This is a genomic window from Xanthomonas sp. F4, from assembly GCF_011761895.1.
The window spans coordinates 1-57,671 of sequence record NZ_JAASQX010000006.1 but is presented as its reverse complement, the minus strand read 5'-3'; the positions used below and the strand labels follow the sequence as shown (position 1 = coordinate 57,671).

The window sequence follows — 57,671 nt, the reverse complement described above, 5'->3', positions numbered from 1 at the left end:
GACCAGCACCGGCGGCGGCGACATCTCGCCGGCGACCACGATCAGGTCGTCGGTGAACTGCTCGCCGCGATAGGGCAGATCCGCCGGGTTGCGTGCGGAATCGCCATGGCCGCGCGCATCGTAGGCGACACTGCGGTAGCCATGCGTCTGCAGCGCCGCGGCGGTCGCCGACCAGGCGTGCCGGGTCTGGCCGAAGCCATGTGCGAACAGCACCGATCCGGCCTCACCGGGACCGGTGATGGTCGCGGCCAGCGCCAGCTCGCCGGCGCCGGACAGGGCGGCCGAGACGGCATGCGGGACAGTGGCGGAAGAGGAAACCATACGAGATAGTATGGTCGCTCTGCCGGGCATGTCAATACGATGCAGTATGGGTGCGAAAAACCAACGCTGCCGGGCATTTGCGCCGGCCGTGCGGAGGCCACATACTGCAACCGACGTCCCCGTATGGTTAAATCCACGGATGAATACCGCGCCCGCTCCTTCCTCCGATGACGGCGCCGCTTCCGGCGGCGGCCGCACCAACCGGCTCAGTGCCGAAGACTGGGCGCAGGCCGCCCTGGACCTGATCGCCGAACAGGGCGTGAGCGCGGTGGCGGTGGAACCGCTGGCGCGGCGCCTGGGCGTCACCAAGGGCAGCTTCTACTGGCACTTCCCCTCGCGCGATGCATTGCTGCAGGCCGCGCTGGAGCGCTGGGAACTGGTCGAACAGCAACAGGTGTTCGGCAGCCTGGAAGAAGTGCCGGATCCGCGCACGCGGCTGCGCGCGCTGTTCCAACTGGTCGCGCACGAGGTCAAGCCGCACATCATCTACAGCGAATTGCTGAAGGCGCTCGACCATCCGGCAGTGCGGCCGGTGATCGACCGCGTCTCGCAGCGGCGCATGGAGTATCTGATCGCCTCGTTCCGCCAGGCCGGGCTCAGCCGGACCGACGCGCAGCATCGCGCACGCCTGGCCTATGCCGCCTACGTCGGCTTCCTGCAGCTGTCGCTGCAGTTGCACCAGCCCAAGCAGGCGCGCGAGGACTTCGAGGCCTACGTCGAACACGTCATCGTGACCTTGATTCCGGGCTGATCCCTGCGGGGTGACGCGTCGGCATTGAATGCTGACGCATACCGAAGCGGTCGCATAAAAAACCGGCGCAAAAAAAACGGCCCCTTTCGGGGCCGTTCTTGTTACCGGAACATCCGGCGGTATCAGAACCGCTGGGTGTATTGCATGAACAGGTAACGGTCGTAGTCCAGCATCGGATCGATGGACGAAGAGCTGTTGTTGGTCAGCGAGTAGGTGATCGGCGGCTGCTTGTTCCACACGTTGCGAGCACCCACGGTGACCGCGCCGTTCCAGGGGGCCGACCAGGTCATCGAGACGTCCTGATAGGTGATGGCTCCCTTCTTGTTGGCGCCCACGCCACCGCCCCAACCAGCGTTGGGCGTCTGGTAGTTCGGATCGTTGCACTCTTCGGCGTACTGGCAGAAATCGCGGTAACCGCCGTAGTAGCGCAGGTTCCAGCTGGCCGACAGGTCGCCCTTGACCCAGTTCACGCCGAGCGTGGCCCGAACGCGCGGGTAGTTCCAGTAGCCCGCGTAGTCGTTCCAGGGGCTGCCATTGTCGCTCTGCTGCCGGAACGCAACCAGGTAGTTGCTATCCAGTCGCAGCGAGAACTGGCCGACCGCGAATTCCGGCAGGCGATAGTTCGCGACGAAGTTGTAGCCTTCGGTTTCCAGCGCACCCAGATTGGTGTTGCCGCGGCTCAGGCTGACCACCTGGCCGGTGGCCGCATCGCGGGTGTAGTTACAGAACGAGGTGACGCCGTTGTAGCACTGGTTCAGCACATAGGTCGCGCTGACCGCGGTGATCACGTTGGAGATGCTGATCTTGTACCAGTCGAGCGAGAAGTCCAGGCCCTGCACCCAGTGCGGGCTGAAGACCAGGCCGACCGTGCGGGTCTTGCTGTACTCAGGCTGCAGCGTGGCGTTGCCCACACCCGCCTGGAACGCGGTGTTGCTCTGCGTTTCGCGGGCGCTGACCGGCTGGCCGGCGTTGTCGGTCTGGCGGAAGTTCGTCGAGAGGCCTTCCGACGCGCAGCGCGCTGCCACGGCGGGCGTGGACAGCTGGCCGAAGCGCGCATCGCACGGGTCGGTGAACGGATCGAAGGACTGCGAGCCGCCGCCGAAGGTGTCGTCCAGGGTCGGGGCGCGGAAGCCCTTGCCGTACGTGCCACGCACCAGCAGATCCTCAACCGGCTTCCAGGTCAGGCTGAACTTGCTGTTGGTGGTGTTGCCGAACCGGTCGTAGTCCGAGTAGCGGCTCGCCACGTCGAACGAGAGTTCCTTGGCGAACGGCACGTCCTTCAGGACCGGAATCATCAATTCCAGGTAGGCTTCGTTGGTCTTGTACTTGCCCGTGGTCGGCGCGGCGGCCAGGTCGGTGGTGTAACCGGCGCTGGAGAGCTGATCCGGGTAGTCGTAGCCGCTGACTTCGCGGTGCTCGACACCTGCCGCGAACGCGAATTCGCCTGCCGAACCCGGCATGTCGAACAGGCCGCCGGTGATGTTGGCGAAGTACTGCTTGCTCACGCTCTGCTGGGTGGCCTGGCCGAGGGTGCTGACGTACTTCAACGCGTCGGCGGTGGACGCGGACGGGCCGCCGAGGATGTTGAACGGCGTGCACTGCCCGGCAGCCAGGTTGGTGCCCAGCGCGATCGGGTTCGCCGCGGTACCGCACTGGACCACGCCCTGGGCGTTCAGGAACGAAGGTCCCAGGGCCTTCTGCAGCGCCAGCAGGTTGATGTTGCCGGTGCTGATCTGGGTGACGTCGTACTTGTTGTAGTTCATGCCGACGTCCCAGTTCCAGCCATGGGTGCCGACATCGAACGCGCCTTCCAGGGCGGCGTCGAAGTGGAAGCTCTTGACGTTGTTTTCCGACACGCGCGGGATTTCCGTGATACGACGGAACCACGAGGTGATGTCCTGGCCGACCGGGTTGTAGTAGCTCTGGCCGCTGATGGAGACCGGGAACGTGCGCTGCGAGGTCGCGCTCAGCGGATAGCCGCCGACCTGGCGCGTGGAATCGCGCTCGGAGTACATCGCCGTCGACTTGAAGGTGATGTTCTCGTTGATATCGAAGCTGCCGGAGGTGAAGACCGACTTCGTCTCATTGCCCTGCGCCAGCATCATCTGCTGGGTGACGTTGAAGCGATCGTCGGTGGTCAGGCCATTGTGGTAGTTGGCGAGGTTGCGCGAATCGGCGCCGACGCCGTTGCCGTCCCACGAACCGGTGTGGTTCAGGACGTAGGTGTTGCCGTTGGAGTTGAAGCGGCCCCACGGACCGGTGGCGCTCAGGCCGTCCAGCGGGTGGTTCGGCCCAAAGGTGGTGCGGGTCAGGTCGCGATCCTTGGCGAACACCGGATCTTCCTTGGTGTAGCTGGCGCCGAAGATGAGCGAGGAGTGGTCGCCGCTGGCGCCCAGGGTGATCGAGTAGGACTGCTTCTGGCCGTCGCCGCGGCCGTTCTGGCCGAACAGCGCCGAGGCTTCGGCACCTTCGAAATTCTTGCGCAGGATGATGTTGACCACGCCGGCAACGGCGTCGGAGCCGTAGATCGCCGAGGCGCCGTCCTTCAGCACTTCGATGCGATCGATCAGGGCGCTCGGGATGGTCGACAGGTCGGTGTAGCCGGCCAGGCTGGAGGTCCAACGCTTGCCGTTCACCAGCACCAGGGTGCGCTGCTCGCCCAGGTTGTACAGGTTGACGTACTGGCCACCCTGTTCCGCGTTCGAGGTCAGCACCGCTGCCTTGCTGAACGTCTGGGTGCCGGAGACAGTGAGGTTCTGCAGGATGTCGCCGACGCTCACCAGGCCGGACTTCTTGATCTCCTCAGAGGAGACGGTGAAGACCGGCTGGGCGGTCTCGACGTCCACCGAACGGATGCGCGAACCGGTGACTTCGATGCGATCCAGGTTGGTGGCGCTGCCGCTTGCGTCCTGAGCGACGGCTGCGCCCGCGGTGCCACCGGCGCCCACGACCAGCGCGAGCACGACTGCATCACGCAGTGTGTTGGTCTTGCAATTCATTAGCTCTCTCTCCGAAAGATTGGGTAAAGCCCAAGGTTTGCCTGTGGGCGGAATCGAAAATGCGATTCCAAGTCCCTTCAGGGTGCCTGGATGGTATCCCGGCCGGAGGAAGAATTAAAGTCCCGTTAACAAAGCGATGTTTTGACGTGAATTCAAGTAAAAATCACGCATCCATCACAAAATTCATTGTGATGGGGGCGGCGCGTGCCGCAAGTGGGTGGCTACAGATCCTGCTCGTAGCGCACGTAGGGGATGGTCCCCTCTTCGGTGCTGATGTTGTTCGGCGAGAACGGGTTCTTGCCGCGGGTGATGACGTTCTCGGCGCCGACGGTGAGCTGGCCGCTCCACGGAGTGCGCCAGGTCAGGCCCACGCCGAGGCCGGTCCACTTGCCGGGCTGGCCGGGGGCATCGACGACGCGGCCGATGACGTTGGCGCTGAAGGAGCCGTAGCCGCCGCCGATGCTCAGGCTCTTGCTGTCCCAGCGGTCGAGCATGGCCGGGGTGGCGTCGGCGATCGGCACCAGGCGCGCCTTGGCGTAGGTGCCGCCGATCGAAACGAAGCCCTCGCGGCCGATGTTCTGCTGCGCGAAGACGGTCAGGTCGTTCTGCTCCATCCGCATCGACGGCGTCTTGTTGGCGCCAGCCAGCCAGGCGGGAAGATTCTCGCGGCCGGTACCGGCCGACAGTGACAGGCGCCCGCCGGGGCGGTTGAAGGTGGTGGTGGCGGCGACATGGTGGCCGTTGGTGCCGTCGTCGTCGCCCAGGCTGGCCAGCATGCAGTGGCTGGCCAGGCCGCTGATGCTGCTGCCGCTGGCGCTGTTGCACAGCAGGCCCAGCGAGTCGCCCGAGGACAGGCCGAACGCGGCATCCAGGGAGTTGCGACCGAAATGCCAGCGTGCGCCGACCGCCTGCTCGCCGGTGGGCTCCAGGTACAGCAGTGCCTCGACCTTGCCGCTGCCCTTGTTCCAGACCGGCAGCACGGTGCGGTCCTGGCCGTTAGCGGGCTTGTTCTGCGCATGCACGCCCGTGCTCGCCGCAAGGGCGATCAGCAGGGCGAGCGGTAGGCGCAGGAAGGGTCGCATCAGCAGTCTGAGACTTGGGGCGGGCACGAAAGTTCCCGCCGGACAGGGTGGTTGATGCTAGTGGGTTTATGTTTCTTTAACAAGTCGGACTCCCCGGTCGCGACGCGTATTCCCGCTAGTGCAAGCGCTCCGAGGACGTCGGTTCAGCTTGCGTTACGGCAAACAATACTCCGAATTCCGTCAAGGGGAAGTCATAGTGACGGCCGCAGAATTCGCAGCGGATCTCAACTTGGCCGGTTGCCTCGGCCGCCGCCCGGGCTTCCTCCTCGCCCAGCGAGCGCAGCATCGCCGCGACCCGCTCGCGCGAGCAAGAACAGCCGAAGCGCAGCGGGCGATCGCCCAGCAGGTCCGGGGTCTCCTCGTGGAACAGCCGGTGCAGCAGGGTCTCGGCCGGCGTCGCCAGCAGTTCGGCCTCGCCGACGGTCTCGAACAGCGCGCCGGCGCGGTTCCAGCCGTCCTCGTCGCCGGCGTCGCCGGGCAGCTTCTGCAGCAGCAGGCCGGCGGCGTGGGTGCCGTCGGCGGCCAGGATCAGTCGCGTCGGCAACTGCTCGGACTGGCGGAAGTAGTCCTCGAAGGCTTCGTCCAGCTCGGCCGAGGACATCGCCACCAGGCTCTGGTAGCGCTGCGGTTCGCGCGGGTCCAGGCCGGGGTTCTCGATGGTGATCGCCAGCAGGGCGTCGTCGCCGAGCGCACGCAGGTCGCGCGGGGCGTCCTGGCCTTCGCTCAGCTGGACGATGCCACGCAACGTGCCGGCCGCGGTGCACTCGGCGAACAGGGTACGCAGCGCGCCCTGGCTGCGCAGTTGCACTGACAGGCGCCCGTCGACCTTGGTATGGCCGGTGAACAGGGCCGCGGCGACGCAGGCCTCGCCCAGCAGCTCGGTGGCCGCGGCGGGGTAGCTGGCCGGCGCCAGGATCTCGCGCCAGGTGTCGTGCAGACGCACGTGCACGCCGCGCACGCCGGCGCCGGGCAGCAGGAAGCGGGTCAGACGATCGTCGGAAGAATGCATTGCGGCCTCGCTGCGCATGGGAAGATGGCGACCGCACGAGAGTGGATCGTCACGGTGGACCAGATCGAAGAGAGCATAGGAATGGGGGCGGCGCGCCGCGATGCAAGTGGCGCTGCGCCGGCGCGTCCGCGCACCAGGCGCTGGCGCCGCTGGGTGCTGCTGGCGCCGCTGATCTTCGTGCTGGCGAGCGTGTCGCAGGTGCTGCTGCTGCGCTTCATCGATCCGCCGTTCTCGGCGATGATGCTGGAGCGCCAGCTCGGCGCCTGGGCAAGTGGCGACTGGTCGTATCGCATCGCCTACGACTGGCGCGACACCGCGCAGATCGCGCCGAGCCTGCCGATCTCGCTGGTCGCCGCGGAGGACCAGCGCTTCCCCAGCCACCACGGCTTCGACCTGGACGCGATCGAGAAGGCGCGCGACCACAACGCGCGCGGCGGGCGCCTGCGCGGCGCCAGCACGATCAGCCAGCAGGTCGCCAAGAACGTGTTCCTGTGGCAGGGCCGCAGTTGGCTGCGCAAGGGGTTGGAGGCCTGGTACACGGTGCTGATCGAGGCGCTGTGGTCGAAGCAGCGCATTCTCGAGGTGTACGCCAACGTCGCCGAGTTCGGCGACGGCGTGTACGGCGCGCAGGCGGCCGCGCGCAGTTTCTGGAACAAGGACGCAGCGCAACTGACGCCGGCGCAGAGCGCGCTGCTGGCGGCGGTGCTGCCGGCGCCGCAACGCTATGACGCCACCCGTCCCGGCCCCTACGTGCAGGGCCGCGCCAACTGGATCCAGCGCCAGACCCGGCAACTGGGCGGGCCGGCGTACCTGCAGGCCCCGTAGGCTAGGAGCCCTCTCCCCTCCGGAGAGGCGGTGGGGTAAGGGTGCGGCAGCGCGCGCGTGGGTCCGGCGGCAGACGCACCCTCATTCGCCCCTTCGGGGCACCTTCTCCTGGAGGGAGAAGGGGAGGCGCTGGATCTTGCGCTGTAGGTTGAGGTGTCCTGACTCAGCCCCTCTCCCACCGGGAGAGGGGTTGGGGTGAGGGTACGGCCGCACGTGGGCATTGAGGTTCGGCGGCAGGCGACCCTCATCCGCCCCTGTTGGGCACCTTCTCCCGGTGGGAGAAGGGAGGCGCGGGATCTTGCGCTGTAGATTGAGGTGTCCGGACTCAGCCCCTCTACCATGGGGAGAGGGGTTGGGGTGAGGGTGCGGCCCGCACGCGGGCATTGAGGTTGACCGGCAGGCGAACTCTCGTCCGCCCCTTCGGGGCACCTTACTCCTGACGTGAGAGGGGAGTGGACTCTGGATCTTGTCGGGTACGGCGCCCGCCGCTGGTGAACGCGCAGGCGGCTCCGTACCATCCGCCGATGGAATCCGAACGCCTCACCGTCGTCGTCACTGCGTTCAACGAGGCGCAGACCCTGCCGCTGTTGCACCCGCGCATCCTCGCCGCGCTCGATGACGTGCCGGGGCTGGAGGGGCGCGTGCTGTACGTGGACGACGGCAGCCGCGATGCCACCTGGGAGACGATCCAGGCGCTGGCCGCGTCCGATCCGCGGGTCGGGGCGTTGCGCCTGTCGCGCAATTTCGGCAAGGAACTGGCGCTGACCGCGGGGCTGGACTGCGTCGATCGCGGCGCGGCGATGCTGCTGGATGCCGATGGCCAGGATCCGCCGGAACTGATCGGGCAGTTCGTGGCGCACTGGCGCGACGGCTACGACGACATCTACGGCACGCGCCTGGTGCGCGAAGGCGAGGGCTGGCTCAAGCGCGGCACCGCAGCGCTGTTCTACCGGGTGATCGGGCGGCTGTCGAAGACACCGATCCCCGCCGATACCGGCGATTTCCGCCTGCTGTCGCCGCGCGCGCTGGCCGCACTGCGGCAGTTGCGCGAGCGCCATCGCTTCATGAAGGGATTGTTCGGCTGGATCGGCTTCCGCCGTCTGGCGGTACCGTACAAACGCGCGCCGCGGCTGGCCGGGCGCAGCAAGTTCAGCCTGTGGCGGCTGTGGAACTTCGCCCTGGACGGCATCACCGGCTTCTCCACTGCGCCGCTGCGGGTGGCCACTTACCTGGGGCTGGCGACGGCGGTCGGCGCCTTCCTGTTCGCGATCTGGGTGGTGGTCAAGGCGGCGCTGTGGGGCGACCCCGTGGCGGGCTGGCCGACGATGATGGCGGTCATCCTGTTCCTGGGCGGCGTGCAACTGATCGCGCTGGGCCTGATCGGCGAATACCTGGGCCGGCTGTACGAGGAATCCAAACAACGTCCGCTGTATCTGGTGGAGACCTGGCATGCACCGGGCGAAGGAGTATGCTCGGCCGGGCGATCCAGCGAACCGGGAGGCAGCGATGCGGACGGTACGGCAGGTCTTGAGCGAAAAGGGCAATGAGATCCACGCGGTCGCGCCGGACACGGCGGTGATCGAGGCGCTGCGGCTGATGGCCGCCAAGGGCATCGGCGCGGTGCTGGTGATGCAGGACGGACAGCTGTCCGGCATCCTGTCCGAGCGCGATTACGCACGCAAGGTGGTCCTGCAGGACCGCTCCTCGGCGACCACGCCGGTGCGCGACATCATGAGCAGCCGGGTGCATACCGTGGACCCGTCGCAGAGCGTGCAGCAGTGCATGGAACTGATGACCGGGCAACGCATCCGCCATCTGCCGGTGGTGGACGCCGGCACCGTGATCGGCGTGATCTCGATCGGCGACCTGGTCAAGGCGGTGATCGAGGAGCAGCGCGCGGAGCTGGATCAGTTGCAGGAGTACATCAGGAGTTGAGGGGCTGGGAATCGGGAGTGGGGAATCGGGAATAGGAGATCAAAAGCACGGCCGCCCTGCAGCCATCTCGAGGCATTGGTCGCCTGACAAAATCGGCTCTCGGGATGCGCTCTTGATCTTGCGATTCCCTATTCCCGATTCCCCACTCTCGGCTTCACCGCCCGCACTGAATATCCTTGCCCGGCCCGGTCTCGATGGTCGCGAGCAGGGCGGCCGGCGGGGCGATGCTGCCCAGGGCCACGGCGATCGCGCCGCGCACGCCCAGGGCCTTGAAGTCGGGGCGGAAGCTCGGGTCCTTGAAGGTGCCGCCGACGCGCAGCGGCGAACGCAGGGCGAGGATGCTGTGGTCCTTCGGCTGCGCCTTCAGCAGCAGGTCCAGGCGCTCCTGGCCCAGGTCGATGGTGCCGCTGCCGACCAGCAAGGTGTCGGTGCTGTCGAAGGCCAGCGCGCGCGAGGTCATCACCCCGTGCTGCACGCCGAAGTCGCCGAACGCGCAGCGCACCGGGATCTCGCGGTCCTTGGTCACCAGGTACTTCAGCGACTCGGCGATATCCAGGCCGGCCAGTTCCATCACCAGGTTGCTGATGCGGCCTTTGCCCATGCCGACGGCGACGCTGCCGTCGGCGCTGCCCAGCATCTGTGCGATCGAGTTGCCGCTGCCGGCCAGCGCGACCTCGCCGCCGATCGCGCCGGCGGCCTCCTTGGCCAGCTTGCCGTCGGGGAACAACTTGCCCAGCTGGATGCCGCGGATCGACAGCTGCGCGCGGGTGAACAGGGTGGGCTTGCGCGCATCCATGCGGATGTCCGAGCGGATGTCGCCGCCGGCCACGCCGAAGTTCAGCGGTTGCAGCAGCAGGACGCCGTCGTCGAGCTTCAGGTGCGCGTCCATGTCCTCCAGCGGCAGCGACGGCGCGTTGATGCGCTGCGCCTTCCAGCGCACGTCGGCATCCATCGCGCGCAGCTTGCCGAGGTCATACGGGGTGGACGGCAGCACCTTGTCGGTAGCGGCGAGCTTGGCTGCCTGCGCCTTCTGCTCGGCATTGGCGGTCTCGCCGGCGCCGGTGCGCGGCGGCGCGCCGACGAAGCCGGCCAGATCGTCGAAATCCAGGCGTTGCGAGCGCAGGTCGGCGCGCAGGAACGGGCGCTGCCCGGCGGTGTCGATCTGCACGGTGCCGGCCAGGTCGCTGTCACCCGCACGGCCACGGAAGTCCTGGTAGCGCCAGCGATCGCCGTCGCGCTGCAGACGTCCGTCCAACTGGTAGGGAGGGGTGGAAGGGATGGCGATGCCCAGCAGCGGATACAGGTGGGCCATGTCGGTGCCGGCCAGTTGCAGTTGCAGGTCGAAGACGCGCAACTGGAACGGGTTGGTCAGGGTGCCGCGCATGTGCGCACGCGTGCTGCCGGCGCTGCCGCGCAGATCGACGCGGAACGGATGATCGCTCTCGCTCAGTTCCAACGGTGAGGCGGTACTGCCCTTCAGGGTGAAGGGATTGCCACGCCAGCGACCGTCGCCGCTGACCGTGATCGGCGGCGCCGCATCGCCACGGCGGCGCTGCCCGACCTGGCTGTCGACGGCGATGTCGATCTCGGTGCGCCCGGCCGGGTCCTGGAAACGAAGATGTCCCTGCTGTACCAGCAAGGCGCCCAGGACCACTGGCCTGCCGCCGTCGTCGGACTGGTCGAACGCCCAGTTGCCGGGCTGCCCGGCCGGCCCGGTCTCCAGCAGCAGGTCGGGTTTGGTCAGGCGGATCTCGGGGATGCGCACGCGGCCGCGCAGCAGCGGCCACAGCGCGATATCCAGTTCGGCGCGGTCGGCGCTGGCCATCTGCGGCTGCTTCGACCAGTCGGCGTTGGCGAAGCGCAGGCGATCGCCGCGCACGGTGATGATGCGGCCAAGATCCACGTCCAGGTTGCCGTCGATATGGAAGGCGCGGCCGGTGCGCGCCTGTACCGCACGTTCCACCGGCGCCTTGAACCAGTTCCAGTCGAAGATCAGGATGATGACGAGCAGGAGCAGCACCAGCGCGCCGAGCACGAACGGCCAGCGCCGCAGGCGGCCATCGTTGCGCCGCCAGGGCCAGGAGCGGGATGCGGAAGCAGGGTCGAGAGCCATGCGGCCATCCTAGGCAGCGGCCGTGCACGGGGCGCGAAAGCGAGCGGCCGCCTCAAAGCACCTGGCTGGTCACCGCCACGAAGTGGCAGACGCTGCCGGCGAGCACGAACAGATGCCAGATGGCATGGAAGTAGCGCACGGTATCGCGCTGGTAGAAGTAGGTGCCCAGGGTGTAGAACAGGCCGCCAGCCAGTAGCCAGCACAGGGTGGGAACATCGACCGAGCGCAGCAGTGGCTCGATCGCCACGACGATCAGCCAACCCATGGCGAGGTAGAGGATGGTCGACAGCAGGCGGAAGCGGCCGGTAAAGAAGAGCTTGAACACCACCCCGGCCACGGCGATGGTCCAGATCGCGGCGAACAGGCCCCAGCCCCAGGGGCCGCGCAGGCCGATCAGGGTGAACGGGGTGTAGGTGCCGGCGATCAGCACGTAGATCGCGCAATGGTCCAGTACCTGCAGCCGCGCTTTGGCGCCCGGATGCGGGATGGCGTGGTACAGCGTGGAGGCGGTGTACAGCAACAGCAAAGCGACCCCGAACACGATCGCGCCGGCCAGCTGCCAGCCATCGCCGTAGATCGCGGCGAGGGTGATCAGCACCGAGCTGCCGGCCAGTGCGGCGATCGCGCCGAGGCCGTGGGTCAGCGCGCTGGCCAGTTCGTCGCGCCAGTCGGTGGAAGGCGGCGCGTCGGCGTTCGAGTAGGCGGGCGAACGGTCTGCATCCATGGGACCGCAAGGTACCGCAATTGCGAGCGGTTCGCATCCGCTGTGGCGCCAGCGGGTGGCGCCGGTTGGGCGTGCGCTCAGCCGGCGCGCGCCCACGCTCGGCGCAGGCTCAGTCCACCGCGACGCTGTACGCGTGTTCGCGGGTGGCGGCGAACCGCACGTCCGGCGCGCGTTCCTGCGCCAGTTGCAGGTTGACCCGGGTCGGTGCCAGGTAGACCAGTTCGCCGGCGGCATCGATGCCCAGGTTCATCGCGTTCTTCTCGCGGAACTCTTCCAGCTTCTTGGGGTTGTCGCAGTGCACCCAGCGTGCGGTGACCACGCCGACCGGCTCGAAGCTGGCGTCCACGCCGTATTCGTCCTTCAGCCGGTAGGCGACCACGTCGAACTGCAGGGTACCGACCGCGCCCAGGATCAAGTCGTTGCTCATCAACGGACGGAAGAACTGGGTGGCGCCTTCCTCGGACAGCTGCGCCAGACCTTTCTGCAGCTGCTTGAGCTTGAGCGGGTCGCGCAGGCGCGCGCGGCGGAACAGTTCCGGGGCGAAGTTGGGGATGCCGGTGAACGACAGCGACTCGCCCTCGGTGAAGGTGTCGCCGATGGAAATGGTGCCGTGGTTGTGGATGCCGATGACGTCGCCGGGGTAGGCCTCGGCGGCGATCTCGCGGTCGCTGGCCATGAAGGTCAGCGCGTTGGCCAGCTTGACCTCCTTGCCGGTGCGCACGTGCAGGGTCTTCATGCCGGCGGCGAAGCGGCCCGAGCAGATGCGCATGAAGGCGACGCGGTCGCGGTGCTGCGGGTCCATGTTGGCCTGGATCTTGAACACGAAGCCGGTCAATTTGTCCTCGCCGGCTTGCACCTGGCGGCCGGTGGTGGCGCGCGCCTGCGGCGGCGGCGCGTGCTCGGCGAAGAAGTCCAGCAGCGGCTGCACGCCGAAGTTGTTCACGCCGGAGCCGAAGAACACCGGGGTCTGCTTGCCGGCGCGGTAGGCGTCGAGGTCGAAGGCGTGGCTGGCGCCCTGCACCAGTTCCAGTTCGTCGCGCAGGTCGGCCAGCATCTGCGCGCCGATCTTTTCGGCCAGGCCGGGTGCGTCCAGCGACGGGAAGATGGTCGAATCCTGGCGGGTGAAGTTGCGGCCGGGCTCGTACAGGTGCACCTCGCCGGTGACCAGGTGCACCACGCCCTTGAGGCGCTGGCCCATGCCGATCGGCCAGGTCACCGGCGCGCATTCGATGCCCAGCACCGTCTCCACCTCGTCGAGCAGGTCGATCGGGTCCTTGCCCTCGCGGTCGAGCTTGTTGATGAAGGTCATGATCGGCGTGTCGCGCAGCCGGCACACCTCCATCAGCTTGATGGTGCGCTCTTCCACGCCCTTGGCCACGTCGATCACCATCAGTGCCGAGTCCACCGCGGTGAGCACGCGGTAGGTGTCCTCGCCGAAGTCGGCGTGGCCGGGGGTGTCGAGCAGATTGATGATCTTGCCTTCGTACGGGAACTGCATCACCGACGAGGTCACCGAGATGCCGCGCTCCTTTTCCAGCGCCATCCAGTCCGAGGTGGCGTGGCGCGCGGCCTTGCGGCCCTTCACCGAGCCGGCCATCTGGATCGCCCCACCGAACAGCAGCAGCTTTTCGGTCAGCGTGGTCTTGCCGGCGTCGGGGTGGGAAATGATGGCGAAGGTGCGGCGGCGCGCAGCTTCGGTGGCGACTTCGGACATGGGCGGCACGCCCGCAAAGGGCGTCATCGGCAAAGGAGGAAGCCGCCGATTATAGCGGGCTTCCCGCAAGGCCCGTTCAGTTCGGCAGCCAGGGATGCGGGCGCTTGCTGGACTGGCGATGCGCGGTGAGCGAACTCGGCGAGTAGGGACGTGCTCAGAGCGGATCGGGATGGGCGAAGCGCAGCTCGCCCAGCGGGCCGGCCATCCGGAACGGCGCCGATTCCAGGCGCAGGCCGCGGTTGAGCTGGAGTGCGAAATGCAGGTGCGGGCCGCTGCTGAGGCCGGTGTTGCCGGACAGGCCGAGGCGTTCGCCGCGCCGCACCGCCTGGCCGACCCGTACCTGCACGCCGCCGGCGGCCAGGTGCGCGTAGATCGCCATGCTGCCGTCGGCGTGCAGCACCCGCACCAGGTTGGCGGCCTGGCCCAGGCGCGGGTCGGTGCCGGACTCGCGGAAGTCGTCGCGTACCTCCATCACCACGCCCTCGCGTGCGGCCAGCACCGGCGTGCCTTCGGCCAGGGCGAAATCCAGCGCATAGGCGTTGGCCGGATCGCGATGGCTGAAGGCGCCGCCGAAGCCCTGGTCGATGCGCACCGGGCGATCGACGAAGGGCAGGGCATACAGCACCGCGTCGGCATGGGCGCGCGGCGACCCGGGCACCGCTTCGATGCGCAGTCGGGCACCATCGCCACCGGTCTCGGCCAGGTCGCCGGGCGGATACAGGCGCGCGACCACGCGGCGTTCGCCGGCGGCCAACTCCACGGTCAGCGGCAGCGCGGGCACGGCGGTGAAGCCGGCGCTGTCGCCCAGCAGGCGGATCTGCACCGGGCCGCCGAGCGGATTGCCCAGCGCGACCTCGCGCAGGCCGCTGTCGCGGGCGGTCACCTCCAGCCATGCGGGTGCCGCTTGCGCCACCGGCCGCGGCGCCTTCCAGCGCAGCAGCGGCTGCGCGGACGCAGCGGTCGCCGCTGCCAGCGACAGGGCCACGGCAAGCCAGCGGCGGGGACGGCGTCGGCGCACGGAGAAGAGGCGTGATGGGGGAAGCGCAGTATGGCCGAGGCCAAGGATCGAAAAATCATATCGCTTCATCCGAATAAAGAGATTGACATGGCCGAAAATCGCTGGCATCGTGGCTCCACCATCGAGACCGGCGGAGGGACAGGCCCTTTGATGCCGGGGCAGCCAGCGGACGCGCAAGCGACCGTGTAGGTGCCAAATCCTGCGGGGACCACCGCGTCCGCCGAAAGATGGTTCGATCCATGCCCTCTGCATGGCGAACGCGAGCTCCGCGAAGCTCGATGGCCGTTCCTCTCCGGATACCGCCATGCGCCTCGTGAACTCACCTGATCGCCCCACCTCCGCCATTCCGTCCAACGACCGCATTGCCGCGCCGGCCGACGGCGTGCACGCGATGCGTGGCGAGATCGCGGTCGCGCTGCCGCTGCGCCATGCCGGCGTGCAACTGCTGCGCCTGCGCTACGAGCTGAGCGGTCCGGTGGACGCGCCGGTGGTGTTCGTCGCCGGCGGCATCTCCGCGCACCGCCACCTCGCCGCCAACGCCAGCTTTTCCGAGAAGGGCTGGGCCGAAGGCCTGGTCGGGCCGGGGCGGGCGCTGGATCCCACCCAGCGGCGGCTGCTGGCGTTCGATTTCGTCGGCGCCGACGGCAGCCTGGACGCGCCGATCGACAGCGCCGACCAGGCCGATGCCATCGCCGCGCTGCTGGACACGCTGGACATCGCGCAATTGCACGGCTTCGTCGGCTACTCCTACGGCGCGCTGGTCGGCCTGCAACTGGCGGTGCGGCATCCGCAGCGCCTGCAGAAGCTCATTGCGGTCAGCGGCGCGCATCGCGCGCATCCATATGCGGCGGCCTGGCGCGCGCTGCAGCGCCGTGCGGTGGCGCTGGGCCAGCTGCAGTGCGCCGAGAGCCACGGGCTGTCGCTGGCGCGGCAGTTCGCGATGCTCAGCTATCGCACCCCCGAGGAATTCGGTGAGCGCTTCGACGCGGCGCCGGAAGTGATCAACGGGCGCGTCCGCGTCGCCGCCGAAGACTACCTGGACGCCGCCGGCGCGCAGTACGTGGCGCGCACCCAGGTCAACGCTTACCTGCGCCTGTCCGAATCCATCGACCTGCACCGCATCGAGCCGGCCGCCGTCGCCGTGCCCACGGTGGTGGTGGCGGTCGAAGGCGACCGCCTGGTGCCGCTGTCGGACCTGGTCACCCTGGTCGAAGGGCTCGGCCCGCGCGGCAGCCTGCGCGTGCTGCGCTCGCCCTACGGCCACGATGCCTTCCTGAAAGAAACCGATCGCATCGACGCGATTCTCGCCACCGCCCTACGCCCCACCGGAGTTGCCGCATGAGCACTGCCCACGACACCGATCTGCCCTGTAGTGCCGCCACCGCCGCTGTCCGCGCCGGCATCGACCGCGATACCGCCTATGGCGCGGTGACCCCGCCGATCGTGCTGTCGTCGAACTTCAGCTTCGACGGCTTCGGCAACAAGCGCCAGTACGACTACACCCGCAGCGGCAACCCCACCCGCGACCTGCTCGGCGAAGCGCTGGCGGAGCTGGAAGGCGGCGCCGGCGGCGTGATCACCGCCACCGGCATGGGCGCGATCAACCTGGTGCTCAACGCGCTGCTGCAGCCCGGCGACAAGCTGGTGGTGCCGCACGATGCGTACGGCGGCAGCTGGCGGCTGTTCAACGCGCTGGCCAAGAAGGGCCATTTCGAATTGATCACCGCCGACCTGACCGATCCGCGCTCGCTGGCCGATGCGCTGGCGCAGGCGCCCCGGCTGGTGCTGATCGAGACCCCGTCCAACCCGCTGCTGCGCATCACCGACCTGCGCTTCGTCATCGACGCCGCGCACAAGGCCGGCGCGCTGGCGGTGGTCGACAACACCTTCCTGTCGCCGGCGCTGCAGACCCCGATCGCCTTCGGCGCCGACCTGGTGATCCACTCCACTACCAAATACGTCAACGGCCACAGCGACGTGGTCGGCGGTGCGGTGATCGCCGCCGATGCCGAACTGCACCAGCAACTGGTGTGGTGGGCCAATGCGCTGGGCCTGACCGGCTCGCCGTTCGATGCGTTCCTGACCCTGCGCGGCCTGCGCACGCTGGATGCGCGCCTGCGTGCGCACCAGGAAAACGCACAGGCGGTGGTGGAACTGCTGACCACGCACGCCGCGGTGCGTCAGGTGTACTACCCCGGCCTGGCCTCGCATCCGGGCCACGCGGTGGCGGCGCGGCAGCAGCGCGGCTTCGGCGCGATGATCAGTTTCGAACTGGCCGGCGGCGAGGCCGAGGTGCGCGCGTTCGTCGACGGCCTGCGCTACTTCACCCTGGCCGAATCGCTGGGCGGCGTGGAGAGCCTGATCGCGCATCCGGCGACCATGACGCATGCGGCGATGACCGCCGAGGCGCGCGCCAAGGCCGGGATTTCCGACGGCCTGCTGCGCTTGTCGGTGGGCATCGAATCCAGCGCGGACCTGGTCGCCGACCTGCAGGCCGGCCTGCAGCGCGCGCAGCACGCCGGCGAGGCGCTGGCACGCAAACGGGTGGACGCGTGAGCAGCGGCCTGGCCGATGCACCGTCGACGCCGCTGCGCACCACGCCCACCGTGGCAGTTCCGCGGCTGGGTCTGCTCGGTACCGGCACCGTGGGCCGCGCCTTCGTCGCGCGCTACCAGGCGCTGCAGCAGCGCCGGCCCGGCCTGCCGACCTTCGCCTGGCTGGCCAATTCGCGCACCGTCGCCGATTGCGCGCTGACGCCGGCGCAGGCGCTGGCCGCGGCCAATGCCGCCGCGCGCGGCACGCAGGCGGTGACGCTGCCGGACGACCTGGGCAGGGGCGACATCGTGGTCGATGCCACCGCCAGTGAGGCGGTGGCGCAGCGCCATGCCGAGTGGCTGCGGCGTGGCGTGCACGTGGTCACCGCCAACAAGCTCGGCCAGGGCGCCGCGCTGGCGCGGGCCGAACAGATCCATGCCGCGCGGCATGCCGCCAATACCCACTACGGCGACAGCGCCACGGTCGGCGCCGGGCTGCCGTTGCTGAGCAGCCTGCGGGCGCTGGTCGCCGGCGGCGACCATATCCACGCGGTGGAAGGCGTGCTGTCCGGCTCGCTGGCCTGGCTGCTGCATCGCTACGACGGCCGCCGCGCCTTCTCCGACTGCGTGCGCGAGGCCGCGGCCGCCGGCTACACCGAACCCGATCCGCGCGAGGACCTGTCCGGCGAGGACGTGCGGCGCAAGCTGCTGATCCTGGCCCGTGCCGCCGGCCTGCCGTTGCGCGCCGAGCAGGTGCAGGTGGAGTCGCTGGTGCCGGCCGCGCTGGCCGCGGTGCCGCTGGCGCAGCTGGATGCCGCATTGGCGCAACTGGACGCGCCGCTGGCGGCGCGCCTGGCGCAGGCGCAGGCCGAAGGTGCCTGCCTGCGCTTCGTCGGCCGCTTCGATGCGCATGGCGCCTCGGTGGGCCTGCGCGCGCTGCCGTCGACGCATCCGCTGGCCAGCGGTGCCGGCACCGACAACCGCGTCGCCATCCACAGCGACCGCTATCTGCAGCAGCCGCTGCTGATCCAGGGGCCGGGCGCCGGTGCCGACGTCACCGCGGCGGCCTTGCTCGACGACGTGCTGCGGATCGCGGTGCGCTGAGCGACGCACGCGACGCCCGCAGCCGTTGCGGGCGTCGCGATTCGGTACCGACGGCCAGCCGTCGCGGTGCCGGCATTGCCAGCAACGCCGATGCCGATGCGGGCAAGCCATGCGCTGCGGCCGTCGCCTCAGCTCATTGCAGCCCCTGGCCCATGGTCTTCAGCAATTCGCCCTGGTAGTCGCCGCTGAACTCCCAGAAGAACGCGCCGCCCAGGCCCTGGGTCTTGATGTAATTCATCTTCTCGGTGACCAGTGCCGGATCGTCGTAGCTCCAGAAGGTGCTGCCGTCGTACTTCCAGTGCGCATGCGCCTGCGCGTCGACGTAGTTGGCGCCGGCGCGGCCGCGCAGCACCTTGTAGTCCTCGATTCCCGCCTCGTAGGTGCCCGGCGCGGCGCTGCCGCTCTGGTACAGGCCGTGGTTGACGTTGGGCACGTTGGTCCAGCCGCGCCCGTAGAAGCCGATGCCGAGGTTGAGCTTGGCGGCGGGCACGCCGCGGTCGAGGAAGGCCTGTATGGCGTCGTTGCTGTTGTAGTAGCGCTGGTCGCCGCTGGACGGATCGGCCGGCGACTCGAACAACGCCGAGTGGTGATTGGTCTGCGGATCCCAGGCGCCATGGAAGTCGTAGGTCATCACGTTGAGGTAGTCCAGGTACGGCGCGTACAGGTTCGGGTCGGTGACGCGGATCTTGTCGATGCCGGCGCCGACCGCCACGGTCAGCAACAGCCCCGGCCGCACCTGGTCGAGCTGGCGGCGGAATTCGGCCAGCAGCGCGGTGAAGTTCTGCCGGTCCTCGGCGCTGCCGCAGGCGATGCCGCAGGCCACCGGATACTCCCAGTCGATGTCGATGCCGTCGAACACGCCGGCCGCGGCCGCGGTGCCGCCGGCGCCGTCGGTGACCGGCAGGTTGCCGCGGATGTAGGCGTCGATGCACGAGGCGACGAAGGCCTGGCGATTCTCGGCGCGCGCGGCGCTGGAGAAGCCGCGCGACCAGGTCCAGCCGCCCAGCGAGATCAGCACCTTCAGCGCCGGGTGCGCGGCCTTGAGCTTCTTCAACTGGTTCCAGTTGCCGCGCAACGGCTGGTCCCAGGTATCGCCCACGCCGTCCACGCTCTGCGCGGCGGAGAACGCCTTGGTGTAGTCGGCGAAGGCGTCGCCGCCGGCGCCGGTGCTGCTGTCGGAGGGTTGGGTGACGCCGACTTCGCAGCGGTTGTTGCGGACGTTGCCGAAGGCGTAGTTGAGGTGGGTCAGGTAGCCGGCCGCGCCGCTGGCCTGGATGTCGCGGACCTGGTAGTTGCGGCCGTAGATGCCCCATTGGGTGAAGTAGCCGATCACGCGCTTGCCGCCGCCGGCGCTGGCGGGCAGGGTGCGTACGCTCAGCGTGGCGCTGTTGGCCGAGACGTTGCCGGCATTGTCGCGGGCACGGACCGCGTAGGTGTACGCGGTGTCGGCGGTCAGTGCCGAATCGGTGTAGCCGGTGGTGGTGGACGTGCCCACGCGAGTGCCGTCGCGGACGATGTCGTAGCCGGCCAGGCCGCTGCCGCCGGCATTGTCGGAGGCGGCGGCCCAGGTCAGGGTGATGGCATTGCTGGCGCGCGTGGCCGCGGCCAGGCCGGTGGGCACGCTCGGCGCGGTGGTGTCGGTCGACGGTGCCGCGACGGTGATTGCGACCGCGGCCGAGGTGGTGCGGGCGCCGGCGTTGTCGGTGGCCACGGCGGTCAGGCTGTAGCTGCCTGCCGCCGCGCCGCTCCAGGCGAGCGTGTAGGGCGCACCGTTCACGCTGCCCAGCGAGGTGCCGCCGCGGAAGAATTCGACGCGCGCGACGCTGCCGTCCGGATCGCTGGCCGACGCCTGCAGGGTGATGGTGTTGCCGACCACGAAGCGGGTGCCGGCGGCGGGTGCGGTCAGCGCCACGCTCGGTGGCTGGTTGGTGGAATTGCCGTCGCAGCTCCCCAGGTCCTGGTACCAGCCGCAGCTGGTGCAGTAGGTCGGCGCGGTGTTCCAGATCGGGCTGTTGGCGCGGTACAGGTGGCCGGCGTAGGTCAGGGTATCGCCGGCGGCGTAGATCGTGGCCGGATTCCAGGCGGCGACGCCGCTACACGCGGCGGCCCAGGTCTGGCCGGGCACGAGGCCGGCCAGGACGAGACAGCAGAACAGCAACCACGATCCAGCGGATTTCGTGTTCATGGTGACGCCTCCGATGCGGTGTGTCGCGCGACTGAGGAGCGGCGGTCGGCCGCTGTCTGGTTCCTTGAATCCGATCACCCGGAGCTTGGGGCGCGTGGCGCCGACGTCGTTAGGCGTTTGTGCGCGGACCGGGCAGGCGCAGGGTTCGCGTCAGGAGACAACGTTGTCAACCGACAATTGCGATGAATGCGAGACAGATCCAGGATTGCTGCGATGACAACGTTTTCATGGTCGCGCCGGATGCTGCAGCGCAGTGTCGGTGTGTCGAACCCGTCGAGCGAGGGCGTGCAGAGCTGACAAGGCGCGTCGCCGGCCAGGATGTGTGCGGCGCGCTCGCTGCTTGCTGTCGCCGCCAGCTGCCGCGACGAGACTTCCGATTGCGCGGCAAGGCGCGCTCGCGTCGCCGCGCAGGGATCAGTAGTTGGGCTAACGGCGGGTGTGTGTTCAGGGCGCCGTGCCCAGTGCCTCGAGCAAGGCCGCATTGAACCGCTGCGGCGCTTCCACCTGCGGCGAATGGCCGAGGTCGTCGAAGGCGACCAGGTGCGCGCCGGGAATCGCCGCGGCCGCGCGCTTGCCCAGCGCCGGATAGTCGCCCAGGGTCGCCGCCAGCGCCGGCGGCGCCAGGTCCTTGCCGATCGCGGTCCGGTCGCGCTGGCCGATGAACAGCGTGGTCGGCACGCGCAGTTGCGCGAAGCGCTGCACCACCGGCTGATTGAACACCATGTCCGAGGTCAGTGCCTGGTTCCAGGCCACGCGGTCGCCGCCGGGGCCGGCGTACAGGCCGGCCTGCATGCTCACCCAGCGGTCGTACTCGGGCTTCCACTGTCCGCCGTAGTAGACGGTCCGCTGGTACTGCTTGATCGAGGCCGCGTCGGTCTTGCGCTCCTTGGCGTACCAGTCGTCGACACTGCGCCAGGGCACGCCGGCGGCCTTCCAGTCCTCCAGCCCGATCGGGTTCACCAGCAGCAGCTGGCTCACGTCCTGCGGATATTGCAGCGCGTAGTGCGCGGCGAGCATGCCGCCCATCGAATGGCCGACGAACGCGGCACGGGTCACGCCGGCCTGTTGCAGCAACGCATGGGTATTGGCCGCCAATTGCGCGAAGGTGAACTGGTAGGCCTGCGGCTTGCTCGACTTGCAGAAGCCGATCTGGTCCGGCGCCAGCACCCGATAGCCCTTTGCGACCAGGGCGGCGATCGTCGATTCCCAGGTCGCCGCGCAGAAATTCTTGCCGTGCAGCAGCACCACGGTGCGGCCGTTCGGCGTGCCGGTCGGGGCCACGTCCATGTACGCCATCTGCAGCGGCTGGCGCTGCGAATCGAAGCGGTACCAATGCACCGGATAGGGATAGGTGAAACCTTCCAGTTGCGCGCCGTAGCGCGGCGGTGCATCGGTGCCCGTAGCGGATGCGAGTGGCGACAGGGCGAGGGCGGCGAGCAGCAGGCAGTGGCGCATGGCAGCGGGATGGCAGGCGTGATGGACCACGACCTTAGCCCGGCCTGCGCTTGCGAGGCGTCAACGCCTCACACCGGCGGCAGGCTGCCGCCGTTGTGCACCAGGGTCAGGCAGGCGTGGCGCTGCATCTGCGCCAGCGGCTCCTGCAACGCCGCCAGCACCTGCTCGGCTTGCGCGCCGAGCACCGGCCGGTACGCCGCCCAGCCGTTGCGGCCCTTGGCCTTGGCCTGGTACAGCGCGCGGTCGGCCAGCACCAGCAGTTGCTCCCAGCCGAGCAGGTTGTCGGGATCGTGCACGAACGGGAACTCGGCCAGCCCGATCGAGCAGGTGACCCGGCCCTGGCGGCCGTGCTCGAGCACGAACGGGTGCGCGGCCACCGAGCGGCACAGCCGCTCGGCGGCCATGGTGAGGTTCTCGCGCGGCGCCGAGCGCAGCACCAGCAGGAATTCCTCGCCGCCCCAGCGCACCACGTAGTCGCTTTCGCGGGTCAGCCGCACCAGCAACTGCGCCATCTGCTGCAGCACCGCATCGCCGGTGTGGTGGCCGCCGCTGTCGTTGATCGACTTGAAATGGTCGATGTCGATCAGCGCGAACAGCATGCCCGAGGACAGCATGTCCTCGTCGTTGGCGGCCATGCGCCGGTACAGCGCGATGTCGCTGGGGATGTGCAGCGACAGGTAGCGGCGGTTGCGCAACTGGGTCAGCTCGTCGGTGAAGCTGGCTTCCTGCAGGCGCTGGTTGGCCGCCTGCAGCGCTTGGGTGCGCTCATGCACCTGGCGTTCCAGGGCGTCGCGCTGGCGCCGGTTGTGCAGCCGCGCCAGGGCCAAGGCGCTCAGCAACAGGGCGAACGCGCCCAGCGCCAGCAACAGCCGGTAGAGCAGCGTCTCCTGGAAGCGCAGTGCGATCCGCAGTGGCAGCCGTGCCGGCGCTGCCGCCCAGACGCCGGCGTTGTTGCTGCCGGTCACCTCGAACACATAGTCGCCGCCGGGCAGATTGGTGTAGCTGACCGCGCGTTGGCGGATGTCGTCGAGAGTGCGCCAGTCGCGGTCGTAGCCGAGCAGGCGGTAGCGCAACTCGACGTTCTGCGGCGCCTGGAACGAGGCGGCGGTGAACTCGAAGTCGAGGTCGCGCGCGCCTTCCGGCAGCGGCGCCGGCAGCGCCTGCGGCGTCAGCCACTGACCCAGCGCGCGGACCCGCTCCACCACCGGTTGCGGTGCCACCGGATTCTTGACGATGCCGGCGGTGTCCAGTGCGACCACGCCGTCGCGGCTGGGCAGCCACAGCGCGCCGTGCTCGATGAAACCCTTGCCGTTGCCGGCGCCGTTGCAGCACATGCCTTGCACGCCGCCATGGCGTTGCGCGCGCTCGGTCAGCATCAGTTCGGCGTTCAGCGGCGCCTGCGGCGACGCCGCGTGGCGCTGCAGGTTGGCCAGGCGCACGCGGTAGACCCCGCGCAGGCCGGCCACCCAGATCGCGCCGTGGCCGTCGTCGGCGATGAAGAACGCGGCGTTGACCGGCAACCCGTCCTGCTCGCCGAATGCATACCAGTGCCTGCCGTCGAACAGCCACAACTGCTCGTTGAGGGTGCCGACCAGCCACTGCCCGCCGGGCAGTTCGTGGATGGCGGTGATGTCGGCGCTGGCCAGCGCCGAGCCCGGCGGGGCCAGCGCGATCAGGCGCTCGCCGCGCAGTTCGTACAGGCCCGACTGCGCGCCGACCAGCAGGCGCCCGTCGCGGGCCTCGTGGACCAGGCGGATGCGCGGATCGCGCAGCCCCTCGGCCGTGCCGTAGCGGCGCAGCCGCGCGCCGTCGGCGCGGAACAGGCCGTCGTCGCTGGCGAACCACAGCCGCTGCGCGCGGTCGCGGGCGATGCCGCTGATCTGCAGGTCGCGCAGCGGCGCCAGCCAGGCGGGCTGACTGAGCCGGCCGTCGCGGTAAAGGGCGGCGCCATGGCGGGTGCCGATCCACAGCTGCCCGGGTTCAGCCAGCAAGGTGTAGGGCGCCTCGTTGTGCAACTCCGCCAGACTCAGGCGCTGCTGGTAGCGGCTATCGCGCAACTGCGACAGGCCGCTGTCGGTGCCGACCCACAGCGATCCATCCGGATCGCGCGCCAGGGTCCACACCAGCGCGTCGTCCAGCCCTTCGTGGGTGCTGTAGCGACGGGTCCAGCCGTTCCACAGCCGGGTCGCGCCGTTCCAGCTGCTGCCCAGCCACAGGTTGCGTTCGCGGTCCTCGAAGATGGCGTTGACGCCGATGTTCGGCTTGCTCTCCGGGTTGCGTTCGACGATGGCGCCATCGCGCACGCGCAGTAGCGCACCGGGCAGCCCGACCCACAGGTTGTGGTCGCTGTCCTCGAACAAGGCCTGCACTGCGCGCCGGCTCAGGTCGGCGGCATCGGGCAACCATTGCCAGCGTCCGTCGCGGCGCACCAGCAGGCCGTCGCGGGTGCCGGCCCAGATCGTGCCTTGCGCCTCCAGCAGGTGCTGCACCGGCGTGGCGCCGGCCTCTTGCGGTAACGGCAGCGACACCGGCGCGTCCTGGCCGGCGACGAAGCGCAGTACCGCGCCGCGTGTGCCCACCCACAGCGCGTCGGCGCGCGGCAACAGCGTGTGGGCGCCGCCGGCGATGCGGTGACGCAGTTGCAGGCGATCGCCCTGTACGGCGTACACGCCATCCTGCGCGGCGACCAGCACGGTGCCGCGCGCGTCGGTGGCGATCGCCTCGATGTTGAGCAGCGGCGCCTGCGGATCCTGCGGCAGCAGCGTGGTAAAGCGACCGTCGCGGTAGCGGGACAGGCCGCGGTAGGTGCCGATCCACAGCGTGCCGGCGGCATCCACGTGCAGCGCCTTGATCAGGTTGCCGGGCAGGTGCGCCGGCGCGCCCTCGTTGAACGAGGTCATGCGCACACCGTCGAAGCGGGTGAGCCCGCCCATCGTGCCGATCCACAGATAGCCCTGACGGTCCTGCGCGAACGCCTGCACGCTCAGCTGCGGCAGGCCCTGGTCCAGGCCCCAGCCTTCGCGTTCGTAGTGATTGAACTGCTTGTCCGGTTGCAGTGCCCGCGCCTGCGGCACACACGCGCTCCACGCTGTCGAGAGCATGGCCAGCTGTAGCGCCAGCAGGCGCCAGGAGGCGTATGGGAACCGCAAGAGCATGCCAATGCCGGATCGGCTGACGTCTCTTGCGTTAGCGGCACCGCCGCGCGGATCTTTATCCGCGTAGCGGCGGAGACGCTGGCGATCGCGAGGGCCAGCGTCCATTGGGATGGTTCAGCACTCGATGACGTTCACCGCCAGCCCGCCGCGGCTGGTTTCCTTGTACTTGTCCTGCATGTCGCGGCCGGTGTCGCGCATGGTGCGGATCACCTTGTCCAGCGAGACCTTGTGCTTGCCGTCGCCGCGCATCGCCATGCGGCTGGCGTTGATCGCCTTGACCGCGCCCATCGCGTTGCGCTCGATGCAGGGAATCTGCACCAGGCCGCCGATCGGGTCGCAGGTCAGGCCGAGGTTGTGCTCCATGCCGATCTCGGCCGCGTTCTCGATCTGCCCCGGCTTGCCGCCGAGCGCGGCGACCAGGCCGCCGGCGGCCATCGAGCAGGCCACGCCGACCTCGCCCTGGCAACCGACCTCGGCGCCGGAGATGGAGGCGTTTTCCTTGTACAGGATGCCGATCGCCGCGGCGGTGAGCAGGAAGTCGAACACGCGCTGTTCGTCGGCGCCGGGGCAGAACCGGTCGAAGTAGTGCAGCACCGCCGGGATGATCCCGGCCGCGCCGTTGGTGGGGGCGGTGACCACGCGGCCGCCGGCGGCGTTCTCTTCGTTGACCGCCAGCGCGTACAGGTTGACCCAGTCCAGCGTGGTCAGCGGATCGCGCATCGCCGCTTCCGGCTTGGACGACAGTTCGCGGTACAGCGCCGGCGCGCGCCGCGACACGTGCAGGCCGCCGGGCAGGGTGCCTTCCTCGCGGATACCGCGCGTCACGCAGGCCTGCATCGCGCCCCAGATCTCGCGCAGACCGGCGCGGATCTCGTCCTCGCTGCGCCAGCACTTCTCGTTCTCGAACATCAGCGCGGCGATGCTCAGGCCGCTGCGCGCGGCCTGCGCCAGCAGTTCGTCGCCGCTCTTGAACGGGTAGGGCAGTGGCGTCTCGTCGGCCACGATGCGGTCGTCGGCAGCATCGTCCTGGTTGACCACGAAACCGCCGCCGACCGAGTAGTAGTCGCGCGTGGCGATGACTTCGTCGTTGGCGGCGTAGGCGGTGAAGCGCATGCCGTTGGTGTGGTACGGCAGCTTCTGCCGCTTGTTCATCGCCAGGTCGCGCTTTTCGTCGAAGGCGATCTCGTGCTGGCCGAGCAGGTTGATGCGCTTGCTGCCGCGGATGCGCTCCAGCGCGCCAGGGATGATGTCCGGGTCGATCAGGTTCGGGCGCTGGCCTTCCAGGCCCAGCAGCACCGCCTTGTCGGTGCCGTGGCCGCGCCCGGTCAGGGCCAGCGAGCCGAACACTTCGGCGCGCACGCGCACCACGTCCTGCAGGCGGCCCTGGTCGAACAGCCAGCGGTGCACGAAGCGCTCGGCGGCGCGCATCGGTCCCACGGTGTGCGAGGAACTCGGCCCGATGCCGATCTTGAACAGGTCGAAGGTACTGACAGCCATGCGCGTGCCGAAGGGGTGGCGAAAGACCGTCTATTCTATGCTTCCGGCGCGCGGCACAGGTCCGCAGCGCAGCATTGGACGCGAGCATGTCCCTGACCCTGTACCAGCGCGACGACTGCCATCTGTGCGACCAGGCCCTGCAGGTGCTGGCGCAGGCGCGCGTGGCCGAGCCGCACAGCGTGTTCATCGACGACGACGCGGCGCTGGAGGCGCGCTACGGCGTGCGCGTGCCGGTGCTGCGTGCCGCCGACGGGCGCGAACTGGATTGGCCATTCGATGCCGCCGGCGTGCGCGCCTGGCTGGCGGCCTCGGCCGAACGCGCCTGAGCCGCGCATAAAAAAAGCGGCGGACCCGACGAGGAAATCCGCCGCTCAGCGGCCGCGCGCCGCGGCCTGTGGCGAATCATTTCGCCTTGAACACCACCTTGGTGCTGATCGCGGTTTCGTTGGGGATGGTCTTGGTGTCGGCCCAGTCGCCGCCGCCCACGCCGAAGTCCAGGCGCTTGACCGTGGCCTTGCCGGCCAGCACCGGCTGCGCGCCCGGGGTCCAGGTGAAGGTCAGGGTGACCGGCTTGGACACGCCGCGCAGCTCCAGGGTGCCGTCGGCGGCGAACTGATTGTTGCCCAGCGCGCGGAACTTGTCGGCGCGGTAGTGCGCGGTGGCGAACTTGGCGACGTCGAAGAAGTCCGCGCCCTGCAGGGTGGAGTCGCGGTCGGTGTTGCCGCTCTTGGCGCCGGCCAGCGGGATGGTCACGTCGAGCTTGGCGCCGGCCAGGTTGGCCGGGTCGAAGCTGAGCTTTGTGTCGAAGCCGGGGAACTGGCCGGTGAACACTTCGCCGTCGTACTTGCTGGCGAACACCAGGGTGGAGCCGGGGGCCTGCACATAGTCGGCGGCCCGCACCGCGGGTGCGGCGGCGAGCAGGGCAACCAGGCTGGCGGTGACGGCGGCGGGGGACGCGAAACGGGTCGACATCAACAGCTCCTCAGGATTTGGGGGTGAGCCAACCGCGCGGCAGCATCCGCGCCAGGGTGGCATCGCGTTGGAACAGGTGGTGGTAGAACGCGGCGCCGGCATGTGCCAGGACCACCGCGATCAGCAGCCAGAAGCCCCACTCGTGCACCGCGTGCGACAGGTCGCGCAGGTGTTCGTTCGGGGCGCTGAGCTTGGGCACCGCGACCAGGCCGAACCAGCGGAACGGGCGCAGGCCGCTGGCCGAGTCGTACAGCCAGCCGGACAGCGGGATGGCGAAGATCATCACGTACAGCAGCACGTGGGTGGCGCTGGCGATGCGTTCCTGCCAGCCGGGCGTGCCCGGCACCGGCTTGGGCGCGCCGGCGTACAGGCGCCAGCCCAGCCGCACGATCACCAGCGCCAGCACGGTCAGGCCCAGCGACTTGTGCGCGGTGTAGACCCAGAAATACTTGGGCGTCTTCGGCAACTCGCCCATGGTCAGGCCGACCACGCCAAGCAGCAGGATCAGCGCGGCGATCAGCCAGTGCAGGGTCTGGCTGACGCTGCCCCAGCGTTCGGCAGAGTTGCGTGCGCTCATGGCGTGCCGTCCTGCGCTGCCGGCGCGCGGGTGTCGGTGGGCGCGGTTGGCGTGGTGCTCGGCTCCGGATCCGGCTCGGCCTTGGCGCCGCCTTCGCGGGTGGCTTCGGCCTCGATGCGCAGCTCCACCGTGCCGCCGATCACCGACGGCCAGGCACTGATGCCGAAGTCGGCGCGCTGCAGCGTGGTGGTGGCGGAGAAGCCGGCGGTGCGGCGGAATGGCGGCAACGGATGGCGCTTCACTGCGTTCAGGGTCACGTCCAGGGTCACCTCGCGGGTGACGCCGTGCAGCGTCAGCTGCCCGATCACCTTGGCGTGCTGCGCATCGATCGGCTCCACGCGGGTGGAGACGAACTGCGCCTCCGGGTAGTGCTCGCCGTCGAGCAGGTTGTGCGCCAGCGCGGCGCGGTTCCACTTGTCGTCGCCCAGGTCCAGCCGCTGCAACGGCACCCGCGCCTGCAGCCGCGCGCTGCGCCAGTAGTCCGGATCGAACACCAGGGTGCCGGTGCTGCCGGACACGGTGCCCAGCGCCTTGGAGAACCCGGCGTGCTCGATCGCGAACAGCACCCGCGTGTGCACCGGGTCCAGCGCGTACTGCGCCGGCGCGGCGAGGGCGGCGCCCGGCAAGGCCAGCAGGAGGGCCACGAGAGAGGGTTTGAGCATGGAGCGGGGCCGCGCTGGGAGGTCGCCGGATTCTAGTCACAGTCCGGGCCGGCTGCGTACCTGCGCCGCGTAACGGTTCGTTGCACGCTGCGACAAGTGTGATTTTTAGGCCGCCGCGGGGTATAAGAACGCTGCCGTGGCGAGCGGCACACGGAGCGGGCGCCCTGCGCGTCCGGCCCCGGCAGTGCGCCGGTGTTCATCCGCCGACGTCCTTTGCCGGAGCCGATGTCCATGTCCATCCCGCATCCCCCACGCCGGTGGCGCTGCTGGGGGCTGGCCTGCCTGCTGGCGCTGGCCGGTCTGTGCGCCGATGCCTGGGCCGGGGTGCCGGAGCTGCCGCGCTTCCGGGTGTTCTCCAGCGAGCAGGGGCTGCCGTCCAGCGACATCTCCGCACTGCAGCTGGACCGCGACGGCTACCTGTGGATCGCCAGCGGCGATGGCCTGGCCCGCTACGACGGGCGCGAGTTCCGGGTCTGGCGGCACGACCCGGCCAATCCCGCCTCGCTGCGCTGCAACTACGTGCAGGACATGCACATCGACGCGCGCGACCGCATCTGGGTGGCCTGCGAGGGCGGCGGGCTGAGCGTGCTCGGCGCGGACCGGCGCGGCTTCCGCCACTTCAACATGGCCACGCAGCCGGCGATGCGCAGCGACGAGGTGTTCGCCATCGCCAGCCGCGGCGACGCGGTGTTCTTCGGCACCTACCGCGGCGGCCTGTATCGGCTGGGCGGCGATGGCCGGGTGCAGCGCATCCGCGCTGGCGATCCGAAGGTGGACGCATTGCTCGACAGCGCGGTGCTGACCCTGGCCTTCGACGACGCCGGAGTGCTGTGGGTGGGCACCTTCAAGGGCCTGGTGCGCTACGACGGCCAGCGCGTCAGCGCCTACCGCATCGACGACGGCACGCCGGACAAGGCGCAGGTGATCACCTCGATCACCCCGCTCAGCGACGGCCTGTGGTTCAGCGGCAACACCGGCCTGTTCCGGCGCGACCGCGCCGGGCGCTGGCTGCGCGCGGACTGGGCCGACGCCCTGCACCGCGCGGTCAGCACGATCGCCGAGGACGGCGCCGGCGGCTACTGGCTCGGCAACGGCGAGGGCCTGTGGCACAAGCCGGCCGACGGGCCGGCGCGGCGGGTGGACACCGGCGGCGCGGCGGTGTCCGGCGCCAGCGTGGTGGAGGCGGTGCTGCGCGACCGCGAAGGCGGCCTGTGGGTGCCGCTGCCGACGCGCGGCCTCGGCTATCTGCGTCCGGACTGGCGTCGCCTGGCGGTGCTGGGCACCGCGCAGGGCCTGCCCGCCGACCAGTACGTCGGCCTGGCGCCGGCGCGCGCCGGCGGCGTGTGGCTGCTCGGTTCCGGCGCCAGCGTGTTCCGCCTCGACACCACCAGCGGTGCGCTGAGCGCGCCGCACTGGGCCAACGGCGCGCCCAATGGCCGCATGCTGTCGGTGCTGGACGATCCGCGCGGGGCGTTGTGGATGGGCGGCAGCGCCATGCTGCTGCGCGGTCCGCTCGACGGTGGCCGCCTGCAGCGCTGGACCCGCAGCGCCGGCGAAGCCGATGCGATTCCGGACGGCACGCTCGCCTGGCTGCAACTGGACGCGCGCCAGCGGCTGTGGATCGCCGCGCCGGGCTACGGCGTGCAAGTGCGCGATGGCGACGGCCACGTCCTGCAGAACCTCCCCGGTGGCCAGCACGGCCTGGCCGGGACCGACATCGCCGCGTTCGCGATGTCCCCGGACGGCACGCCGTGGGTGGCCGACGAACAGCTCCAGCACTGGGACGACGCGGCCGGGCGGTTCCGCACGCCGCCGGAACTGGCTGGCGAGAAGGTGCAGTCGTTCGCCTTCGCCGACGCACGCACGCTGTGGGTGCACCGGCTGTCCGGGCTGGAACTGTGGCGGCACGACGGCACGCACTGGCAGCGCAGCCAGCGTTACGCGGTGGCCGAAGGGCTGCCGGCCACCGAGTCCAGCGCGCTGGTCGCCGATCCGCAGGGTCGCGCCTGGCTGGGCATGCGCCGCGGCCTGTTCCGGGTCGATCCGCGGCACACCCCGGCGGTGCGCGCGTTCGGCACCCGCGACGGCCTCGGCAGCCAGGAACTGGTGCGGCGCGGCCTGCTGATGACCGCCGACGGCGTGCTGGTGGCGGCCGCCGCCGACGGCAGCGTGGCGCTGCTGGACACGCGGCAGCCGGATCCGGTGCCGGTGCCGCTGGCGCTGAGCATGGAGAGCGTGCAGGTGCGGCGCGGCCCGCAACTGCTGAGCCTGCCCACGCGCGGCGACTTCACCCTGCGCTCGGACGACCGCGACCTGCGCGTGGCGGTGCGGCTGCTGTCCTACATCGATCCCGAACACATCGTCTACCGGTTCCGCCTGCCGGGCTACGACCGCGACTGGGTCAGCACCGGCGCCAGCGGCGAACGCATCCTGCCGCAGCTGCCCGACGGTGCGCAGGTGCTGGAGATCCAGGCGCGCACCCGCAACGGCGCCTGGTCGCCGACGCTGCGCCTGCCGTTCCAGGTGCAGCCGCCGTGGTGGCGCAGCGTCTGGGGCATCGTCGGGCTGCTCGCCGCGGCCGGCCTGCTGCTGCTGGTGTCGCTGCGCGCCTACCGGCGGCGCCTGGGCCGCCAGCACGCCTGGGAGCTGGCCCTGCACAAACAGGAACTGGCCGAGCAGGCCTCGCTGGCCAAGACCCGCTTCCTGGCCACGCTCGGCCACGAGGTGCGCACGCCGCTGACCGGGGTGCTGGGCATGAGCGAGTTGCTGCTGGCCACGCCGCTGGATCCCAAGCAGCGCGGCTACACCGAGTCGATCCGCCGCGCCGGTACGCACCTGCTGCACCTGGTCAACGACGCGCTGGACCTGGCGCGGATCGAGGCCGGGCGCCTGCGCCTGGAGTCGCAGCCGTTCGCGCTGCAGGCGCTGATCGCCGAGGTGGTCAACCTGATGGCGCCGCTGGCGCAGGCGCGCGGGCTGCGCTTCGATCTGCACGACGCCATGCCCGGCGCGACCACGGTGGAAGGCGATGCGCTGCGCGTGCGGCAGATCCTGCTGAACCTGCTGGGCAACGCGATCAAGTTCACCAGCAGCGGCTCGGTGGCGCTGAAGGTGGCGCCGGCGCAGGATGGCCAAGGGCTGTGCATCGAGGTGGCCGACACCGGCCCGGGCATCGGCGCCGAGCAGCAGGCGCGGTTGTTCCAGCGCTTCGAACAGGGCGACGGCCCGCGCACCGCGGTGCGCCAGGGCGGCAGCGGCCTGGGCCTGGCGATCAGCCAGGAGCTGGCGATGGCGATGGGCGGGCGCATCCAGGTCGAGAGCCGGCTCGGGCACGGCGCGCGCTTCCGCGTGGGCCTGCCGCTGTGCTGGCGCCCGGCGCAGGAGCCCGCGGCGGTGCCGGCGGTGGCTCCGCGGGCGCGCACCGCGCTGCGCATCCTGCTGGTCGAGGACGAACCGACCGTGGCCCAGGTGATGGTCGAACTGCTGCGCGGCCGCGGCCATCAGGTGGCCTGGGCCGCGCACGGCCTGGAGGCGCTGACCGAAGCCAGCCAGGGCAGCTTCGACATCGGCCTGCTCGACCTGGATCTGCCGGCGCTCGACGGCCTGGCGTTGGCGCGGCAGTTGCGCGCGCTGGGCCACGGCTTCCCGCTGCTGGCGGTGACCGCGCGCTCCGACGGCGAGGCCGAGTCCGCGGCGCGCGCCGCCGGCTTCGCCGGGTTCGTGCGCAAGCCGGTCACCGGGCAGATGCTGGAGGCCGCCATCGACGCGGTGCTGGACGGCGCGCCGCCCCGGCTCTGAGGCGATGCGAATCGGTTGCCAGCGCCGGCGCTTATCGCCGACGATGGGGTGGTGGCGCGGGACGGACGCCCGTCAGGGGAGACAGAGGCGATGCGGTCGAGACGGATCTTGGGATGGCTGCTGCTGGCGTGGTCCGCGGTCGCTGGCGCGGCGGTGCCGCCGACGCCGCAGCCGCGCCAGCTGACCGTGGCCGACGGCCTGCCGTCCAACAGCATCAATGGCTTTGCCGAGGACAAGCTCGGCTATCTGTGGCTGGCCAGCAGCGACGGGCTGGCGCGCTTCGACGGACGCGGCTACCGCATCTGGCGCATCGAGGACGGCCTGCACGCCAACAAGATCTGGTCGGTGCACGTCGATGCGCAGAACCGGGTCTGGTTCGGCACCGACGGTGCCGGCCTGGGCATGCTCTCGGCCGACCGCCGGCAATTCCGCTACTACGACAGCAGCACCTATCCGCAGATCGGCGGCACCACGGTGTGGGCGATCGCCTCCACGCCGGACGGCAGCGTCTGGTTCGGCACCGCCACCGGCGGCCTGCACCAACTGCGGCCGGACGGCCGCCTGCGCCGCTTCATGCCGGTGCCCGGCGACGAGCGCAGCCTGCCGTCGGCCACGGTCATCCACCTGGCGACCACGTCGGACGGGACCCTGTGGGTCGGTACCCGCGACGGTCTGGCGCGCTGGACCGGGCACGACTTCCAGCGTGTCGACGCGGCCGCGCTGCCGCACCCGGAAGTGCAGGGGCTGACCCCCGAACACGACGATACGCTGTGGGTCTCCACCCAGGGCGGAGCGCGCCTGCTGCGTGCCGATGCCAGCGTGGTGGAGCCGTACTGGCGCAACATGCCCAGCGAGAGCGTGCTGGGGATGCTGGTCCACGACCGCCATGGCACCCGCTGGTTCGACACCATGGACGGGCTGGGCCGCGAGAGCGAGTCGGGGGTGATCCGCAACGTGCCGCTGTACAGCAACTCCGCGCACGGACTGGTCAAGCCGAACTGGTCGCTGGCGTTCGAGGACCGCGAGGGCGGCTTGTGGTTCGCCAGCACCAATGCCGGCCTGTGGCACCTGCCGGCCAACTGGCAGCAGTTCTCGGTGCTGTCCCACCGGGTGGACGACCCGGAGTCGATGGGCAATCCCTACGTGCAGGCCACCGCCGCCGCCCGCGACGGCGGCGTGTGGCTGGCCGGCACGCGCGGGGTGCTGGACAAGCTGGACCCGGCCACCGGCGTCGTGCATCGGCACATGCAGGCGATGTTCGGACGCAACTGGTCGCGGGCGATCGCCGAGGACCCGCAGGGGCGGGTGTGGGCGGCGGCCTGGGGCGCGCTGTTGCGCTACGACCCGGTCAGCGGCGAGGTGCGGCGCTGGGGCAGCGACGCCGGTGCCGATGCGGCGATTGCGTCGCAGGTGCAGCGGATCACCTTCAGCGACGATCGCCACGTCTGGATCTTCAGCGACATCGGCGGCGTGCAGGTGCGTGACCTCGACGGCCACGTCCTGCGCGACATGGCGCCGGGCACCAACGGCCTGCCCGCGGAACTGGTGGTGGACGAGGCCCAGCCCGGGCCGCAGGGCCAGCCCTGGGTGCTGGGCCGTCACGGCCTGCTGGCCTGGAACCCGGCGCGCGTGCGTTTCGAGCCGGTGCCGGGTGCGCCGCGGCGTCCGCTGAGCGCCTTCGCGATCAGCGACGGCAATGTGGTCTGGCTGGCCAGCGTCGGTTGCCTGGAGCGTTATCTGTGGGATGGCAGCCGGCTGAGCCTGCTCGACCGCATCGATGCCGAACAGGAGTTCCCGGCGCTGGCGCCGAACGGCCTGGTCGTCGATGCCAGCGGCGTGGCCTGGCTGAGCAGCATGCGCGGGCTGATCCGGGTCGATCCGGCGAGCAAGGCGATCCGCTCCTACGGTGTGCACGATGGCCTGCCCAACCAGGAGTTCTACGCGCGCACCCTGGTGCAGGCGCGCAGCGGGCAGATCCTGGGCGGCACCCCGGATGGGGTGGTGCTGTTCGAGCCGTCACAGGTGGTGCCGTCGCGGCGGCAGCCGCCGCTGGTGATCGAGCGCATCGGCGTGCGCCGCGGCGAGCGCGCGCTGGACCTGCTGCACGCCGACCGCATCGTGCTGCAGGAAGGCGACCGCGATCTGCACGTGGTCGCGCGCCTGCTGTCGTTCTCCGACACCGACGCCAACACCTATCGCTTCCGCCTCAGCGGTTACGATCCGGACTGGGTCGATGTCGGCGCCAGCGGCGAGCGCCTGTTCTCGCGCTTGCCGTCGGGCCACTACACCCTGGAGATGCAGGCGCGTACCGCCGACAAGGTGTGGTCGAAGGTGATCACGCTGCGCTTTCGCGTGCTGCCGCCGTGGTGGCGCAGTCCGTGGGGCGTGGCCGGGCTGGCGGTGCTGGCGGTGCTGGCACTGTGGCTGCTCGCCTACCTGTACCGGCGCCGCCTGCGCCGGCGCGCCGCCTGGCAACTGGCGGTGCACAAGCAGGAGGTGGCCGAGCAGGCCTCGCTGGCCAAGACCCGCTTCCTGGCCACGCTCGGCCACGAGGTACGCACGCCGATGACCGGGGTGCTGGGCATGAGCGAACTGCTGCTGGCCACGCCGCTGGATCCCACGCAGCGCCGCTACACCGAATCGATCCGCGACGCCGGCTCGCATCTGCTGCGCCTGGTCAACGATGCGCTGGACCTGGCGCGGATCGAGGCCGGGCGCCTGGAACTGGAGCAGCAGCCGTTCGACCTGGGCCGGCTGATCGCCGAACTGGAGGCGATGATGGGGCCGATGGCGCGTGGCCGCGGCCTTGCCTTCGCCCTGGACAACGCCATGCCGCCGCAGGTCACCGCGCGCGGCGACGCCACGCGGGTGCGGCAGATCCTGCTGAACCTGCTCAACAACGCCATCAAGTTCACCGAGCACGGCAGCGTGGAGTTGCGGGTGGCGCCGCTGCAGCCGCAGCAGGGCGTGCGCTTCGAGGTCGCCGACACCGGGCCGGGCATCAATGCCGAACAGCAGGCGCGGCTGTTCCAGCGCTTCGAGCAGGCCGACGGGCCGCGCACCGCCGCGCGCTACGGCGGCAGCGGCCTGGGCCTGGCGATCAGCCAGGAACTGGCGGTGGCGATGGGTGGGCGCATCGAACTGCGCAGCCGCCTCGGTGCCGGCACCCGCTTCCTGGTCGAGCTGCCGTTGCCGTGGACGCCCGAGCCGCTGCCGCAGGCGCCGCGCGACCCCCGCGCGTTCGCCAGCGCCGCGACGCCGCGGCGGATCCTGCTGGTCGAGGACGACCCGACCGTGGCCGAGGTGGTCGGCGGCCTGCTGCGCGCGCGCGGCCACCAGGTCACCCACGCTGTACACGCATTGGCCGCGCTGACCGAAGCGGCGGCCAGCACGTTCGACATCGCCTTGCTGGACCTGGACCTGCCCGGTCTGGACGGCCTGGCGCTGGCGCGGCAGTTGCGCGCCTTCGGCTACGGCATGCCGCTGATCGCGGTCACTGCCCGCGCCGACGCCGACGCCGAGCCGCAGGCCCGCGCCGCCGGCTTCAGCGGCTTCCTGCGCAAGCCGGTGACCGGCGAGATGCTGGCGGAGGCGGTGGAGGCGGTGGAGGGGAAGTCGGGACCGGGGACCCGGGACCCGGGACCCGGGGAAAGCGACGGTAGCCCTGAAGCCACATAGACGGTGCGCGGGGCACGGCCTCTTTAGGAGCGGCTTTAGCCGCGACCCGGCGTTCTCGGCCGCGTCGGGTCGCGGCTAAAGAAGCTCCTACGAGAGCCCAGGAACCGTGCGGACCGCATCGCCCTCGCCGTTGCGAATCCCCAATCCCAAATCCCCACTCCCAGCTACTCCGCCACCTCTTCCACCTGCTTCGGATGCGGCCGCGTATCCGGCAACTGCCAGAAGATCAGCGTCGAGGTCAGGGTGATGGCACCGACGCAGACGAAGGTCGCGTGCAGCGCCGCGGTGGCGCCGTGGGTATCGCCGAGATGGGTGTTGAACGCCGCCAGCAAGCTGCCGGCGGCCGCGGCGCCGAAGCCGGTGGCCAGCATCATCACCATCGACAGCAGGCTGTTGCCGGCGCTGGCCTGGTCGCGATCCAGGTCGCGCAGGGTCACCGTATTCATGACGGTGAACTGCAACGAGTTGACCGCGCCGAACAGCGCCAGCTGCAGCAGCCGCCAGCCCAGCGGCTGGCCGACGTCGAACAGCAGGAAGCTGGCCATCGCGGTGCCGACCAGCACGGTGTTGGTCATCAGCACGCGGCGGTAGCCGAAGCGCTCCACCAGCTTCACCGCCGCGCGCTTGGAGGCCATGCCGGCCAGCGCCACCGGGATCATCATCAGGCCGGCGTTCATCGGGCTCATGCCCAGGCCCACCTGCAGCAGCAGCGGGATCAGGAACGGCATGCTGCCGCTGCCTACGCGCGAGAACAGGTTGCCGAGGATGCCGATGCGGAAGCTGATGACCTTGAACAGGTGCAGCGGGAACAGCGGCGCCGGCGCGTTGGCCGCGTGCAGCCAGTAGCCGATCAGCGCCGCCAGCCCGGCGATGGCCAGCAGCATCACGAAGGCGTGGCGCAGGCCCAGCTCGGAGATGCCGTCCAGCGCCAGCGACAGCGCCACCATGCCGAAGGCCAGCATCGCGTAGCCAATCAGATCGAAGCGGGTACGTTGCTCGCCGTAGAAGTCCGGCATGATCTTCAGCGCGGCGGCGAAGCCGATCGCGCCGATCGGCAGGTTGATCAGGAACACCCAGTGCCAGGACGCCACCTGCACCAGCCAGCCGCCCAGGGTCGGCCCGACCAGCGGCCCGATCAGCGCGGGAATGGCGATGAAGCTCATGGCGCTGAGGAACTGCGCGCGCGACACCGAGCGCATCACCGCCAGCCGGCCGACCGGCAGCAGCATCGCGCCGCCGATGCCCTGCAGCACGCGCGCGGCCACCAGATACGGCAGCCGCGGCGCCGCCGCACACAGCAGCGAGCCGAGGGTGAACAGCACGATCGCGATCAGGAAGGTGCGGCGGGTGCCGTAGCGGTCGGCGATCCAGCCGGAGGCGGGAATGAACATCGCCACCGCCAGCGCATAACTGAACACCACCGACTGCATCTGCAGCGGGCTCTCGCCGAGGCTGCGCGCCATCGCCGGCAGCGCGGTGTTGACGATGGTCGCATCGAGCATCTGCATGAAGATGGCCAGCGACACCAGCCATAACAGCGGACGGAAACTGCGCGCGTTGGGAACGGCGATCGGATCGGAGGAGGGCGCGGACATCGGCATGCAGGGCGACGCGGGGGGCAATAGGATCGCGCAGATCGCGTCGCCGTGCCGTGCAGCCGCGCTCGCGGCGCGTGCGTCATCCAGTCGGCGCTCAGCGATGACGCTGACAGGGTGGGACCCGTGACCCGGGATTCTTCCGCACGTGCAGCGCGGCTGCGACTGCGCTGTGGGAGGGACTTCAGTCCCGGCGGGCCTTACCGGGAAAGTTTGTCGGAACTGAAGTCCCTTGCACAAGAAAATCGCCACTTTCCCATCGGGTCGCGCGATAACGCTTTTGCTCGGAACTCCAGGCTTCCCGCGTCCCGTCAGGACGCGGTGTCGGCGGCGACCGGCGGCACGTGTAGCGCGACGCAATTGCCTTCGCAATCCTCGATTTCGGCGACCTCGCCGAAGGCGCCGACCAAGGTCGGCGGATACAGCACGCGGCCTCCGGCGGCGATCGCTTTGTCGAGCGTGGCGCGGACGTCCTGTACCGTGAAGTACAGGCGCGCGCCGGCCTGGCCGGGCGTGTAGCTGTCGCCTTGGGCCAACGCGCCGCTGGCGCCTGGACGGCCCGGCGCGTAGGGGAAGAACGCCATGGCGTTGCCATCCACTTGCGCACGTTCGAACGTGGTATCGAACACGGCGCTGTAGAAGGCGATGGCGCGCTCCAGGTCGGCGGCCGGGATTTCGAAGTAACTGACCGGATTCATGCGCGTGGCCTGGCCGACGGGGCCGCAGTGTCGCGCACACGACTCGTCGCCGCCTGCGGTAGCAAGCGGTTCAAGAGGCTGTCTTGTCTGAGCCGAAAGCCGGTCAGGACGGTCAACGCGACGGGAGGCCGGGGCATCGTCATGGCGTGTCGTCAGATTTCCATGAGGTCCTTGCCGACCACGATGTTGCCCTTGAAGTGCCGACGCACGTCCTTGGTCCACATGTCGTCGGTGATGGTCGGGTCGCCGCCCGGCACGAAGTGGTTGAGCACCAGCGTCCCCACGCCTGCTGCCGCGGCGATTCTGCCGACCTGCTCCGTCGTCGTGTGGCTCTTGAGCAGGTGGTCGAGCAGCGTGGGCGCGTTGTCGTTCGTTTTCAGCAGCTTTTCCAGGGCTGGCAGATACATGACTTCGTGCACGAGCACGTCGGCCCCTTTGGCGAAACTGGCGAGACGTTCGTCATAGCGGGTGTCGCCTGAGAAGACGACGGTGCGCTCACGCGTTTCGAAGCGGTAGGCAAATGCCGGCTTGATCGTGTAGTGATCGACGAGCGTCGCGCTCACGCGTACCTGATCGTTTTCGAGCACCGTGCGCGGCGCATCGAATTCGTGGACGTTGACGAGCGGCCGGAAAGGCGGACGGCCTTCCTCGCGGGTTCGCACGTCGAGGTCGATGGCATTCATATCGACGAAATCGTCGACCATCTTCGCGATACGCGGCGGCCCATACAGATGTACCGGCGTCTGCAGCCCGCTCGCCCATGCGAGGAACACGAGGTTCAGCAGATCGGCGTTGTGATCGGAGTGGTGGTGCGTGATGAAGATGTCGCGGATAGTCGGCAGCCTGATTCCGGCTTTCGTGAGCTGCTGCGCGACGCCGTTGCCGCAATCCACGACGTATGGCTGTCCATCGACCAGCAGCACATTGGCCGGCGCCGCCCGCAACGCGGAGGGAGTGGGGCCGCCCTTGGTGCCGAGCAGGATCAGTTTCGTGCCGCGTGCGCTGCCGCCGCCGGCGTGGCCTGGGCCGCCGGAAGAAGGCGCCTTGTTGCCGGCGGACGTTCCGGCTCGCGCCGGCGTGAGCCACGGAAGCGACGCGAAACCTGCGGCGGTGACCGCCACGCGCATGAAGTCCCGGCGCGCACGGCTCAAGCGTTGTTCACTCATCCGTAGTCTCTTGGCGTTGTCGTGTTGAAGACGGGGCTCGCAGAGTCGGTGCAACAGATGAAGCGCGCTAGCGAAGGCGTCACTGTAGCGGCGCCGTGTCTGCGCATCAAACGGCGCAGGTCCCGATACCGGGCCGGCAGGGAACGAAAGATCAGCAAAGCAAAACGCTGCCGCTGACCGGGTACCGATATCGCCGCGCGTTATGATGCCAGTCGCAATCGAAGGGTCAGGCCCGGGTCGGCCTATTCCCTGGTGCTCTTCTCGTACTTTTCCGACGGCGTGCAGATTGGCCGCCAGGTGCGCTGTGGCGTACGCCAGTCCATTTCAAGCAGGCGTGACCGGCGCGCTCATGCGCGCCGGCTATGCCGCTGTACCGCTTCTACCAGCGCGCCGACGTGTTCGGGCTGCATGTCCGGCGACAGGCCGTGGCCGAGGTTGAACACGTGGCCGTCCAGCGAGCCGTTATTGCCGTCGGCATAGCTGCGCAGCACGCGCTGCACTTCGCGTTCGATCGCCTCCGGCGCGCCGTACAGCATCGCCGGGTCCAGGTTGCCCTGCAGGGCGACGCGGCCGCCGGTGCGGCGCGCGGCGTCGGCCAGGTCGATGGTCCAGTCCACGCCCACGCCTTCGGCGCCGGAGCCGGCCAGTTCCTCCAGGTAGGGCGCATTGCCCTTGCCGAACAGGATCAGCGGGGTGCGCTCGGCACCGTCGCCGCGCGCCAGTTCGCGGGCGATGCGCTGCAGGTAGGGCAGGGAGAACTCGCGGTACATTGCCGGGCTCAGCACGCCGCCCCAGGTGTCGAACACCTGCAGTGCCTGCGCGCCGGCCGCGCGCTGCGCCGCCAGGTAGGCGATCACCGCGTCGGTGTTGACCGACAGCAGCCGGTGCAGCGCCGCCGGGTCGTTCAACGCCAGCGCCTTGATCCGCGCGTAGTTGTCGCTGCCGCCGCCCTCGACCATGTAGCAGGCCAGGGTCCAGGGGCTGCCGGAGAAGCCGATCAGCGGCACGCTGCCGTCCAGTTCGCGGCGGATCACCCGCACCGCGTCCATCACGTAGCGCAGTTCGGTCTCCATGTCCGGCACCCCGAGCCGGGCGATCGCCGCGGCGTCGCGCACCGGGTGGCGGAACTTGGGGCCTTCGCCTTCGACGAAGTACAGCTCCAGGCCCATCGCATCGGGAATGGTGAGGATGTCCGAGAACAGGATCGCCGCGTCCAGCGGGAACCGTGCCAGTGGCTGCAGGGTCACTTCGCAGGCCAGCTCCGGGGTCTTGGCCATGGCCAGGAAGCTGCCGGCACGGGCGCGGGTGGCGCGGTACTCGGGCAGGTAGCGCCCGGCCTGGCGCATCAGCCACACGGGGGTCTGGTCCACGGGCTCGCGGCGCAGCGCGCGCAGCAGGCGGTCGTTCTTGAGCATGGGGGATTCCTTAGCGCGGCGCGTCGGCGCCACGGGTGAACATGACCTGGAAGCCGCGCTTGAGTTGCGCGTCGCGGGCTTTCTCGAAGGCGGCGTGGGCGTCGTCCTGCTGCAGGTACAGCTCGCGCCGCAGTTGCGCGCGGCCGCCGATCTGGCCGCTTTCGCGCAACAGTTCCCAACCGCCGAGCAGGTCCGGCTGCAGGATCAACTGGAGATAGCGTGGCGGCTCGTTGCCGTCGGGGCGTTGCTGGAGGAAGACGCGCATGCGCCGATTGTAGCGGTTGCCGGTGCGGGCGACGTGGCGCGAGCGCCGGAACGTAGCGGGCTGCCGTCAGCCGGCGCGGAAGCCGCGGCGGTAGGCCGAGGGTGGCACGCCCAGGGCGCGTGCGAACTGCTGGCGCAGCGCGCCGGCGCTGCCGAAGCCACAGGTGGCGGCGATCCGCTCCAGCGCCAGGTCGGTGCTTTCCAGCAGTTGCTGGGCGCGGACCAGGCGCTGGTGCGCCAGCCATTGCACCACGGTGGTCCCGGTCACCTGGCGGAACTGCCGGGTGAAGCTGCGCCGGCTCATCCGCGCGTGTGCGGCCAGTGCGTCCAGGCGCAGCGGCTGCTCCAGCCGCTGCAGCATCCAGTCCAGGGTCGGACCGAGCAGGGCATCGCGGCGGCTGGCCGGCAGCGGCTGTTCGACGTACTGCGCCTGCCCGCCCTGGCGGTGCGGCGCCACCACCAGGCGCCGGGCGATGCGGTTGGCGACCTCGGCGCCGTGGCGGCGGCGGACCAGGTGCAGGCAGCAATCGATGCCGGCCACGGTGCCGGCCGAGGTCAGCACGTCGCCGTCGTCCACGTACAGCACGTCCGGCTGCAGCCGCACCTGCGGGTGGCGCTGCGCGAAGCGGTCCAGTGCCGCCCAGTGGGTGGTGGCGGGGCGGCCGTCGAGCAGGCCGGCGTCGGCCAGCACGAAGGTGCCCAGGCACAGGCCCACCACCTGCGCGCCGGCGGCGTGGGCGCGGCGCAGGGCCTGGCACATCGCCGCCGGTGCCGGCTCGGCGGCATCGCGCCAGGACGGCACGATCACCGTGTCGGCGTCGTCCAGCGCCTCCAGGCCATGCTGCACCTGGATGGCGAACCCGGCGTCGGTGCGCAGCAGGCCCGGTTCGGCGGCGCACACGCGCAGGTCGAAGGCCGGCAGGTCGGTGTCCGGCCGCGCCTCGAACACCTGGCAAGGCACCGCGAGGTGGAAGGGGCTGATGCGGTCGAAGGCGACCACGGCGATGCGATGCGGCGACATGGCCCGATTTTAGCGAAAACGGTGTTTCGGGCCACTCGTCGCCGCGCACCCGGCCGCCGACACTGGCGGCCTCTCAACCCTGGAGCCACCGCATGTCTTCCCCCCGCCGCGCTTTGCTGGTCATCGATGTCCAGAACGAGTACTTCGACGGCGCGCTGCCCATCGCCCATCCGCCGGTGGCGCAGTCGCTGCCCCACGTCCTGCAGGCGATGGATGCGGCACAGGCGCACGGCGTGCCGGTGCTGGTGGTGCAGCACACCGCGCCGGCGCAGTCACCGGTGTTCGCCGACGGCAGCGCCGGCTGGGCCTTGCACCCGCAGGTCGCCGCGCGGCCGCACACGCGGCTGCTGCGCAAGACCCGGCCCAGCGTGTTCGCCGACACCGACCTGGCCGCCTGGCTGCAGGCGCAGGCGATCGACACCCTGACCGTGGTCGGCTACATGACCCACAACTGCAACGCCTCCACCGTGTACGAGGCCTTCCACCGCGGGCTGGCGGTGGAAGTGCTGGGCGACGCCAGCGGCGCGCTGCCCTACGCCAACGCCGCCGGCCAGGCCAGTGCCGAGGAGATCCACCGGGTGTTCGGCGTGGTGTTCCACAGCAACTTCGCCGCGGTCGCCGACACCGCGCAGTGGATCGCAGCGGTGGAGGCGGGGCTGCCGCTGCCGCGCGACAACGTCCTGCAGTCCAATCGCCGCGCGCGCGGCCTGGCATGAGCGCCGCGCCGCGGGTGCTGCGTGCGCGTGACTTCACCGGCAGCCGCGCCTGGGAGGCGCTGCCGGTGGCGCTGCTGGACGGGATCGGCGTGCGCATCCACTGGACCGACCAGCCCTATGTCTGGCACGTCAACGACGGTCAGGAGGTGTTCGTGGTGCTGGATGGACAGGTGCAGATGCGCTGGCGCGTGCATGGCGTCGAGCAGGTGGCGCTGCTGCAGGCCGGCGACGTGTTCCATGCGCCGGAAGGCACCGAGCACGTGGCGCACCCGCAGGGGCCGGCGCGGGTGCTGGTGGTGGAGCGCGACGGCAGTCCGTGAGCGCCGAGGCGTGGTTCCTGGCCGGCCGGCCCCGCGATCGTGCGCATGCGGTGGCGGGGCGTGCCGCTGTAGATGACGTGTGCCGAGGGCGACGCACATTGCGCGTGCTGATGTGCGTTCTATCACGGAGCCATCACTGTCGATGTGGCGTCATTGGGACAGGCTATACCGCTGCGTGCGCACAGAGATCCTGGTGTCACGGCATGGCCATTCACCACGAGTGCGGACGCGGCCGGCATGCGAAGCCAGAGCGATGGGCGGTTCCCTGGGCAGCACCCTGAGGTCGGCGCGGGACGGGATCCCGCGCGGCCTGCTGCCACCTTCGACGATTTCTCACTGCTGTGCGCGCCACCCTGGCGTGCCGGCGAGCGCGCCATGCCACGCGCCGCGCATGGCATGGGGCGTGTCGCGCTCTTCGCCGGACTGGCCGCGCTGTGCCTGCTGATCCTCGGCGGCTGGTATTGGCAGGCACACCGCCAACACCCCGCGCCGGCACCGGAGCCCTTGCGGGTGCAGACCATGACGGTCGTACCGCACCGGGTGCCGGACATCATCGAGACCTCCGGCACGCTGCTGTCGCCGCAGACCGTGGAGGTGCGCGCGCAGGCCGACGGGGTGCTGCAGTCGGTGCTGATCCATGACGGCGAGCAGGTCCACGCCGGGCAACTGCTGTTCACCATCGATCCGCGGCCGCTGCGGGCGGCGTTGACGCAGGCGCGCGCCACCCTGGCCCGCGACCAAGCGCTGGCGGCCGACGCGGCCGACACCGAGGCGCGCTACGCCAAGCTGTCCAGGACCGGCGCGGTCGATCCCAAGACCTACACCACCGCGGCCGACACGCTGCGCTCGCTGCGCGGCACCGTCGCTGCCGACCAGGCGCAGGTCGAGCAGACCCGACTGTCGCTGGCCTACACCCAGGTGCGCGCACCCATCGACGGCCGCGCCGGCGCCATCGCGGTCAAGCCGGGCAACCTGGTGTCCAGCGGTTCCAGCACGGCGCTGGTGACGCTCAACGTCAGCACGCCGATCGAGGTGCGCTTCGCCCTGGCGCATGTGCAGGTCGACGCCGTGCGCGCGGCGCCGATGGGGCGCCAGGGCCTGGGCTTGCCGGTGCTGGCGCTGGATGCGGTGAAGGGCACGCTGCTGGCTCGCGGCGAGCTGGCGTTCCTCGACAATGCCTTCGACACCAGCAGCGGCACCCTGGAACTGCGCGCGCGCTTCGCCAACGCCGGCGCCACGCTGTGGCCGGGGCAGTTCGTCACCGTGCGGGTGATCCTGGCGGAGGACCCGCAGGCCCTGGCGGTGCCCGAGAGCGCCTTGCAGCAAGGACAGCAGGGGCCGTACGTGTACTGCGTGGTCGCTGGTCGCGCCGTGGCGCGGCCGCTCAGCGTGGCGCGGATGATCGATGGGCAGGCGGTGATCGCCAAGGGCCTGCGCGCGGGCGATCGCGTCATCCTCACCGTGCCCAACGAACTGCGCGACGGCACCGCGGTGCAATCCGGCAACCCGCACGCCACGCCGAACGCGGCGGCGACCGGACGGCATGCGTGAACCTGTCGGCGCTGTTCATCCGCCGCGCGGTGATGACCTCGGTGCTGATGATCGGGCTGGTGCTGGCCGGCGGCATGGCCTACTTCGCGCTGCCGGTGAGCGAGCTGCCCGACGTCAGCTTCCCGACCATCACCGTCAACATGTCGCTGCCCGGTGCCAATCCCGAGACCATGGCCGCGGCGGTGGCGACGCCGCTGGAGCGCCAGTTCAGCGGCCTGCCGGGGCTGGACACGATGAGCTCGACCAGCAGCGTCGGCAGCACCCGCATCGTGTTGCAGTTCGCGTTGAGCCGCAATGTCGATGCCGCCGCGCAGGACGTGCAGAACGCGGTCTCGCAGGCGGCCGGCCTGCTGCCGCGCGAGATCAACCCGGCGCAGATCCAGAAGGAGGATCCCAGCGCCGCGCCGATCATGCACCTGATCCTGCGCTCCAGGACCATCGCGCTGCCGCTGCTCAACCAGTTCGCCAAGGATCGCGTGGCGCTGCGCCTGGCCTCGGTGCCGGGCGCGGGCCAGATCGACGTCAACGGCGCGCAGAAGTACGCGGTGCGCCTGTTCGTCAACCCGCACCTGCTCGCCGCCCGCCACCTGGGGTTCGACCAGGTGGTCTCGGCGGTGCAGGCGGGCAACAGCAACGCGCCGGCCGGCACGCTGATGGGGCGCGCGCGGTCCTACACGGTGCGCGCCGACGGCCAGCTCAAGCGCGCGGCCGATTTCGATGCGATGGTGCTGACCTATGCCGACGGCGCGCCGGTGCGCCTGCGCGACGTCGGCCATGCCGAAGACAGCGTCGAGAACCTGCAGACCGCCGCCTCGCTCAACGGCCAGCGCGCGATCGAGATCAACATCCATCGCCAGCCTGGCGCCAACACGCTTTCGGTGACCCAGGGCATCCAGGCGGCGCTGCCGGGGATCCGCGCGCAACTGCCCGGCGACGCCCAACTCGACGTGCTCTACGACCGCGGCGACTACATCGGCGCCTCGGTGGAGGACGTGGAGTGGACGCTGGTCGGCTCGCTGGTGCTGGTGATCGTGGTGATCCTGCTGTTCCTGCGCAGCTGGATGGCGACCCTGATCGTGGCGCTGGTGCTGCCGACCTCGCTGATCGGCACCTTCGCGGTGATGCGCCTGCTGCACTTCAGCCTGGACAACATCTCGATGTTGGCGTTGACCCTGTCGGTCGGATTCGTGGTCGACGATGCCATCGTGGTCATCGAGAACATCGTCCGCCACGCCGAGCAGGGCGCCAGCCGCATGGACGCGGCCATCGCTGCCTCGCGCGAGATCGGCTTCACCGTGCTGTCGATGACGGTGTCGCTGGCGGCGGTGTTCCTGCCGATCGTGTTCATGGGCGGGCTGGTCGGGCGGCTGTTCTCCGAGTTCGGCATGGTCATCGCGATCGCGGTGATCCTGTCCGGGATCGTCTCGCTGACGCTCACGCCGATGCTCGCCAGCCGCTGGCTCGATCCGAAGAAAAGCGCGGGCTGGGTGTTCGAGCGCTTCGACCGGCTGGTCGACGCCAGCGAACGCGGCTACGCGCGCTCGCTGGCCTGGGCGACCGAGCGTATCGGCCTGATGTGCGTGATCGGTGTGGCCACCCTGGTCGGCACCGCCGGCGTCTACGCCGTGGTCGAGAAGGGCTTCATTCCGCAGGTCGATTCGGGAAAGATCGACGGCGACACCCGCGTGCCGGAGGGCACCGCCTTCGCCGACTTCGTCGCCAAGCAGGCGGCGGTGGTGAAGATCATCCAGCGCAATCCCAACGTGGCCAACGTCGAGTCGGTGATCGGCTCGGACAATTCGCTCAGCAACAGCGGGCGCCTGCTGATCGGGCTCAAGCCGCTGTCCGAGCGCAGCGGCAGCGCCGAGGAGGTGATCCAGGAAGTGCGCAAGCAGGTCGCCGCGATCCAGGGCATCACACTCAACATGCGCAATCCGCCGGCGATCGACATGGGGCCGACGGCATCGAACGGATCGCTGCAGTACGTGCTGCAGTCCACCGACCAGAAGGCGCTGTACGCCCAGTCCGACACGATCCTGCAACGCCTCCGGCAACTGCGCGACGTGCAGGATCCGCAGAGCGACCTGCAGCTCAAGAACCCGGAGATCGAGGTGGTCCTGCACCGCGAGCAGGCCGCCGCGCTGGGCGTCACTGCCGCCGGCCTGCAGGACACCCTGGCGAGCGCGTATGGCGGCCGCAAGATCAGCACCATCTACGGCGACACCGATCAGTACGAGGTACTGCTGCAGGTCGAGCCATCGGCGCAGGCCGACCTCAACGGCCTGGATGCGCTGTCGTTCAACGGCAACCAGAACCCGGGCATCACCGCGATCGGCACGCAGACCTCCAACAGCAGTTCCGGCACCAGCGCGGTGCTGACCGCGGCCGGCGGCCCGATGGTGCCGCTGCGCGCGGTGGCCGACGTGCGCATGGGCGTGGGACCGGTGGCGATCAATCACTACGCCGGCCTGCCGGCGGTGACGCTGTCGATGAACCTGGCGCCCGGCGTGTCGCTGGGCGATGCCGCCGCGGGCATCGGCAACCTGATGGCGCAGACCCTGGGCAAGGGCGATGCGCGCGCGATCAGCGGCCAGTTCGCCGGCTCGGCACAGGCCTTCGAGAATTCGATGAAGACCCTGCCGATGCTGCTGCTGATCACCGTGCTGCTGATCTACGGCGTGCTGGCGATCCTGTACGAGAACGCGCTGCATCCGATCACCATCCTGACCTCGCTGCCGCTGGCCGGGTTCGGCGCGATCCTCATGCTGGTGCTGTTCCGCCAGGAGCTCAATCTCTTCAGCTTCGTCGGCCTGATCCTGCTGGTCGGGCTGGTCAAGAAGAACGGCATCATGATGGTGGACTACGCGCTGGACCTGGAGCGCTCGGGCGATGCGCGTTGGAAGCAGCCGCGCGCGGCGATGCTGGAGGCGGCGACCGTGCGTTTCCGCCCGATCATGATGACCACGCTCGCCGCGGTGCTGGGCTCGCTGCCGATCGCGTTGGGCGTGGGCGCCGGCGCCGAAGCGCGCCGCCCGCTCGGCATCGCCGTGGTCGGCGGCCTGTTGTTCTCGCAGGCACTGACCCTGTACCTGACCCCGGCCTTCCACATCGCGATGGCCGAGTGGCTGGCGCGCCGTCGCGCGCGCCGCGATGGGGCGGCGCCGCCATCCGCGCCGACGCTGCCGGAGCCGGCCTGATGCGCGTGCTCGCACTCGGTGTCGCGTGCCTGCTGTCGGCGTGCAGCCTGACGCCGGCCTATGTGCGGCCCGCCGCCCCGATCCCGCCGTCGTGGCCGGTGGGCGACGCCTACCTGGCGCAGCACGAGGCCACGCTGCCGTCGCTGAGCTACCGGCAGGTGTTCGGCGACCCGCGCCTGCGGGCGCTGATCGCCCAGGCGCTGGACAGCAACCGCGATCTGCGGATCGCGCTCGCCGATATCGCCCAGGCGCGGGCGCAATACCGGATCCAGCGCGCCGCCCTGTTGCCCGAGGTCGGCGCCAGCGCCACCTATGCGCGGTCCTATCGCGGCAAGGGCGCGGCGCCGGCCAACGACGCCACGCAGGGCGGCAACGCAGCGGCCGCGCCGGCGGCGGGCTACGCGAGCAACTACGACCTGGGCCTGGGCGTCACCGCCTTCGAACTCGACCTGTTCGGCCGTATCCACGCGCTGTCCGCGGCCGCGCAGCAGCGCTACCTGGAACAGGAGGCGGCGGCGCGCGCCACGCGCCTGACCCTGGTCGGCGACATCGCCACGGCGTGGCTGACCTATGCCAGCGACCGCAGCCTGCTGACGATCGCGCAGGACACCGTGCGCAGTGCCGGCGCCAGCGTGGCGCTGACCGCGCAGCGGGTGGACGGCGGCATCGTGCCCCACTCTGCGCTGGACCAGGCCAACCAGGTGCTGCATGCCGCGCAGTCCGACCTGGCCGCTCAGACCACGGCGATGGCGCAGGACATCAATGCGCTGCAGGTGCTGGTGGGCGCTCCGGTGGATCCGACGCTGTTGCCGGCTTCGATCGCCGATGCCGCGGCACGCATCGGCGATCCGCCGGCCGGCCTGGACACGACCATCCTGCTGCGCCGGCCCGACGTGGTGCAGGCCGAGTACGAACTGCGCGCGGTCAATGCCGAGATCGGCGCGGCCCGCGCCGCGTTGTTTCCGCGCATCAGCCTGAGCGGCCTGCTGGGCTTGACCAGCACCGCGCTGTCGGACCTGTTCACCCACGACGCGTTCAACGGCTCGGTGGGCGCGGGCGCCGCCTACACCTTGTTCGATGGTGGTGCGGCGCGCGCCAACGTGCGCTACACCGAGGCGCAGCGCGACGCCGCCGTGGCCGGCTACGAAAAGACCGTGCAGATCGCCTTCGGCGAAGTGGCCGATGCGCTGGCCCGGCGCGGCACCATCGATGCGCAGTTGCGCGCGCAGCAGGATCTGCTCGCCGATGCCGCCAATACCTACGATGCCAGTGCGCAGCGCTACCGCGTCGGCGTGGAGAGCGCGCTGTCCAACCTGGATGCGCAGCGCAGCTACTACGCGGCGCAGCGCAGCCTGGTCGCGGTGGAACTGACCGCGGCGACCAATCGGGTGACGCTGTATCGCACGCTGGGCGGCGATGCGTCCCTGGAGCCTGCCCAGCCCTGAGTGCGCTGGACGCGGGTGGGCGACACGCTGCAGCCGGGAGCGCTGCATGGCGTGCCGCCGGTGGTGCGCTTACTTCAGGTGTTCGCGCAGCCCGTCGCCGGCCTGCTGGATCGCGGTCCGCACCGCGGGCACGTCGCGCAGGGCATTGAGCAGGCCGAAATCGTGGATCAAGCCGTTGTAGCGGGTCACCGTGACCGTCACCCCGGCCTGGTCCAGCTTGCGGCCGAAGGCTTCGCCCTCGTCGCGCAGCACGTCCAGCTCGGCGGTCTGGATCAACGTCGGCGGCAGGCCGGCGAGCTGCGCCGGGGTCGCGCGCAGCGGCGAGGCGGTGATCTCGGCGCGGGCCTTGGGATCGGTGGTGTAGTTGTCCCAGAACCACGTCATCATGTTGCGGGTGAGGAAGTAGCCGCTCTGGAACTGCTGGTACGACCGGTCGTCGAAGCGGGCGTCGGTCACCGGCCACAGCATCAGGTCGTAGCGCAGCGCCGGCGTTCCGGCCGCCTTGGCCTGCAGCGCCACGGCCGCGACCATGTTGCCGCCGACGCTGTTGCCGGCCAGCGCCAGGCGCTTGCCGTCCACGCCGATCTGCGCGCCGTGCTCGGCGACCCAGCGGGTGGCGGCATAGGCCTGGTGGATGGCGACCGGGTACTGCGCTTCCGGCGACGGCGTGTAGTCCACGTAGACGGCCACCGCGCCAGAGGCGTTGACCAGATCGCGGATCAGGCGTTCGTGGGTCGGGAAGTCGCCCAGCACCCAGCCGCCGCCGTGGAAGAACATGAAGGCCGGCAATACCTGGCCGGTGGTGTGCGGCGGCCGCACGATCACCAGGTTCAGCGGCTTGCCGTCGGCCTGGATGGTGGTGCGGCTGACCTCGGCCGGCGGCAACGGGGTATTGGCCTGGGCATCGACCAGCACCTGGCGCGCCTGCGCCGGGGTGAGCTGCTCGATCGGCTTGCCGCCGCTGCCGTTGAGCGCATCGAGGAACTTCGCGACCGGGCGCAACGGCGCGGGCTGATCGGCGGGCGTTGCGGCGGTGGCGGTGCCGATCGCGCCGGCCAGCAGCGAGGTGGCGAGCAAGGGGAGCAGGGTCTTCATGGCGGTTCCTGGGGCATGCCGGGCGAGATGCCGGCGACAGGAGTGACTTTGCGCGCCAGGACGGTACGATAAGTGGCGAATCGTCCATGAAACTTTACCTGGAGTCCTGAGTGACCGACCGCCTGGCCGCCTTGTTGACCCACTTTTCGGTCAGCGCCGAGGTCTTCCACGCTGGCACCCTGTGCGGCCTGCACCGGCTCGACGATGGCGACCGCGGGCAACTGCACCTGCTGCGCGAGGGCAGCGTGGTCGTCCACAACGGCGACGGACAGGTGCTGCGGATCGATCGACCCAGTCTGCTGCTGTACCCGCAGGCCATGCCGCATCGCTTCGAGATCGATGCGCAACGCGGTGCGGATTTCGCTTGCGCGCACCTGCGCTTCAGTGGTGGCGCAGCCAATCCGCTGGTGCGCGCCTTGCCGGCCTGCATCTGCCTGCCGCTGGACACGCTGCGCCAGGGCGAGTCGCTGCTGCGGATCCTGTTCGAGGAAGCGTTCGCGCGGCATTGCGGGCGCCAGGCGGTGTTGAACCGGCTGTTCGAGGTGGTGCTGGTGCACGTGATCCGCGAGTTGATGGAGCAGGGGCTCGCCGACGGCGGCATGCTCGCCGGCATGGCCGATGCGCGGCTGCGGCTGGCGCTGACCGGCATCCACGACGCCCCGGCGCAGCCCTGGACGCTGGAGAGCCTGGCGGCCCGTGCCGGCATGTCGCGCAGTGCGTTCGCGCGCAGTTTTCGCGAGACCCTCGGCTGCACGCCGGGCCAGTACCTGCAGGACTGGCGCATCGCCCTGGTGCAGCGCGGCCTGCGCGAAGGGCGGCCGCTGAAGCAGCTTGCCGACGAAGTGGGCTACGGCAGCGAGGCCGCGGTGTCGCGCGTGTTCAAGGCGCAGGTCGGGCAGACCCCGCGCGCGTGGCGGCAGGCACGCTGAGTGCGGGTGGGACATGTGCAGGCGCGCCAGCGCGACCGGCGCGCGTGGGCGGCTGTGGCGTAAGCGATGCGCCGGCTCAGCCGGCGGCCAGCACCGCCAGCACCTCGGCCTCGTCCACGTCGGGGACGATCTCGGCGTGGCCGATGCCGCGCCACAGCACCAGCCGCAGGCGGCCGGCCAGGTTCTTCTTGTCCAGGCGCATGCGCGCCAGCAGCGCCTCCGGCGCCAGCCCGGCCGGCAGCGCGGTCGGCAGGCCGAAGTCGTGCAGCAGCGCGCGCAGCTGCGCCGTGTCCTGCGCGCCGGCCATGCCCAGCCGGGCCGACAGCTCGGCGGCCAGCACCATGCCCACCGCCACTGCTTCGCCGTGGTTGAGGTTGGCGTTGTCCGGGGCGCCGTAGCCCTGTTCGGTCTCGATGGCGTGGCCGAAGGTGTGGGCAAGGTTGAGCAGGGCACGCTCGCCCTTCTCCAGTGGATCGCGGGCGACGATCTCGGCCTTGTGTTCGCAGCTGCGCGCGATCGCCTGCGCCAGCGCGGCCGGCTCGCCGGCCAGCAGTGCGCGGCGTTCGGCATGCAGCCATTCGAAGAACAGCGGGTCGCGGATGGCGCCGTACTTGATCACCTCGGCCAACCCGGCGCGCAGTTCGCGCGGCGGCAGGCTGCGCAGCGTGGCGGTGTCGGCCAGCACCGCGCGCGGCGGATGGAAGGCGCCGACCAGGTTCTTGCCCTGCGGGATGTCCACCGCGGTCTTGCCGCCGACCGAGGAGTCGACCATCGCCAGCAGCGTGGTCGGCAATTGCACGCAATCCACGCCGCGCATCCAGCAGGCGGCAGCGAAGCCGGCCAGGTCGCCGACCACGCCGCCGCCCAGCGCCAGCACGCAGGCGTCGCGGGTGGCGCCGAGGGCGGCCAGCGCAGCGATCGCCGCGGCGAAGTGGTCCAGGGTCTTGGAGGCTTCGCCGGCGGGGATCACGAACTCGCCGATCTGCAGCTCCGGGCGTGCCGCCAGCAGCGCGCTGCGGACCTGCGCGGCATACAGCGGCGCCACCTGGCTGTCGCTGAGCAGCAGCACGTGGCGGCCGCGCACGTGCGCGGCGAGGGCGGCGCCGTCGTCGAGCAGGCCGGGGCCGATGTGGATGGTGTAGGCCGGGTCGCCAGCGACCTGGACCGTGCGCGATGCTGTCGTCATGCAGTGGGTTCCGGAAGTTTCCACGACGCGGCCAGGCGCACGACCAGCTGTGCGGTGGCTTCGGCCGGGGTGAAGTGATCGGTGTCCAGGATCAGGTCGGCGACCTCGCGGTACAGCGGTTCGCGCACCGCGTGCAGGTCGCGCAGCACCTGCTCGCGGTCGCCACGTTGCAACAGCGGGCGGCTGCGGTCGCGGTGCAGGCGCTGCAGTTGCGCGGCCACGCCGACCCGCAGGTACACCACGAAGCCGTGTTCGCGCATCTCGCGGCGGCTGTCGGCATTGAGCACGGCGCCGCCGCCGGTGGAGATCAGGTGGCCGGGCGTGCTCAGGATGCTTTCCAGCACCGCGCGCTCGTGCTCGCGGAAACCGGCTTCGCCGGCGTGCTCGAACAGCGAGGCGATGCTGGCGCCGGTGCGCTCGACGATGGTCTGGTCGCTGTCGACGAAGACCAGGCCGAAGCGCTCGGCCAGGCGGCGGCCGATGACGCTCTTGCCGGCACCCATCGGGCCGACCAGCACCAGGTTGGGGGCGGGATTCATCCGCCGATGCTAGCAGAGACCGGCGCCGCCTCGCGCGCTGCGCAGGCCCCGTGCGCGTGCCGTCGTGCGGCGAGGCGTGCGTCGCGCGGTGCATGGCGCGACAATGGCGCATCGTCCGCCGAGTGCCTGTCGCCATGCCCGATCTCTACGCCGAAGCCCTGTCCACGTTCGCCGACCTGTTCGCCGAGGCGCGCACCAGCGACGAGGCCGAATACAACGCCATGGTCGTGTCCTCGGCCACGCTGGAGGCACGCCCCTCGTCGCGCGTGGTGCTGCTCAAGGCCTACGACGCGCGCGGCTTCGTGTTCTACACCCACCTGGACAGCCAGAAGGGCCGCGAGCTGCAGGCCAATCCGCAGGCCTCGCTGCTGTTCCTGTGGCGGCGCATGCGCGAGGACGGGGTGCAGGTGCGCATCGACGGCGAGGTACAACTGGTCGCAGCCGCCGAAGCCGACGCCTATTTCGCCTCGCGCCCGCGCATGAGCCAGATCGGCGCCTGGGCCTCGGCGCAGTCGCGCACGTTGGAATCGCGCGAGGAGTTCGAGGAGCGCGTGGCCAAGGCCGAGGCCACCTTCGAGGGCCGCGAGGTGCCGCGTCCGGATGGCTGGGGCGGGTTCCGCGTGGTGCCGCGCAATTTCGAGTTCTGGTACGGCGCCAAGTACCGACTGCACGAACGCTGGCGCTATGAAGCCGATGCCGCCGGCCACTGGAGCAAGCGGATGCTGTTCCCGTGAGCGGCGCCGGCCCGGCCTGCCGCGCCGCCGCCGCGGTGCACGCGTGCCCGCACGAGGCGCGCTGAGCATGGGCCCGCAGCGCATCGTCTGCCTGACCGAAGAGCCGACCGAGACGCTGTACGCGCTCGGCGAGCAGCAGCGCATCGTCGGCATCAGCGGCTTCACCGTGCGCCCGCCGCAGGCGCGCCGCGACAAGCCCAAGGTCAGCGCCTTCACCAGCGCCAAGATCGGCGAGATCCTCAAGCTGCAGCCGGACCTGGCGATCGGCTTTTCCGACATCCAGGCCGACATCGCCGCCGAACTGGTGCGGCACGGCGTGGAGGTGTGGATCGCCAACCACCGCAGCGTCGACGGCATCCTCGACTACATCCGCCGGCTCGGCGCGCTGGTCGGCGCTGGTCAGCGCGCCATGGACTACGCCGACGATCTGCAGCGCGGCCTCGATGCCATCGCCGCGCAGGCCGCCACGCTGCCGCGGCGGCCGCGGGTGTACCTGGAGGAATGGGACGAGCCGATCATCACCGGCATCCGCTGGGTCGCCGAACTGGTGGGCATCGCCGGCGGCGACGACGTGTTTCCGGAGCTGTCGGTGCAGCCGTTGGCCAAGGCGCGGATCCTCGCCAACGGCGACGAGGTGGTGCGGCGCGCGCCGGACATCGTCCTCGGCTCCTGGTGCGGCAAGCGCTTCCGCCCCGAGCGCGTCGCCGCGCGGCCGGGCTGGGCGGCGATGCCGGCGGTGCGCGACGGACAACTGTTCGAGATCAAGTCGCCGCTGATCCTGCAGCCGGGGCCGGCCGCGCTCACCGACGGCGTGCGCGCCATCGCCGACATCATCCAGGCCTGGGCCAGGGGCGTGGGCGCGACGTAGCGCTTTTCTCGATCCCCGAGCAGGCCGCGTCGTCTGGCAGGTGCACACCGGCCAGGCTCCACCAGAAGCACCGCAATCCCGCGTCCATGGCCGCGTCATCGTTCGGGTGCGGGCAGAGGATCGTTGCCTCGCTCGTCTCTGCCGCACGTGTGCGCCAGCACGGCGCGACGTGCGCGGGAATGGACGACACGGTCTAGCCTGGCGCCGGCTGGGTCCGGCCGGCGATGCCCAGGCCGAGCAGGGCCATCAGCGCGGCGACGGCGAAGGTGGACAGGTACGCCGCCGCCGCCGAGTAGGTCAGTAGCGCAGAGAACAGCGAGCCGCCGACCGCCAGCGTGGTCGCCACCGCGATCGCTTCGCTCAACTGCAGCGCCGAACTGTTGCGGCCCTGCCGCGCCGGCGGCGACAGGGTCAGGGTCAGCACCGCCAGGGTCGGATAGATCAGGCCCATGCCGAGGCCGGTGGCGGTCCAGCCGCCGATCGCCAGTGCCGCCGGCACCGACGGCAGCAGCGCCAGCGTCGTGGTCGCGATGCCCAGCGCCATCAGCGTGCAGCCCAGCTGCAGCCGCCGCAGGCGGGTGGCGTCGCGGCCGTAGTGGCCCTGGTACCAAGAGCCGGCGAACCAGCCCAGCGCGCCGGCGCTCAGCGCCACGCCGGCCCACACCGGCGACAGCCCGCGTTCGCGCGACAGCAGCAGCGGCAGGAACGCCTCGCAGCCGAAGAACGCCGAGCCGGCGACGCCGCGCAGCGCGATCACGCTGGGCAGGCCGCGCGCGGCGTGCAGGGTGCCGGCAGGCAGCAATCGCCAGGTGCACAGCACCAACAGCACCAGCGCCGCCGGCAGCAGCAGCGCCGCCCACAGCCCGCGCTGCTGGCCGCCCAGGTACAGCAGGCAGACGCCGGCCGCCGCACCCAGCGACCATAGCCGCGATGCGCCACTGGCGCCGTCCGCGCTCGCGGCGGGCGGCAGGCGCCGCAACGCCGGCCACAGCATCGCCGCCGCCGGCAGCGCCAGCAGCGGCACTGCCAGGAACACCCAGCGCCAGCCGACGTGTTCGACGATCAGCCCGCTGATGCTGGGGCCGATCAGCGACGGCACCACCCAGCCGGCGGAGAACGCGGCGAACATGCGCGGGCGGATCGCCTGCGGATACAGCCGCGCGACCAGCACGTACAGCACCACCGAGATCGCGCCGGCACCCAGGCCCTGCACCAGCCGACCGGCCACCAGCAGCGTCATCGACGGGGCGAAGCCGGCCAGCAGCAGGCCGCAGACGAAGCAGGCCAGGCCGGTCCATAGCGGCGCCGCCGGCCCATGCAGATCGCTCCAGCGTCCGGCCACGGTCATGCCGATCACGCTGGTGGCCAGGGTGCCGCCGAAGGCCAGCGCGTACAGCCGCAGGCCCTGCAGTTCGCCGGCCACGGTCGGCATCGCCGCGGCCACCGCCAGCGCTTCGAAGGCGATCAGCGACACCAGCGCGACCATGCCGATGGTGGTGGCGCGATAGGCCGGCGCCAGCACGGAACCGGCAGCGACAGGAGTGGACGGGACATCGGCGGCAGCGGCGTGGTCTTGCATCGGAGTACCTGGGAGAACGGATGGACATCTGCCGGCGACGACTTGCGTGGGCGCGTGCAGGCCGTGCAGCATGCAACCTCAACCGGACTCGAGGTCAAGCGATGCAGGAGGAACTGAGCGTGGGGCAAGTTGCCGCGCGCAGCGGTGTGGCCGTGTCGGCGCTGCATTTCTACGAGAGCAAGGGCCTGATCCGCAGCATGCGCACCGCCGGCAACCAGCGCCGCTACACCCGCGACGTGCTGCGCCGGCTGGCGGTGATCCGCGTGGCGCAACGCGTCGGCGTGCCGCTGGACAGCGTCAAGGCCGCCTTCGCGCAGTTGCCCGACGCGCGCACACCGACCCGCGCGGAGTGGGCGCGGATGTCGGCGGCCTGGCGCGAGGAACTGGACGCGCGCATCCTGCAACTGACCCGCCTGCGCCACCAGCTCACCGACTGCATCGGCTGCGGCTGCCTGTCGCTGCGCCGTTGCCGGCTCAGCAACCCGGCCGATACCCTGGCCGCGCACGGCGATGGGCCGCAACGCTGGGCGGAGGAGTGAGCGGCGCGTCCTGCGTACGGTAACCGCGCGATGTCGCTGCGGTTGCCGCGCCCCCTGCGCACGACGGTGCCGCAATGTGGATCGAGGCAATGTGGGAGGGACTTCAGTCCCGACGCGATGTCGGTGGCCGTCGCGGTTACCGAGCTTGTCGAGCATGGTGGAGACGTGGCGCTTCACCGCGCCCGTCAGCGCGAAGAGCGAAGAGGACAGGCGCCTGACGCTGCAGGCAGTCGGGACTGAAGTCCCTCCCACAACGCGCAGCTGTGATCGCCCTGGTATGCATAGGTCGGTTTGTCTGTAGGAGCGGCTTTAGCCGCGACATGCCTTACCGGTAACGCCCGGTCGCGGCTGAAGCCGCTCCTACGGCACGCGACGGCGCCGCCATGTGGGATCGGGACGGTGTGGGAGGGACTTCAGTCCCGACGCGATGTCGGTGGCCGTCGCGGTTACCGAGCTTGTCGAGAAAGATGGAGACGTGGCGCTTCACCGTGCGCTTCAGTCGCGACGAGCGAAGAAGAAAGGTGCCTGATGCTGCATGCAGTCGGGACTGAAGTCCCTCCCACAACGCGCACCTGTGATCACCTTGATCGGTGTCCGTATGTCGGGTTGTCCGTAGATACCGTCTTACCCCCTAGCAGGCAAGGCCCCTTTTCGGGTCGAACGCGGTGCCCGATTTGAGGACGCCATAGGCGAGGTGCAGGAGCTT

44 protein-coding genes, 1 pseudogene and 1 riboswitch (1 of these 46 running past the window's edge) are annotated in these 57,671 nt (G+C 70.2%); of the genes and pseudogenes, 19 read left to right on the top strand and 26 right to left on the bottom strand.

Features of this window, described 5'->3' with window-relative positions:
* Positions 1 to 321, bottom strand: partial view of an alpha/beta fold hydrolase gene (locus FHR66_RS17180; protein WP_160965540.1) — the 5' end (the start) only. It extends 600 nt beyond the left edge of the window; 321 of the gene's 921 nt are visible here — the first part of the coding sequence; its start codon is at positions 319 to 321; the stop codon falls past the left edge of the window.
* A 139-nt stretch (positions 322 to 460) separates the two neighbouring features.
* Here FHR66_RS17180 and FHR66_RS17175 point away from each other — a divergent pair, with 139 nt between their 5' ends.
* The gene (locus tag FHR66_RS17175) at positions 461 to 1,072 is read left to right on the top strand and encodes a TetR/AcrR family transcriptional regulator (protein WP_160965538.1); all 612 of its coding nucleotides are present in this window, start codon (positions 461 to 463) and stop codon (positions 1,070 to 1,072) included.
* A 122-nt stretch (positions 1,073 to 1,194) separates the two neighbouring features.
* Here the strand turns inward: FHR66_RS17175 and FHR66_RS17170 are convergent, their stop codons facing one another.
* From FHR66_RS17170 to hslO, 3 genes are all read right to left on the bottom strand, one after another.
* Entirely contained in the window at positions 1,195 to 4,071 is a 2,877-nt protein-coding gene (locus FHR66_RS17170) for a TonB-dependent receptor plug domain-containing protein (protein WP_160965536.1), read from the bottom strand.
* A gap of 221 nt (positions 4,072 to 4,292) precedes the next feature.
* Positions 4,293 to 5,153 carry an XOO1806 family protein gene (locus FHR66_RS17165; RefSeq protein WP_160965534.1) on the bottom strand — a complete coding sequence of 287 codons (861 nt, stop codon included), beginning with the start codon at positions 5,151 to 5,153 and terminating at the stop codon, positions 4,293 to 4,295.
* A gap of 115 nt (positions 5,154 to 5,268) precedes the next feature.
* Positions 5,269 to 6,162 (bottom strand): Hsp33 family molecular chaperone HslO, encoded by an 894-nt coding sequence (gene hslO / locus FHR66_RS17160; RefSeq protein ID WP_160965532.1) that lies wholly within the window; start codon positions 6,160 to 6,162, stop codon positions 5,269 to 5,271.
* An 81-nt stretch (positions 6,163 to 6,243) separates the two neighbouring features.
* On the opposite strand from hslO, the gene mtgA reads away from it, so the two are divergent.
* From mtgA to FHR66_RS17145, 3 genes are all read left to right on the top strand, one after another.
* The gene (gene mtgA / locus FHR66_RS17155; protein WP_160965660.1) at positions 6,244 to 6,987 is read left to right on the top strand and encodes a monofunctional biosynthetic peptidoglycan transglycosylase; all 744 of its coding nucleotides are present in this window, start codon (positions 6,244 to 6,246) and stop codon (positions 6,985 to 6,987) included.
* Between the two features lie 524 nt (positions 6,988 to 7,511).
* On the top strand, positions 7,512 to 8,534 hold the full coding sequence (locus FHR66_RS17150) for a glycosyltransferase family 2 protein (protein WP_160965530.1): 1,023 nt from the start codon (positions 7,512 to 7,514) through the stop codon (positions 8,532 to 8,534).
* Positions 8,494 to 8,922 (top strand): CBS domain-containing protein, encoded by a 429-nt coding sequence (locus tag FHR66_RS17145; protein ID WP_160965528.1) that lies wholly within the window; start codon positions 8,494 to 8,496, stop codon positions 8,920 to 8,922. Before FHR66_RS17150 ends, FHR66_RS17145 begins: the two co-directional genes overlap by 41 nt.
* A 154-nt stretch (positions 8,923 to 9,076) precedes the next feature.
* Here FHR66_RS17145 and FHR66_RS17140 read toward each other — a convergent pair whose 3' ends face one another.
* The 4 genes from FHR66_RS17140 to FHR66_RS17125 form a co-directional block, all read right to left on the bottom strand.
* The gene (locus tag FHR66_RS17140; protein ID WP_160965526.1) at positions 9,077 to 11,035 is read right to left on the bottom strand and encodes an AsmA family protein; all 1,959 of its coding nucleotides are present in this window, start codon (positions 11,033 to 11,035) and stop codon (positions 9,077 to 9,079) included.
* 52 nt (positions 11,036 to 11,087) lie between these two features.
* A complete protein-coding gene (trhA, locus tag FHR66_RS17135; protein WP_160965524.1) occupies positions 11,088 to 11,759 on the bottom strand; it encodes a PAQR family membrane homeostasis protein TrhA in 672 nt (223 codons plus the stop codon).
* Positions 11,760 to 11,868: 109 nt separating this feature from the next.
* A complete protein-coding gene (locus FHR66_RS17130) occupies positions 11,869 to 13,473 on the bottom strand; it encodes a peptide chain release factor 3 (protein WP_160965522.1) in 1,605 nt (534 codons plus the stop codon).
* 154 nt (positions 13,474 to 13,627) lie between these two features.
* Positions 13,628 to 14,458 carry a M23 family metallopeptidase gene (locus FHR66_RS17125; protein WP_160965520.1) on the bottom strand — a complete coding sequence of 277 codons (831 nt, stop codon included), beginning with the start codon at positions 14,456 to 14,458 and terminating at the stop codon, positions 13,628 to 13,630.
* 148 nt (positions 14,459 to 14,606) lie between these two features.
* A riboswitch (SAM riboswitch) is annotated at positions 14,607 to 14,725 on the top strand.
* A gap of 70 nt (positions 14,726 to 14,795) precedes the next feature.
* Between FHR66_RS17125 and metX the strand changes: the two genes are divergently transcribed.
* The 3 genes from metX to FHR66_RS17110 are packed head-to-tail and all read left to right on the top strand — an operon-like array spanning position 14,796 to position 18,129.
* Positions 14,796 to 15,833, top strand: coding sequence for a homoserine O-succinyltransferase MetX (gene metX, locus FHR66_RS17120; protein ID WP_160965518.1), 1,038 nt, complete (start codon positions 14,796 to 14,798; stop codon positions 15,831 to 15,833).
* Positions 15,830 to 17,047, top strand: coding sequence for an O-succinylhomoserine (thiol)-lyase (locus FHR66_RS17115; protein ID WP_160965516.1), 1,218 nt, complete (start codon positions 15,830 to 15,832; stop codon positions 17,045 to 17,047). Before metX ends, FHR66_RS17115 begins: the two co-directional genes overlap by 4 nt.
* Before the next feature lie 32 nt (positions 17,048 to 17,079).
* Positions 17,080 to 18,129, top strand: coding sequence for a homoserine dehydrogenase (locus FHR66_RS17110; protein ID WP_202394580.1), 1,050 nt, complete (start codon positions 17,080 to 17,082; stop codon positions 18,127 to 18,129).
* Between the two features lie 133 nt (positions 18,130 to 18,262).
* Here the strand turns inward: FHR66_RS17110 and FHR66_RS21165 are convergent, their stop codons facing one another.
* From FHR66_RS21165 to FHR66_RS17090, 5 genes and pseudogenes are all read right to left on the bottom strand, one after another.
* Positions 18,263 to 19,507 (bottom strand): glycoside hydrolase family 18 protein, encoded by a 1,245-nt coding sequence (locus FHR66_RS21165; protein WP_237475258.1) that lies wholly within the window; start codon positions 19,505 to 19,507, stop codon positions 18,263 to 18,265.
* 345 nt (positions 19,508 to 19,852) lie between these two features.
* Positions 19,853 to 20,314, bottom strand: a pseudogene (locus FHR66_RS21160) (Ig-like domain-containing protein); the annotation flags it as partial.
* Between the two features lie 444 nt (positions 20,315 to 20,758).
* On the bottom strand, positions 20,759 to 21,769 hold the full coding sequence (locus FHR66_RS17100) for an alpha/beta fold hydrolase (RefSeq protein ID WP_160965512.1): 1,011 nt from the start codon (positions 21,767 to 21,769) through the stop codon (positions 20,759 to 20,761).
* A 68-nt stretch (positions 21,770 to 21,837) separates the two neighbouring features.
* Positions 21,838 to 24,924: a ligand-binding sensor domain-containing diguanylate cyclase gene (locus tag FHR66_RS17095; RefSeq protein ID WP_237475252.1), complete on the bottom strand. Its 3,087-nt coding sequence runs from the start codon at positions 24,922 to 24,924 to the stop codon at positions 21,838 to 21,840.
* A gap of 114 nt (positions 24,925 to 25,038) precedes the next feature.
* On the bottom strand, positions 25,039 to 26,421 hold the full coding sequence (locus FHR66_RS17090; protein ID WP_048490425.1) for an L-serine ammonia-lyase: 1,383 nt from the start codon (positions 26,419 to 26,421) through the stop codon (positions 25,039 to 25,041).
* 86 nt (positions 26,422 to 26,507) lie between these two features.
* Here FHR66_RS17090 and FHR66_RS17085 point away from each other — a divergent pair, with 86 nt between their 5' ends.
* Entirely contained in the window at positions 26,508 to 26,747 is a 240-nt protein-coding gene (locus FHR66_RS17085) for a glutaredoxin family protein (RefSeq protein ID WP_160965510.1), read from the top strand.
* Between the two features lie 76 nt (positions 26,748 to 26,823).
* Here the strand turns inward: FHR66_RS17085 and FHR66_RS17080 are convergent, their stop codons facing one another.
* Genes FHR66_RS17080 through FHR66_RS17070 form a run of 3 tightly spaced genes read right to left on the bottom strand, consistent with a single transcriptional unit; the run spans position 26,824 to position 28,632 of the window.
* Positions 26,824 to 27,396, bottom strand: coding sequence for a YceI family protein (locus FHR66_RS17080; RefSeq protein ID WP_202394575.1), 573 nt, complete (start codon positions 27,394 to 27,396; stop codon positions 26,824 to 26,826).
* 7 nt (positions 27,397 to 27,403) lie between these two features.
* A complete protein-coding gene (locus FHR66_RS17075; RefSeq protein ID WP_160965506.1) occupies positions 27,404 to 27,970 on the bottom strand; it encodes a cytochrome b in 567 nt (188 codons plus the stop codon).
* Positions 27,967 to 28,632, bottom strand: a complete 666-nt coding sequence (locus FHR66_RS17070; RefSeq protein WP_160965504.1) for a YceI family protein — start codon at positions 28,630 to 28,632, stop codon at positions 27,967 to 27,969. Before FHR66_RS17070 ends, FHR66_RS17075 begins: the two co-directional genes overlap by 4 nt.
* Positions 28,633 to 28,863: 231 nt before the next feature.
* Here FHR66_RS17070 and FHR66_RS17065 point away from each other — a divergent pair, with 231 nt between their 5' ends.
* Positions 28,864 to 32,430: a hybrid sensor histidine kinase/response regulator gene (locus FHR66_RS17065; protein WP_160965502.1), complete on the top strand. Its 3,567-nt coding sequence runs from the start codon at positions 28,864 to 28,866 to the stop codon at positions 32,428 to 32,430.
* Positions 32,431 to 32,538: 108 nt separating this feature from the next.
* Positions 32,539 to 36,108, top strand: coding sequence for an ATP-binding protein (locus FHR66_RS17060; RefSeq protein ID WP_167087975.1), 3,570 nt, complete (start codon positions 32,539 to 32,541; stop codon positions 36,106 to 36,108).
* Between the two features lie 164 nt (positions 36,109 to 36,272).
* Here FHR66_RS17060 and mdtD read toward each other — a convergent pair whose 3' ends face one another.
* The 6 genes from mdtD to FHR66_RS17030 form a co-directional block, all read right to left on the bottom strand.
* Entirely contained in the window at positions 36,273 to 37,703 is a 1,431-nt protein-coding gene (gene mdtD / locus FHR66_RS17055) for a multidrug transporter subunit MdtD (RefSeq protein ID WP_160965498.1), read from the bottom strand.
* A gap of 311 nt (positions 37,704 to 38,014) precedes the next feature.
* Complete coding sequence (locus FHR66_RS17050) at positions 38,015 to 38,401, bottom strand: VOC family protein (RefSeq protein WP_160965496.1); 387 nt, start codon at positions 38,399 to 38,401, stop codon at positions 38,015 to 38,017.
* Positions 38,402 to 38,553: 152 nt separating this feature from the next.
* Entirely contained in the window at positions 38,554 to 39,567 is a 1,014-nt protein-coding gene (locus tag FHR66_RS17045; protein WP_160965494.1) for an MBL fold metallo-hydrolase, read from the bottom strand.
* A gap of 347 nt (positions 39,568 to 39,914) precedes the next feature.
* Positions 39,915 to 40,982, bottom strand: a complete 1,068-nt coding sequence (hemE, locus tag FHR66_RS17040) for a uroporphyrinogen decarboxylase (protein WP_160965492.1) — start codon at positions 40,980 to 40,982, stop codon at positions 39,915 to 39,917.
* Positions 40,983 to 40,992: 10 nt separating this feature from the next.
* Positions 40,993 to 41,247 (bottom strand): WGR domain-containing protein, encoded by a 255-nt coding sequence (locus tag FHR66_RS17035; RefSeq protein WP_160965490.1) that lies wholly within the window; start codon positions 41,245 to 41,247, stop codon positions 40,993 to 40,995.
* 66 nt (positions 41,248 to 41,313) lie between these two features.
* Positions 41,314 to 42,267, bottom strand: a complete 954-nt coding sequence (locus FHR66_RS17030) for a GlxA family transcriptional regulator (protein ID WP_160965488.1) — start codon at positions 42,265 to 42,267, stop codon at positions 41,314 to 41,316.
* Between the two features lie 92 nt (positions 42,268 to 42,359).
* Between FHR66_RS17030 and FHR66_RS17025 the strand changes: the two genes are divergently transcribed.
* From FHR66_RS17025 to FHR66_RS17005, 5 genes are all read left to right on the top strand, one after another.
* Positions 42,360 to 42,983, top strand: a complete 624-nt coding sequence (locus tag FHR66_RS17025; RefSeq protein ID WP_160965486.1) for a cysteine hydrolase family protein — start codon at positions 42,360 to 42,362, stop codon at positions 42,981 to 42,983.
* Positions 42,980 to 43,303 carry a cupin domain-containing protein gene (locus tag FHR66_RS17020; RefSeq protein WP_160965484.1) on the top strand — a complete coding sequence of 108 codons (324 nt, stop codon included), beginning with the start codon at positions 42,980 to 42,982 and terminating at the stop codon, positions 43,301 to 43,303. The genes FHR66_RS17025 and FHR66_RS17020 overlap by 4 nt, the downstream gene beginning before the upstream one ends.
* 375 nt (positions 43,304 to 43,678) lie before the next feature.
* Positions 43,679 to 44,854 (top strand): efflux RND transporter periplasmic adaptor subunit, encoded by a 1,176-nt coding sequence (locus FHR66_RS17015; protein ID WP_237475250.1) that lies wholly within the window; start codon positions 43,679 to 43,681, stop codon positions 44,852 to 44,854.
* Positions 44,851 to 48,051, top strand: a complete 3,201-nt coding sequence (locus FHR66_RS17010) for an efflux RND transporter permease subunit (protein WP_160965482.1) — start codon at positions 44,851 to 44,853, stop codon at positions 48,049 to 48,051. The genes FHR66_RS17015 and FHR66_RS17010 overlap by 4 nt, the downstream gene beginning before the upstream one ends.
* Positions 48,051 to 49,496, top strand: a complete 1,446-nt coding sequence (locus tag FHR66_RS17005) for an efflux transporter outer membrane subunit (RefSeq protein ID WP_202394574.1) — start codon at positions 48,051 to 48,053, stop codon at positions 49,494 to 49,496. The genes FHR66_RS17010 and FHR66_RS17005 overlap by 1 nt, the downstream gene beginning before the upstream one ends.
* 69 nt (positions 49,497 to 49,565) lie before the next feature.
* Here the strand turns inward: FHR66_RS17005 and FHR66_RS17000 are convergent, their stop codons facing one another.
* Positions 49,566 to 50,591 (bottom strand): alpha/beta hydrolase, encoded by a 1,026-nt coding sequence (locus FHR66_RS17000; protein ID WP_160965480.1) that lies wholly within the window; start codon positions 50,589 to 50,591, stop codon positions 49,566 to 49,568.
* 110 nt (positions 50,592 to 50,701) lie between these two features.
* Here FHR66_RS17000 and FHR66_RS16995 point away from each other — a divergent pair, with 110 nt between their 5' ends.
* A complete protein-coding gene (locus tag FHR66_RS16995) occupies positions 50,702 to 51,520 on the top strand; it encodes a cupin domain-containing protein (RefSeq protein ID WP_160965478.1) in 819 nt (272 codons plus the stop codon).
* A gap of 76 nt (positions 51,521 to 51,596) precedes the next feature.
* On the opposite strand, the gene aroB is transcribed toward FHR66_RS16995, so the two are convergent.
* Both aroB and FHR66_RS16985 read right to left on the bottom strand, forming a co-directional pair.
* On the bottom strand, positions 51,597 to 52,706 hold the full coding sequence (aroB, locus tag FHR66_RS16990; protein WP_160965476.1) for a 3-dehydroquinate synthase: 1,110 nt from the start codon (positions 52,704 to 52,706) through the stop codon (positions 51,597 to 51,599).
* Entirely contained in the window at positions 52,703 to 53,245 is a 543-nt protein-coding gene (locus FHR66_RS16985) for a shikimate kinase (RefSeq protein ID WP_017910873.1), read from the bottom strand. The genes aroB and FHR66_RS16985 overlap by 4 nt, the downstream gene beginning before the upstream one ends.
* A 134-nt stretch (positions 53,246 to 53,379) precedes the next feature.
* On the opposite strand from FHR66_RS16985, the gene pdxH reads away from it, so the two are divergent.
* Entirely contained in the window at positions 53,380 to 53,979 is a 600-nt protein-coding gene (pdxH, locus tag FHR66_RS16980) for a pyridoxamine 5'-phosphate oxidase (protein WP_160965474.1), read from the top strand.
* A gap of 67 nt (positions 53,980 to 54,046) precedes the next feature.
* Positions 54,047 to 54,847 carry a cobalamin-binding protein gene (locus FHR66_RS16975; RefSeq protein WP_160965650.1) on the top strand — a complete coding sequence of 267 codons (801 nt, stop codon included), beginning with the start codon at positions 54,047 to 54,049 and terminating at the stop codon, positions 54,845 to 54,847.
* 193 nt (positions 54,848 to 55,040) lie between these two features.
* Here the strand turns inward: FHR66_RS16975 and FHR66_RS16970 are convergent, their stop codons facing one another.
* Complete coding sequence (locus FHR66_RS16970) at positions 55,041 to 56,426, bottom strand: MFS transporter (protein ID WP_160965472.1); 1,386 nt, start codon at positions 56,424 to 56,426, stop codon at positions 55,041 to 55,043.
* 101 nt (positions 56,427 to 56,527) lie between these two features.
* Between FHR66_RS16970 and soxR the strand changes: the two genes are divergently transcribed.
* Positions 56,528 to 56,965, top strand: a complete 438-nt coding sequence (soxR, locus tag FHR66_RS16965; protein ID WP_160965470.1) for a redox-sensitive transcriptional activator SoxR — start codon at positions 56,528 to 56,530, stop codon at positions 56,963 to 56,965.
* Positions 56,966 to 57,671: the final 706 nt, after the last annotated feature.

Coding starts and splice junctions, on each gene's coding strand:
- FHR66_RS17090 (WP_048490425.1), bottom strand. CDS start 26,421: ATGGCTGTCAGTACCTTCGACCTGTTCAAGATCGGCATCGGGCCGAGT.
- FHR66_RS17015 (WP_237475250.1), top strand. CDS start 43,679: ATGCCACGCGCCGCGCATGGCATGGGGCGTGTCGCGCTCTTCGCCGGA.
- FHR66_RS17100 (WP_160965512.1), bottom strand. CDS start 21,769: ATGCGCCACTGCCTGCTGCTCGCCGCCCTCGCCCTGTCGCCACTCGCA.
- FHR66_RS16975 (WP_160965650.1), top strand. CDS start 54,047: ATGGGCCCGCAGCGCATCGTCTGCCTGACCGAAGAGCCGACCGAGACG.
- metX (WP_160965518.1), top strand. CDS start 14,796: ATGCGCCTCGTGAACTCACCTGATCGCCCCACCTCCGCCATTCCGTCC.
- mdtD (WP_160965498.1), bottom strand. CDS start 37,703: ATGTCCGCGCCCTCCTCCGATCCGATCGCCGTTCCCAACGCGCGCAGT.
- FHR66_RS17130 (WP_160965522.1), bottom strand. CDS start 13,473: ATGTCCGAAGTCGCCACCGAAGCTGCGCGCCGCCGCACCTTCGCCATC.
- soxR (WP_160965470.1), top strand. CDS start 56,528: ATGCAGGAGGAACTGAGCGTGGGGCAAGTTGCCGCGCGCAGCGGTGTG.
- FHR66_RS17025 (WP_160965486.1), top strand. CDS start 42,360: ATGTCTTCCCCCCGCCGCGCTTTGCTGGTCATCGATGTCCAGAACGAG.
- FHR66_RS17095 (WP_237475252.1), bottom strand. CDS start 24,924: ATGCTCTTGCGGTTCCCATACGCCTCCTGGCGCCTGCTGGCGCTACAG.
- FHR66_RS16985 (WP_017910873.1), bottom strand. CDS start 53,245: ATGAATCCCGCCCCCAACCTGGTGCTGGTCGGCCCGATGGGTGCCGGC.
- hslO (WP_160965532.1), bottom strand. CDS start 6,162: ATGCATTCTTCCGACGATCGTCTGACCCGCTTCCTGCTGCCCGGCGCC.
- hemE (WP_160965492.1), bottom strand. CDS start 40,982: ATGCTCAAGAACGACCGCCTGCTGCGCGCGCTGCGCCGCGAGCCCGTG.
- FHR66_RS17020 (WP_160965484.1), top strand. CDS start 42,980: ATGAGCGCCGCGCCGCGGGTGCTGCGTGCGCGTGACTTCACCGGCAGC.
- FHR66_RS17035 (WP_160965490.1), bottom strand. CDS start 41,247: ATGCGCGTCTTCCTCCAGCAACGCCCCGACGGCAACGAGCCGCCACGC.
- FHR66_RS16970 (WP_160965472.1), bottom strand. CDS start 56,426: ATGCAAGACCACGCCGCTGCCGCCGATGTCCCGTCCACTCCTGTCGCT.
- FHR66_RS17070 (WP_160965504.1), bottom strand. CDS start 28,632: ATGCTCAAACCCTCTCTCGTGGCCCTCCTGCTGGCCTTGCCGGGCGCC.
- FHR66_RS17065 (WP_160965502.1), top strand. CDS start 28,864: ATGTCCATCCCGCATCCCCCACGCCGGTGGCGCTGCTGGGGGCTGGCC.
- FHR66_RS17165 (WP_160965534.1), bottom strand. CDS start 5,153: ATGCGACCCTTCCTGCGCCTACCGCTCGCCCTGCTGATCGCCCTTGCG.
- pdxH (WP_160965474.1), top strand. CDS start 53,380: ATGCCCGATCTCTACGCCGAAGCCCTGTCCACGTTCGCCGACCTGTTC.
- FHR66_RS17085 (WP_160965510.1), top strand. CDS start 26,508: ATGTCCCTGACCCTGTACCAGCGCGACGACTGCCATCTGTGCGACCAG.
- FHR66_RS17075 (WP_160965506.1), bottom strand. CDS start 27,970: ATGAGCGCACGCAACTCTGCCGAACGCTGGGGCAGCGTCAGCCAGACC.
- FHR66_RS17050 (WP_160965496.1), bottom strand. CDS start 38,401: ATGAATCCGGTCAGTTACTTCGAAATCCCGGCCGCCGACCTGGAGCGC.
- FHR66_RS17030 (WP_160965488.1), bottom strand. CDS start 42,267: ATGTCGCCGCATCGCATCGCCGTGGTCGCCTTCGACCGCATCAGCCCC.
- FHR66_RS17175 (WP_160965538.1), top strand. CDS start 461: ATGAATACCGCGCCCGCTCCTTCCTCCGATGACGGCGCCGCTTCCGGC.
- FHR66_RS17005 (WP_202394574.1), top strand. CDS start 48,051: ATGCGCGTGCTCGCACTCGGTGTCGCGTGCCTGCTGTCGGCGTGCAGC.
- FHR66_RS17115 (WP_160965516.1), top strand. CDS start 15,830: ATGAGCACTGCCCACGACACCGATCTGCCCTGTAGTGCCGCCACCGCC.
- FHR66_RS17140 (WP_160965526.1), bottom strand. CDS start 11,035: ATGGCTCTCGACCCTGCTTCCGCATCCCGCTCCTGGCCCTGGCGGCGC.
- FHR66_RS17000 (WP_160965480.1), bottom strand. CDS start 50,591: ATGAAGACCCTGCTCCCCTTGCTCGCCACCTCGCTGCTGGCCGGCGCG.
- aroB (WP_160965476.1), bottom strand. CDS start 52,706: ATGACGACAGCATCGCGCACGGTCCAGGTCGCTGGCGACCCGGCCTAC.
- FHR66_RS17170 (WP_160965536.1), bottom strand. CDS start 4,071: ATGAATTGCAAGACCAACACACTGCGTGATGCAGTCGTGCTCGCGCTG.
- FHR66_RS17145 (WP_160965528.1), top strand. CDS start 8,494: ATGCGGACGGTACGGCAGGTCTTGAGCGAAAAGGGCAATGAGATCCAC.
- FHR66_RS17150 (WP_160965530.1), top strand. CDS start 7,512: ATGGAATCCGAACGCCTCACCGTCGTCGTCACTGCGTTCAACGAGGCG.
- trhA (WP_160965524.1), bottom strand. CDS start 11,759: ATGGATGCAGACCGTTCGCCCGCCTACTCGAACGCCGACGCGCCGCCT.
- FHR66_RS17045 (WP_160965494.1), bottom strand. CDS start 39,567: ATGAGTGAACAACGCTTGAGCCGTGCGCGCCGGGACTTCATGCGCGTG.
- mtgA (WP_160965660.1), top strand. CDS start 6,244: ATGGGGGCGGCGCGCCGCGATGCAAGTGGCGCTGCGCCGGCGCGTCCG.